58 protein-coding genes and 1 tRNA gene (1 of these 59 cut by a window edge) are annotated in these 55,240 nt (G+C 70.9%); 42 read left to right on the forward strand and 17 right to left on the reverse strand.

The features are described 5' to 3' along the window. Positions 1–116: 116 nt before the first annotated feature. Both ACFVYA_RS15990 and ACFVYA_RS15995 read right to left on the reverse strand, forming a co-directional pair. Positions 117–1,280 (reverse strand): right-handed parallel beta-helix repeat-containing protein, encoded by a 1,164-nt coding sequence (locus ACFVYA_RS15990; RefSeq protein ID WP_387045624.1) that lies wholly within the window; start codon positions 1,278–1,280, stop codon positions 117–119. Between the two features lie 288 nt (positions 1,281–1,568). Beyond that, positions 1,569–1,769 carry a hypothetical protein gene (locus ACFVYA_RS15995; protein ID WP_387045627.1) on the reverse strand — a complete coding sequence of 67 codons (201 nt, stop codon included), beginning with the start codon at positions 1,767–1,769 and terminating at the stop codon, positions 1,569–1,571. 377 nt (positions 1,770–2,146) lie between these two features. On the opposite strand from ACFVYA_RS15995, the gene ACFVYA_RS16000 reads away from it, so the two are divergent. Next, positions 2,147–2,887: an ANTAR domain-containing protein gene (locus ACFVYA_RS16000; RefSeq protein ID WP_387045630.1), complete on the forward strand. Its 741-nt coding sequence runs from the start codon at positions 2,147–2,149 to the stop codon at positions 2,885–2,887. A 6-nt stretch (positions 2,888–2,893) separates the two neighbouring features. Here the strand turns inward: ACFVYA_RS16000 and ACFVYA_RS16005 are convergent, their stop codons facing one another. Further along, a complete protein-coding gene (locus ACFVYA_RS16005) occupies positions 2,894–3,514 on the reverse strand; it encodes a hypothetical protein (RefSeq protein ID WP_387045633.1) in 621 nt (206 codons plus the stop codon). 231 nt (positions 3,515–3,745) lie between these two features. Between ACFVYA_RS16005 and ACFVYA_RS16010 the strand changes: the two genes are divergently transcribed. The 7 genes from ACFVYA_RS16010 (at position 3,746) to ACFVYA_RS16040 (ending at position 9,277) form a co-directional block, all read left to right on the forward strand. Next, complete coding sequence (locus ACFVYA_RS16010; RefSeq protein WP_387045635.1) at positions 3,746–4,033, forward strand: hypothetical protein; 288 nt, start codon at positions 3,746–3,748, stop codon at positions 4,031–4,033. A gap of 353 nt (positions 4,034–4,386) precedes the next feature. Next, positions 4,387–4,524, forward strand: a complete 138-nt coding sequence (locus ACFVYA_RS16015; RefSeq protein WP_387045638.1) for a hypothetical protein — start codon at positions 4,387–4,389, stop codon at positions 4,522–4,524. A 58-nt stretch (positions 4,525–4,582) separates the two neighbouring features. After that, positions 4,583–5,398 carry an ANTAR domain-containing protein gene (locus ACFVYA_RS16020; protein WP_387045641.1) on the forward strand — a complete coding sequence of 272 codons (816 nt, stop codon included), beginning with the start codon at positions 4,583–4,585 and terminating at the stop codon, positions 5,396–5,398. A 322-nt stretch (positions 5,399–5,720) separates the two neighbouring features. Continuing rightward, complete coding sequence (locus tag ACFVYA_RS16025) at positions 5,721–6,674, forward strand: hypothetical protein (protein WP_387045644.1); 954 nt, start codon at positions 5,721–5,723, stop codon at positions 6,672–6,674. A gap of 361 nt (positions 6,675–7,035) precedes the next feature. Continuing rightward, positions 7,036–7,602 (forward strand): sigma-70 family RNA polymerase sigma factor, encoded by a 567-nt coding sequence (locus ACFVYA_RS16030; RefSeq protein WP_387045647.1) that lies wholly within the window; start codon positions 7,036–7,038, stop codon positions 7,600–7,602. A 160-nt stretch (positions 7,603–7,762) separates the two neighbouring features. Continuing rightward, positions 7,763–8,500: a GAF domain-containing protein gene (locus ACFVYA_RS16035; RefSeq protein WP_387045649.1), complete on the forward strand. Its 738-nt coding sequence runs from the start codon at positions 7,763–7,765 to the stop codon at positions 8,498–8,500. Positions 8,501–8,530: 30 nt separating this feature from the next. Continuing rightward, on the forward strand, positions 8,531–9,277 hold the full coding sequence (locus tag ACFVYA_RS16040) for a GAF domain-containing protein (protein WP_387045651.1): 747 nt from the start codon (positions 8,531–8,533) through the stop codon (positions 9,275–9,277). Positions 9,278–9,571: 294 nt separating this feature from the next. Here ACFVYA_RS16040 and ACFVYA_RS16045 read toward each other — a convergent pair whose 3' ends face one another. Continuing rightward, entirely contained in the window at positions 9,572–9,826 is a 255-nt protein-coding gene (locus ACFVYA_RS16045) for a hypothetical protein (protein WP_387045653.1), read from the reverse strand. Positions 9,827–9,964: 138 nt separating this feature from the next. On the opposite strand from ACFVYA_RS16045, the gene ACFVYA_RS16050 reads away from it, so the two are divergent. Beyond that, the gene (locus tag ACFVYA_RS16050; RefSeq protein WP_387045655.1) at positions 9,965–10,093 is read left to right on the forward strand and encodes a hypothetical protein; all 129 of its coding nucleotides are present in this window, start codon (positions 9,965–9,967) and stop codon (positions 10,091–10,093) included. A 118-nt stretch (positions 10,094–10,211) separates the two neighbouring features. Here the strand turns inward: ACFVYA_RS16050 and ACFVYA_RS16055 are convergent. Next, a tRNA-Arg gene (locus ACFVYA_RS16055) sits at positions 10,212–10,284 on the reverse strand. 150 nt (positions 10,285–10,434) lie between these two features. On the opposite strand from ACFVYA_RS16055, the gene ACFVYA_RS16060 reads away from it, so the two are divergent. Continuing rightward, on the forward strand, positions 10,435–11,535 hold the full coding sequence (locus ACFVYA_RS16060; RefSeq protein ID WP_285985944.1) for an epoxide hydrolase family protein: 1,101 nt from the start codon (positions 10,435–10,437) through the stop codon (positions 11,533–11,535). Here the strand turns inward: ACFVYA_RS16060 and ACFVYA_RS16065 are convergent. Then, positions 11,532–12,368, reverse strand: a complete 837-nt coding sequence (locus ACFVYA_RS16065; RefSeq protein ID WP_387045658.1) for an SDR family oxidoreductase — start codon at positions 12,366–12,368, stop codon at positions 11,532–11,534. The two genes, ACFVYA_RS16060 and ACFVYA_RS16065, sit on opposite strands and share 4 nt — an antisense overlap. Positions 12,369–12,642: 274 nt before the next feature. Between ACFVYA_RS16065 and ACFVYA_RS16070 the strand changes: the two genes are divergently transcribed. Next, positions 12,643–13,563, forward strand: a complete 921-nt coding sequence (locus ACFVYA_RS16070; RefSeq protein WP_285985942.1) for a cation diffusion facilitator family transporter — start codon at positions 12,643–12,645, stop codon at positions 13,561–13,563. Between the two features lie 28 nt (positions 13,564–13,591). Here the strand turns inward: ACFVYA_RS16070 and ACFVYA_RS16075 are convergent, their stop codons facing one another. Both ACFVYA_RS16075 and ACFVYA_RS16080 read right to left on the reverse strand, forming a co-directional pair. Then, on the reverse strand, positions 13,592–14,314 hold the full coding sequence (locus ACFVYA_RS16075; protein WP_387045660.1) for a DUF305 domain-containing protein: 723 nt from the start codon (positions 14,312–14,314) through the stop codon (positions 13,592–13,594). Continuing rightward, the gene (locus ACFVYA_RS16080) at positions 14,311–15,120 is read right to left on the reverse strand and encodes a DUF3105 domain-containing protein (RefSeq protein WP_387045663.1); all 810 of its coding nucleotides are present in this window, start codon (positions 15,118–15,120) and stop codon (positions 14,311–14,313) included. Before ACFVYA_RS16080 ends, ACFVYA_RS16075 begins: the two co-directional genes overlap by 4 nt. A 262-nt stretch (positions 15,121–15,382) precedes the next feature. On the opposite strand from ACFVYA_RS16080, the gene argS reads away from it, so the two are divergent. The 8 genes from argS (at position 15,383) to prfA (ending at position 25,761) form a co-directional block, all read left to right on the forward strand. Next, positions 15,383–17,044 carry an arginine--tRNA ligase gene (gene argS / locus ACFVYA_RS16085; RefSeq protein ID WP_387045665.1) on the forward strand — a complete coding sequence of 554 codons (1,662 nt, stop codon included), beginning with the start codon at positions 15,383–15,385 and terminating at the stop codon, positions 17,042–17,044. Between the two features lie 3 nt (positions 17,045–17,047). Continuing rightward, a complete protein-coding gene (gene lysA, locus ACFVYA_RS16090; RefSeq protein WP_387045667.1) occupies positions 17,048–18,478 on the forward strand; it encodes a diaminopimelate decarboxylase in 1,431 nt (476 codons plus the stop codon). Between the two features lie 6 nt (positions 18,479–18,484). Then, complete coding sequence (locus tag ACFVYA_RS16095; RefSeq protein ID WP_285985937.1) at positions 18,485–19,810, forward strand: homoserine dehydrogenase; 1,326 nt, start codon at positions 18,485–18,487, stop codon at positions 19,808–19,810. After that, positions 19,807–20,868 carry a threonine synthase gene (gene thrC, locus ACFVYA_RS16100; RefSeq protein WP_364588821.1) on the forward strand — a complete coding sequence of 354 codons (1,062 nt, stop codon included), beginning with the start codon at positions 19,807–19,809 and terminating at the stop codon, positions 20,866–20,868. The genes ACFVYA_RS16095 and thrC overlap by 4 nt, the downstream gene beginning before the upstream one ends. Beyond that, positions 20,865–21,752, forward strand: coding sequence for a homoserine kinase (gene thrB / locus ACFVYA_RS16105; RefSeq protein ID WP_285985935.1), 888 nt, complete (start codon positions 20,865–20,867; stop codon positions 21,750–21,752). Before thrC ends, thrB begins: the two co-directional genes overlap by 4 nt. Positions 21,753–22,162: 410 nt before the next feature. After that, positions 22,163–24,202: a transcription termination factor Rho gene (gene rho, locus ACFVYA_RS16110; protein ID WP_387045671.1), complete on the forward strand. Its 2,040-nt coding sequence runs from the start codon at positions 22,163–22,165 to the stop codon at positions 24,200–24,202. A 181-nt stretch (positions 24,203–24,383) separates the two neighbouring features. Then, a complete protein-coding gene (gene rpmE / locus ACFVYA_RS16115) occupies positions 24,384–24,614 on the forward strand; it encodes a 50S ribosomal protein L31 (RefSeq protein ID WP_285985933.1) in 231 nt (76 codons plus the stop codon). A 76-nt stretch (positions 24,615–24,690) separates the two neighbouring features. Beyond that, positions 24,691–25,761, forward strand: coding sequence for a peptide chain release factor 1 (gene prfA / locus ACFVYA_RS16120; protein WP_387045673.1), 1,071 nt, complete (start codon positions 24,691–24,693; stop codon positions 25,759–25,761). On the opposite strand, the gene ACFVYA_RS16125 is transcribed toward prfA, so the two are convergent. From ACFVYA_RS16125 to ACFVYA_RS16140, 4 genes are all read right to left on the reverse strand, one after another. Further along, positions 25,753–26,757, reverse strand: coding sequence for a glycosyltransferase 87 family protein (locus ACFVYA_RS16125; protein ID WP_387045675.1), 1,005 nt, complete (start codon positions 26,755–26,757; stop codon positions 25,753–25,755). The genes prfA and ACFVYA_RS16125 overlap by 9 nt on opposite strands. Positions 26,758–26,910: 153 nt before the next feature. Beyond that, the gene (locus ACFVYA_RS16130) at positions 26,911–28,179 is read right to left on the reverse strand and encodes a mannosyltransferase family protein (protein ID WP_387045676.1); all 1,269 of its coding nucleotides are present in this window, start codon (positions 28,177–28,179) and stop codon (positions 26,911–26,913) included. Further along, complete coding sequence (locus ACFVYA_RS16135; RefSeq protein ID WP_387045678.1) at positions 28,172–28,603, reverse strand: GtrA family protein; 432 nt, start codon at positions 28,601–28,603, stop codon at positions 28,172–28,174. Before ACFVYA_RS16135 ends, ACFVYA_RS16130 begins: the two co-directional genes overlap by 8 nt. Continuing rightward, complete coding sequence (locus tag ACFVYA_RS16140; RefSeq protein ID WP_285985927.1) at positions 28,600–29,604, reverse strand: glycosyltransferase family 2 protein; 1,005 nt, start codon at positions 29,602–29,604, stop codon at positions 28,600–28,602. The genes ACFVYA_RS16135 and ACFVYA_RS16140 overlap by 4 nt, the downstream gene beginning before the upstream one ends. 323 nt (positions 29,605–29,927) lie before the next feature. On the opposite strand from ACFVYA_RS16140, the gene prmC reads away from it, so the two are divergent. Then, a complete protein-coding gene (gene prmC / locus ACFVYA_RS16145; protein ID WP_086840672.1) occupies positions 29,928–30,794 on the forward strand; it encodes a peptide chain release factor N(5)-glutamine methyltransferase in 867 nt (288 codons plus the stop codon). Between the two features lie 275 nt (positions 30,795–31,069). Here prmC and ACFVYA_RS16150 read toward each other — a convergent pair whose 3' ends face one another. Continuing rightward, positions 31,070–33,043 (reverse strand): M6 family metalloprotease domain-containing protein, encoded by a 1,974-nt coding sequence (locus tag ACFVYA_RS16150; protein WP_387045680.1) that lies wholly within the window; start codon positions 33,041–33,043, stop codon positions 31,070–31,072. Between the two features lie 215 nt (positions 33,044–33,258). Between ACFVYA_RS16150 and ACFVYA_RS16155 the strand changes: the two genes are divergently transcribed. From ACFVYA_RS16155 to aroA, 13 genes are all read left to right on the forward strand, one after another. Then, positions 33,259–33,909 (forward strand): L-threonylcarbamoyladenylate synthase, encoded by a 651-nt coding sequence (locus tag ACFVYA_RS16155; RefSeq protein ID WP_285985925.1) that lies wholly within the window; start codon positions 33,259–33,261, stop codon positions 33,907–33,909. Positions 33,910–33,983: 74 nt separating this feature from the next. Beyond that, positions 33,984–35,141 (forward strand): glycosyltransferase family 4 protein, encoded by a 1,158-nt coding sequence (locus tag ACFVYA_RS16160; protein ID WP_285985924.1) that lies wholly within the window; start codon positions 33,984–33,986, stop codon positions 35,139–35,141. A 47-nt stretch (positions 35,142–35,188) separates the two neighbouring features. After that, positions 35,189–35,632 carry a hypothetical protein gene (locus tag ACFVYA_RS16165; RefSeq protein ID WP_285985923.1) on the forward strand — a complete coding sequence of 148 codons (444 nt, stop codon included), beginning with the start codon at positions 35,189–35,191 and terminating at the stop codon, positions 35,630–35,632. Positions 35,633–36,142: 510 nt separating this feature from the next. Then, the gene (gene atpB / locus ACFVYA_RS16170; protein ID WP_285985922.1) at positions 36,143–36,928 is read left to right on the forward strand and encodes a F0F1 ATP synthase subunit A; all 786 of its coding nucleotides are present in this window, start codon (positions 36,143–36,145) and stop codon (positions 36,926–36,928) included. A gap of 55 nt (positions 36,929–36,983) precedes the next feature. Then, entirely contained in the window at positions 36,984–37,241 is a 258-nt protein-coding gene (locus ACFVYA_RS16175; protein ID WP_364722021.1) for an ATP F0F1 synthase subunit C, read from the forward strand. A 29-nt stretch (positions 37,242–37,270) separates the two neighbouring features. Then, a complete protein-coding gene (locus ACFVYA_RS16180) occupies positions 37,271–37,831 on the forward strand; it encodes a F0F1 ATP synthase subunit B (RefSeq protein ID WP_387045685.1) in 561 nt (186 codons plus the stop codon). 6 nt (positions 37,832–37,837) lie between these two features. Continuing rightward, positions 37,838–38,662: a F0F1 ATP synthase subunit delta gene (locus ACFVYA_RS16185; protein ID WP_387045686.1), complete on the forward strand. Its 825-nt coding sequence runs from the start codon at positions 37,838–37,840 to the stop codon at positions 38,660–38,662. 57 nt (positions 38,663–38,719) lie between these two features. Further along, a complete protein-coding gene (gene atpA, locus ACFVYA_RS16190) occupies positions 38,720–40,360 on the forward strand; it encodes a F0F1 ATP synthase subunit alpha (RefSeq protein WP_387045688.1) in 1,641 nt (546 codons plus the stop codon). Between the two features lie 11 nt (positions 40,361–40,371). Further along, complete coding sequence (locus ACFVYA_RS16195; protein WP_285985918.1) at positions 40,372–41,307, forward strand: F0F1 ATP synthase subunit gamma; 936 nt, start codon at positions 40,372–40,374, stop codon at positions 41,305–41,307. Beyond that, positions 41,307–42,734: a F0F1 ATP synthase subunit beta gene (gene atpD / locus ACFVYA_RS16200; protein WP_387045689.1), complete on the forward strand. Its 1,428-nt coding sequence runs from the start codon at positions 41,307–41,309 to the stop codon at positions 42,732–42,734. The genes ACFVYA_RS16195 and atpD overlap by 1 nt, the downstream gene beginning before the upstream one ends. Before the next feature lie 114 nt (positions 42,735–42,848). Continuing rightward, entirely contained in the window at positions 42,849–43,214 is a 366-nt protein-coding gene (locus tag ACFVYA_RS16205) for a F0F1 ATP synthase subunit epsilon (RefSeq protein ID WP_285985916.1), read from the forward strand. Positions 43,215–43,239: 25 nt separating this feature from the next. After that, positions 43,240–43,674 (forward strand): DUF2550 domain-containing protein, encoded by a 435-nt coding sequence (locus tag ACFVYA_RS16210; RefSeq protein WP_285985915.1) that lies wholly within the window; start codon positions 43,240–43,242, stop codon positions 43,672–43,674. Positions 43,675–43,799: 125 nt separating this feature from the next. Continuing rightward, positions 43,800–45,038 (forward strand): 3-phosphoshikimate 1-carboxyvinyltransferase, encoded by a 1,239-nt coding sequence (gene aroA / locus ACFVYA_RS16215; RefSeq protein ID WP_387045692.1) that lies wholly within the window; start codon positions 43,800–43,802, stop codon positions 45,036–45,038. Here the strand turns inward: aroA and ACFVYA_RS16220 are convergent. Further along, positions 45,035–45,607: a cob(I)yrinic acid a,c-diamide adenosyltransferase gene (locus tag ACFVYA_RS16220; protein ID WP_387045693.1), complete on the reverse strand. Its 573-nt coding sequence runs from the start codon at positions 45,605–45,607 to the stop codon at positions 45,035–45,037. The two genes, aroA and ACFVYA_RS16220, sit on opposite strands and share 4 nt — an antisense overlap. Positions 45,608–45,668: 61 nt before the next feature. Here ACFVYA_RS16220 and murA point away from each other — a divergent pair, with 61 nt between their 5' ends. After that, positions 45,669–46,943 (forward strand): UDP-N-acetylglucosamine 1-carboxyvinyltransferase, encoded by a 1,275-nt coding sequence (gene murA, locus ACFVYA_RS16225; RefSeq protein ID WP_387045696.1) that lies wholly within the window; start codon positions 45,669–45,671, stop codon positions 46,941–46,943. Position 46,944: 1 nt separating this feature from the next. Here murA and ACFVYA_RS16230 read toward each other — a convergent pair whose 3' ends face one another. Then, positions 46,945–47,538 carry a TetR/AcrR family transcriptional regulator gene (locus tag ACFVYA_RS16230; RefSeq protein WP_387045697.1) on the reverse strand — a complete coding sequence of 198 codons (594 nt, stop codon included), beginning with the start codon at positions 47,536–47,538 and terminating at the stop codon, positions 46,945–46,947. 95 nt (positions 47,539–47,633) lie between these two features. Here ACFVYA_RS16230 and ACFVYA_RS16235 point away from each other — a divergent pair, with 95 nt between their 5' ends. Genes ACFVYA_RS16235 through ACFVYA_RS16245 form a run of 3 tightly spaced genes read left to right on the forward strand, consistent with a single transcriptional unit; the run spans position 47,634 to position 50,051 of the window. Then, positions 47,634–48,053, forward strand: coding sequence for a nuclear transport factor 2 family protein (locus tag ACFVYA_RS16235; protein WP_387045699.1), 420 nt, complete (start codon positions 47,634–47,636; stop codon positions 48,051–48,053). After that, a complete protein-coding gene (locus ACFVYA_RS16240; protein ID WP_387045701.1) occupies positions 48,046–48,864 on the forward strand; it encodes an NAD(P)H-binding protein in 819 nt (272 codons plus the stop codon). The genes ACFVYA_RS16235 and ACFVYA_RS16240 overlap by 8 nt, the downstream gene beginning before the upstream one ends. After that, positions 48,861–50,051 (forward strand): alpha/beta hydrolase family protein, encoded by a 1,191-nt coding sequence (locus ACFVYA_RS16245; RefSeq protein WP_387045702.1) that lies wholly within the window; start codon positions 48,861–48,863, stop codon positions 50,049–50,051. The genes ACFVYA_RS16240 and ACFVYA_RS16245 overlap by 4 nt, the downstream gene beginning before the upstream one ends. Here ACFVYA_RS16245 and ACFVYA_RS16250 read toward each other — a convergent pair. Continuing rightward, the gene (locus ACFVYA_RS16250; RefSeq protein WP_387045705.1) at positions 50,048–50,674 is read right to left on the reverse strand and encodes a LysE family translocator; all 627 of its coding nucleotides are present in this window, start codon (positions 50,672–50,674) and stop codon (positions 50,048–50,050) included. The genes ACFVYA_RS16245 and ACFVYA_RS16250 overlap by 4 nt on opposite strands. Continuing rightward, complete coding sequence (locus ACFVYA_RS16255) at positions 50,674–51,300, reverse strand: LysE family translocator (protein WP_387045707.1); 627 nt, start codon at positions 51,298–51,300, stop codon at positions 50,674–50,676. Before ACFVYA_RS16255 ends, ACFVYA_RS16250 begins: the two co-directional genes overlap by 1 nt. Positions 51,301–51,476: 176 nt before the next feature. Here ACFVYA_RS16255 and ACFVYA_RS16260 point away from each other — a divergent pair, with 176 nt between their 5' ends. The 5 genes from ACFVYA_RS16260 to ACFVYA_RS16280 form a co-directional block, all read left to right on the forward strand. Continuing rightward, positions 51,477–51,995 (forward strand): PH domain-containing protein, encoded by a 519-nt coding sequence (locus tag ACFVYA_RS16260; RefSeq protein ID WP_387045709.1) that lies wholly within the window; start codon positions 51,477–51,479, stop codon positions 51,993–51,995. A 53-nt stretch (positions 51,996–52,048) separates the two neighbouring features. Continuing rightward, positions 52,049–52,564, forward strand: a complete 516-nt coding sequence (locus ACFVYA_RS16265; protein WP_387045711.1) for a hypothetical protein — start codon at positions 52,049–52,051, stop codon at positions 52,562–52,564. Continuing rightward, complete coding sequence (locus ACFVYA_RS16270; protein ID WP_387045714.1) at positions 52,540–52,815, forward strand: hypothetical protein; 276 nt, start codon at positions 52,540–52,542, stop codon at positions 52,813–52,815. The genes ACFVYA_RS16265 and ACFVYA_RS16270 overlap by 25 nt, the downstream gene beginning before the upstream one ends. 54 nt (positions 52,816–52,869) lie before the next feature. After that, positions 52,870–53,376 (forward strand): hypothetical protein, encoded by a 507-nt coding sequence (locus tag ACFVYA_RS16275; RefSeq protein ID WP_387045717.1) that lies wholly within the window; start codon positions 52,870–52,872, stop codon positions 53,374–53,376. Positions 53,377–53,461: 85 nt separating this feature from the next. Continuing rightward, a protein-coding gene (locus tag ACFVYA_RS16280; RefSeq protein WP_285985903.1) for a protein meaA crosses the window boundary here: on the forward strand, positions 53,462–55,240 show its 5' portion. The gene runs 240 nt beyond the window's last position; only the first 1,779 of its 2,019 coding nucleotides appear in the window; it begins with the start codon at positions 53,462–53,464; its stop codon lies off the right edge, out of view.

Consider the following 55,240-nt stretch of genomic DNA (forward strand, 5'->3'; position numbering starts at 1 on the left):
GACCAGCTCCACCAGCTCGCCGTCGGCGTCGAACACCAGCTGGCGGGATCCCGGCCGCGGGGGCGCGCCGGACCCCCGGCGCCGGCCCGCCCCCCCCCCCCCCCCACGACGCCGGGTCAGCCGAAGGTGACCACGAGGCGGCCGTCGGAAGCGAAGGACCACTTCATCGTGCCGGCGTACGACGAGCACCGGGACCCGTTCTTGCCGGTCCAGAACTGGTCCGAACTGTCGACGCTGCCGACGGTCTTGTCGTTCGAGCCGCCACTGGCGAAGCGGCACGAAGTGTCGTTGCGGAACACCGAAGTGCCGGTGTCGAAGGAGAAGTTGCGTTCGGCGTTGTCGATGCCGACGTTGTCCGAAACGGTCATCGAGCCGGGGTTGCTGTTGTAGGTGAACCCGTGGTGGCCGTTGCGGTAGGCGATGTCGCGCCGGACGATGTGGTTGACCGCGATCTTGTCGCCGCCGAGCTTGTAGCCGTTGCGGTCGCCGTTCTTGTTGACGGTGCCGTTGCTGAGGGTGCCATTGGCGTAGGCGAGCGAGTCCTCGATGGTCACCGGGCCGATCGGGCCGGTGTCGGTCTTGGTGTAGAGGTCCCAGCCGTCGTCGATGTTGTTGTGGGAGACGTCGTAGCGGAAGACGTTGCCGGGGCCGGCGGTGAGTTTCGCGGCGAACCCGTCGGCGTCCTCGCCGTCGGAGTCGGCGTTGTCGTGCGATTCGGAGCTGACGACGAGGTTGTTCGCCGGCCACTGGTCCTTCGGGGTGCTCGACGCGATCCGGGAGATCTGCAGCCCGGAATCGCGGTTGAAGCGGGTGATGACGCGTTCGATGACGTTGTTGCTCCCGCCGACGAAGATCCCGTTGTCCCCGGCCCGCTCGACGACGATGCCGGCGACGCGCCAGTAGGAGCCGTTGACGGCGAGCCCGCGGTTGGCCGGGTCTTCCTTCATGGCCGAGAAGTTCAGCACGGGGGTCTCGCCGGGGTACGCGGAGAGGGTCTTGCGTGCGCTGGACGTGCCGCTGTTGCCCGGCGCGATGGTGACGGTCTGGGCGTAGGAGTAGGTGCCGCCGCGGAGTGAAATGGTGCCACCCGAGCCGATCCGGGTGAGCGCCGAGGGCAGGGTGGTCGGATCCGCCTGCGTACCGGCGGCGGAGTCCTTGCCGTTGGGTGCCACGTAGAGCGTGGTGGCCGCGGCGGCGGCGGACGGCGGTGCCAGCGCGGCCACCGTGACCAGTGCGGCGGCTGCTGTAAGCGCTTTCTTGATGCTTCCGTACGAACTCATGCGCGCCTCCTTGCGGGCAAGAATCGACACCGAATCCGAGAGCGCTCCCAATGACCGGGGGAACGGGATCTTCGGTGAGGCGACGGTAGCACCGGGCGCGCCGGGCGCGATTGGGCCAAGCGGGTCGTTCGTACTGAAAACGCTTTCAGAGGTCGGCCGCCCCCGGCCCCGGGGTGCTCGGCCGGGTCCGGGTCGTCACCGGCCGATCACCACCGCCCTCGGCCCGGCCGACGGCACGCACCGTCCACATCGGACACCGAGTGCCCGGCCGCGCCGGGTGAGCGGCGCCTATCCGCCTGGAAGCGGGGGCAGTGGTGGCGGATCCGCGATGCCGTCGGCGGGTTCGAGCCCGAGGACGGCGAGCAGCAACGCGCAGTCGTCGGCGTCGTTCGCCGCCGATGCCACCGCCCGGGCGCCGTGGTAGCGCTGTTCGGGGGTGAGGTCGAACGTCGTTTCCTTGAGCGGTGGTGGTCCCGCGGTGCGCCTCACGTGAACGAGAAGTGTCGAGGGCAGCCGGATTTCCGGGATTTCGCAGTGGTCATCGGTCCTCCGCCGGTCTCGGCGCTTCCGGAGGCACCGGCCGGGGCCAGGTCGGGGCGCGCGCCGGCGACCGACGCGGCGTCAGCCGCCGAACGTTCAGCGTAGCCCCGGCGGCGGGCGGCGTTGGGGTGAAGCGGGGGAAATTCCCCAGGACCACCCGCTTGGCTGACCCCCGCGCGAACCGGCATCCATAGGCTGGATGCCTGTGCCCGGAGCCGGCCACCGCCGACGGTGGGTTCCGGGTGATCCGGCAGTGCCGCCGGCCCGGAAGGGACGTCTTCGCGCCGTCGTGAAGACCTTCGACGAGCACCCTGGAGATGGTGGGCATGGCCGGCCGTGAACGACAGCTGACCCGGACGTTCGTCGCGCTGGCCGACACCCTCGCCGAGGGTTTCGACGTCGCGGGCTTCCTGCGCGTGCTGGTGCTGAACTGTGTGGAGCTGCTCGACGTCGATGCGGCCGGGTTGCTGTTCGTCGGCGAGAGGGGGAGCGCGCAGGTGCCGGCGTTCTCCACGGAGCGGGCCGGTGTTCTCGAACTCTTCCAGCTCGGCGCCGGCGAGGGCCCGTGGGTGGAGTGTCTCGCCGGCCGGGCTCCGGTCCCGGTCGCCGACATCGCCGCGGAGTCCGCGCGGTGGCCGCGGTTCGCGGCGGAGGCCGCCCGGCAGGGGTTCGCCTCGGCGCACACGGTGCCGCTGCGGCTGCGCACCCGGATCATCGGCGCGCTGGACCTCTTCGGTGCCCGGCCCGGTGCGCTGGGCACCGACGACGCCGAGCTGGCGCAGGGGCTGGCGGACGCGGCGACGATCGGCGTGCTGCACGAGCGGGCGGTCCGGCACGGGAAGGCGACGTCCGAGCAGCTGCAGACCGCCCTGAACAGCCGGGTGGTCATCGAGCAGGCGAAGGGTGTCCTTGCCGTGACCGGCCGGCTCGCCATGGACGATGCCTTCACCGCGCTGCGTGGCTACGCCCGCAGCCACAACCTCCTGCTCCGCGACGTCGCCCGCGGGCTCGCGGAACGTGAGCTCGACCCCGCCCTCGTGCTGGCCCGGCGCGACCACACGCGCTGACCGGCGTCAGCGCCGAGTGGTGAGGTAAGGCCCCGGATCGCCGCCGGCACGGGCGCCGTCGGCGAGCCAGCGGAGGAAACCGCTCCGGTCGCGGCGTTCGATTTCGTCCAGGTACTCCTGCCTGCGCTGGACCAGGCGACGGCGGCCCTGCGCATCGCGGCTGACGAGCAGCTGGAAATAGCTGCGCCGCCACGCCGTGCACAGCTCGTCGGTGCTCAGCGCGGCGACCGGACGGGCCGGCGGGGGCGGGGTGACCGCGGCGACCGCGTCAGCCGTACCGGCCGCGGGGCGGTGGGCTCTGCGCCGCAGGCCGGCCGCCAGCGCGGCGACGGCGCAGACGACCACCAGCGACGCCGTCACCCAGCCACCGAAGGCCGCCAGCATCCCGGAAACGGTGAAGCACAACGCGAAGAAGATCGCCGCGGCGAGCGCGCCCGCCCGCAGTGCCGTGATCCGCGTCCGCGCCGCGCGTGCGGTGTGCGGGGCGAGCGCGGCGACGAGGATGCCGACCGCCAGCCCCAGTACGGCGAGGCCGACGAGCTCTCCGGGTGGTGTCGTCCGGACGCCGAGCGTCGCGAAGACGCCGGCTACGAGGGCGGCCGCGGACCAGGCCGTGCGTGCGCGCATGGGTTCGCCTCAGCGTCGGGGCGGTGGCCCGGGCTGTCCGCCCGCGCCGCCTCCGGTGATCGTGACCGCCGGGGTCTGAGGCGTTGGGGAAACTTTAGCCGTTCCGGTGGCCGGGGCATATGGTGCGGCCGGACCACCCGGGCGGCGCTGTCGGCGTACCGGGATCGCCGCGTACGGTGGGCACCGCCCCGGACCCCGGCCAAGTGCCTGTCGATCGAACCGGGGAATGCCATGGAATCCGCGCTGGACGATCTGTACGACGAGTACCCGGTGGGCTGGGTGCTGACCTACCGGTGCAGGCGGACGCCCGGCCCGCCGTTCGGCGGCTGCGCGGCCGGCGTGGTTCTCGGACCGCCCGTGCGGGACGCCGGCACCGGTCTCGAATCCATCCCGCTGGCGCCACTCGGCGACGGTCCCACGGTCTGGGTCCCGGACCGGGACGTCGTGGGCATCGAGCCCCGGTGGGCACCGGCCGGTGGGGTGGCAGCCGGCGGATCACCATCCACAAAGGACAGCTGAACGGAGACCACCCGCCTGGCTGACGACGTCGCATCCCGGCCGGGTTTACCGTGGATGGCGCGTCCCGGACCCCGGCGCCCGGCGTTCGAGTGAACGGGGTGGTGACATGGGCACGGCAGAGGGCCCCGGATCCGGCGCGGACCGTGCCTGGCCGGCCAGGCACGGCGGCGGCTACCCGCCGGGCTGGCAGGTCCGGTACCGGGCTCGCCGGGACCGGACCGCTTCCGGCGCGGCCGGCCCGCCGGCGGGGCAGGAGCGCATCGGGACGATCACGGGCCCCGCTCTTCGCGACGAGCACACCGGCACCACGTGGGTGCCGGTCCGGCCCTTCTGCGCGGGCTCCGGGCACGCCGTTGAAACCGGTCCGGGCCACCGACATCCTCGACGCCTACCCACCCGGCGAACCCGATCCCGAGGAAGCCGCGGACGACGAAGCCCGGGACGACGCGGTGGTCGTCGAGCTGCCCGGCCGCGGACCCGGCGGCCACTAGGTTCGTGGTCGTGAGCCCGGGGAAAGATTCCGCTACGGTCGGAAGCCCCGGAGAGGTGATGCCGGCGTGCTCGGACGCGGCCGCGCGCATCCCCGGGTCGTCGAGCCGGGACGCGCTGAGCAGGGGGTTCGCCATCCGTGACGTGTGGGGGGAGCACTCACCGCTGGGACAGCTGTGGGCGGAGGTGACCGCCTTGGCCGGGGAACACGGCCGGGTGCCGTCCGTCGAATTCGTGTGCGAGGTCGCCGCGGAACGGTTCGGGACCGCGGGGTCCTGCCTGGTCGTGACCGGGGCGACCGGGGTGGCGAAGGTGCGCAGCGCGAGCGGTGAGCTCGGGAGCCGGATCCCCGAGATCGAGGTGACCGTGGGGGAAGGACCGATCCGGGATGCGCTGGAGCTGGCGTCCCCGGTGGTGATCGGCGACCTCGACGCGGTGCGGGTGCTGCGCAGGTGGCCGCTGTTCGCCCCGCTGGCGGTCGAGCAGGGAGCGCGGGCGTGTTTCACGTTCCCGCTGGCGGTCGGCGTCGTCCGGTCCGGCGTCCTCCTCCTGCTGAACGGCTCGCCGATCGAGCCCGAACCGGCGATCCTCCGGGAAACGCTGCTCTTCGCCGACCTGCTGCTGGCGATGATGCTGGGGGAGCAGGTCGCGGGAGGCGGACCGGCCCCCGGACCGGCGGAGGACGAGTTCCCCCTCGTCGGCCGCGAAGTGCACCAGGCGACCGGGATGGTGGCCGTGCAGCTGAACACGCATCCGGACATCGCGTTCGCCCGGCTCCGAGCGCGAGCTTTCGCCGAGGGACGGCGCTTGTCCGACCTCGCGGCCGACGTCGTCGGCCGCCGGACGCGGTTCGCCCCCGATCCGGGCACCGAATGACCTGAAGCCGGCCGCCGCCCGTTGCGCGAGCGGGAAGTGCGGCCGCGTTTTCGGCGTGGCGAATCCCGGCATTCCCGGACCGTTCTCGCAAATGCACGCGAAGATTCCCGGCCTGGCGCAGGGAACTCGGCGCGGTACCCGTCCGGCGGTTTTCCGGTGTCCCGGATCGCCTAGTATCGGGATTTCCGGCGCCGCAACGAGACCACCGCGGCCGCACCGCCCCGGACCCTGGTCGGTGAATTCCGCCCCTAGGACACGGAGGCGTTCCGATGGGTCCCCTACCCCGAGTTCCGCACGTCCGGCTCGTGACCACGGATTCCCGATGATCATCACCGCGCGCGGCGGAGAGCTGCCGCTCCGGGTCGAGGTGGGCGACCTGCGGATGCTCGAAACGACGACCCGTGCGTTCCGCGCTCTCGACTACCGCTGCGGCGGCGGAGTCTGCCGCGCTCCGCTCGCCGCACTCGGCTCGTGGACGATGCTGCTGCGCAAGGGAAGCGTTCCGCCGCGACTGCGGCGCCGGCTTTGCCGCGACCTCGCCGACCTGCACAACCTGCGGGCCTGGACGGAGTTCGACTCCGGCCACGACGAGTCCGCGCTCCGGTCGTTCGACGTCGCGGCGGAACTGGCGACGGAAGCCGGGGAGCACGATCTGCTCGCCAACATCCGCTACCGGCGGGGTCGCCTGCGCCTGCAGAACGGCGCGGTCGACGAGGCGCTGGCGGAGTTCGAACAGGGGCAGGTGGCGGCGCGGCGGGGGCGGTCCGCCCTGGCGCAGGCGATCCTCTCGGCCAACCAGGCGTGGGCCTGGGCCATGCGGGCGGACGAGTCCGCCGCGTTGCGGCACCTGGGCCGGGCGACCGACGCGTTCGCGGCCGGCTCGGCAGCGGCTCCGTGGGCGCAGTTCTTCGACGCGAACGACCTCTCCGCGATGACCGGAACGGTGTGGGCCGAGCTGGCGTGCACGGTGAACCCCCGGCACGCGGTCCGGGCACTCCCGTTCCTCGACACCGCCGTGGCCGGCTACGGCCCCGAAATGGGCAGAAGTCTTTCGCTGACCCAGATCATGCTCGCCCTCGCGCACGCTGTCCGGCGTGACACGGGGGAAGCCGCGCGGGTGGGTGCCGGGGCCATCGCCGCGGCGCGGGAAATCGGGTCGGTGCGCGCCAAAGGGCGCCTTCGGCCGCTGGAGGCCGTGGTCCGCAGCGGCACACCCACCCGGGAAGGCCGGCAGCTGCTGGTTCGCATCGCCGAGTTCCGGGCTGCGGCCGGCTGATCCCGGCCGCCGATCAAGAACGAGATCCCGGCGATTGATGGCCGGATCCGGCTGCATTGCCGGTTGTCGAGAAAACCGGACCGGACGCTCGGCTCACACAGCCGTGAGGCTCCGGCACGTATATAGTGAGACGACGCCCCAGACCTCGGCGGCCGTGGTTTCCCCGGCTCGGGCCGTCCGGTTCGAGCCCGACCGGACGGCGAGGCGCACGATGTTCGCACGCGTGGCGAGAACTTTCCCGACATTCCCCGGCTGTCTGCCGTCCATGACCACTGCGGTGAGCTCCTCCACCGGCTGGACAACGGCGCCAAGACCGGCAGTATTTCCCGTCCGTTTCTGACCACCCGGGCGGGAGGCATTCATGACGACGGTCGACGGCGGGCTCCTGGCTTCGGCGGTGGCGGGTGATCGCGCCGCCACGGAGGAATTGCTGTGCGTGCTGCGCCCGGGCGTGCTGCGGTACTGCCGCGCACGCGTGGGTGATCGGCCGCACCGCGACAGCGACGCGGAGGACTGCGCGCAGGAGGTCCTGCTCGGCGTGCTCAGGGCGCTGCCGGGCTACCGGTACGGCGCCGGGAAGTTCTGGAGCTTCGTCTACGGGATCGCCGCGCACAAGGTCGTCGACGCGCACCGGCGCCGGGACGACGACCGCAGCGTCCCGGTCGCGGAGTTCGCGCGCGTGCCTTGCGGGCTGCGGGATCCGGCACACCAGGTCGAGGACCTCGAGCGGCGGCTCCGGCTGCACCACCTGCTCGGCCTGCTGGCGCCGCAGCAGCGGGACGTCGTGATCCTGCGGGTCATGTTCGGCCTCTCCGCCCGCGACACGGCCGACGTGCTCGGGGTCGCGGGCGCGGGCTCGGTGCGGGTGAGCCAGCACCGGGGGCTGGCCGCGCTGCGCCGCCACATCGCCGCTTCGCCGGTTCCGTGACGGCGTGGCCCAGCTCGGTGGTGGGTATGATCGGCGAACGCAGCCGCGGTAGCGGAGCTGATCCGGACCCGGCCCCGTCCGAGTTGGTGTGGCGATCACGAGCACCGACCCGGAAGGAACCGAATGTGGGAACGCGAAGCGTGCCGGTGGTGGATACGCGGTGGCTGAGGTCGAGGTCCTGCGGGCGAGCGTGCTGGCCGCCCTGGCCGAGGTCGGTACCGGCAGCGGGGTCGACGTCGTCGGGCGGGTGTGCCGGTCGTGCGTGCGCCTGCTGCCGGTGGACGGTGCTGCGGTGTCGGTGATGGTCGACGCCGGGCACCGCGAAATCGTCTACGCCAGCGACGCGGTGAGCTTGGCGCTGGCGGAGCTGCAGTTTTCCCTCGGTGAAGGGCCGTGTTTCGAGGCGTACACGCTCGGTGGGCCGGTGCTGGTGCCGGATCTGGCCGCCGGGCCGCCGCCGCTGTGGCCGGTGTTCGCGGCCGAGGCCGCGGCGCACCCGGTGGCGGCGTTGTTCACGTTCCCGGTGCAGATCGGGGCGGTCCGGGTGGCGACCCTCGACACCTATCGGTCTACGCCGAGCTCGCTGAGCCCCGGCGAGCTGTCGATGGCCTTGCAGGTGGCCGACATCGCGGCGCTCGCGTTGTCGGGGCTGCGGGACGGAGGCGGTCGCTGGCTGGACGGGGACGGGCGGTGGATGGAAAGCGCGGGGATGCGGTACCGGGAGGTGCACCAGGCCACCGGGATGCTGATCGCGCACCTGGACCTGTCCGCGTCGGCCGCCTTGGCCCGGTTGCGGGCGTACGCGTTCGGGCACGGCCGTCCCCTGCTCGAGGTCGCGGCCGACATCGTGGCCGGGCGGTTGCGGTTGGACGAGGCATTCGGCGGGGATTCACCATGAAAGCAGTCGACGAACCAGGAGATGGTGGGCATGGCCGACCGTGAACGACAGGTGACCCGGGCGTTCGTCGCGCTGGCGGACACGCTGGTCGACGACTACGACGTCGCCGACCTGCTGCACACGCTGGTGCAGCAGTGCGTGCAGCTGCTGGATGTGGCAGCGGCGGGGTTGACGCTGGCCGACGAGCGGGGCGGCCTGCAGGTGCTGGCGTCCTCGACCGAGCAGGCGCGGCTGCTGGAGCTGTTCCAGCTCAACATCGACGAAGGTCCGTGCATCGAGTGTTTCACGACCAGCTCGCCGGTGCTGGTGGCCGACATCGCGGCGGCGGCGACCCGCTGGCCGCGGTTCGCGGCGGAAGCGGCCAAGGACGGGTTCGCGTCGGTGCACGCGCTGCCGTTGCGCCTGCGCAAGCAGACGATCGGGGCGTTGAACCTGTTCGGGCTGAACTCGGGTGAGCTGTCGGCGGACGACGTGGCGCTGGCGCAAGGGCTGGCCGACACCGCGACGATCGGCATCCTCCACGAGCGGGCTTTCCGGCAGGGGGAGATCCTGTCGGAGCAGCTGCAGACGGCGTTGAACAGCCGGGTGATCATCGAGCAGGCCAAGGGCGTGCTCGCCGTAACCGGGCAGCTGAGCATGGACGCGGCTTTCCAGGCATTGCGCGGTTACGCCCGGCGGAACAACCTACGGCTCAGCGACGTCGCCCGCGCGTTGGCCGACCGCGAGCTCGCGCCCTCGACCGTGCTGGTTCCTTCGGAGACCGCCCGCCTGCACTGAGCTGGGCGGGTCCTTTGTGGACTTGCGGACGGCGCTTGTCGACGGTGTGGCCTGCATCCGGGAGCAGCCGCCTCGCCGCCGGCGAGGCGGCTACGAGTCGGCCGGTTCAGCTCGGAGGGGGATCCGGCAGCCCGGCGACAGGTCGAGAGTGCGCTCGGCATGCGCCGGTGAGGGTGGCCGTGCATCGGCTCCCGGCCCTGAGACACGAATCGGCCCCTACCGTGTTCTCGCTGGCAGGGGCCTCGTCATGCTCGCCGAGGGCCGGCCTTGGCTGGCCGCGCTTCACGGACCTGATCAGTTCCCCCCGGACTTCCGCGCCGCCGCTACCCGCTGGGCCTGGACCTTCTCGAAGCCCTTGCCCTGCTCCTCGCTGATCGGCACGGCAGTCCAGTACTCACGGCCAGACTGGATGCGGTACAGCGCATCCGACCGCTCCCACCGGAGTTTGGTGGAGAAGAACTCCTCGTGCACGCCACCCGTGCGCACCACGAAGAACGGGTTCTCCACCGGGTGCTCGGTCGTGACGATCGCGAAGTATTGGTAGCTCATGGCAGTCCAATCTAGTCCCGACCGAACTCCGGGGGCCTGGTGCAGGAACGGTGTTTCCGGCTCTGGTCATGAGTGCAGGGTGGGGCGGCCCTACGACCTCCGGCCACGCCGCGGTGAGCACCTGGCTGGGTGCCGGCCGTGACGGTCGCGGAGTGGGCCGGCCCGTCCGTCGCTGTCCTGCTGGAGGTCTACGCAAGTTTCCTCGACGGCGGCGAGGAGGTTGCCAAGCGGCAAATCGAGCGCGCGCTCGGCACTCCGCCGCGGTGAGCGCGCACACGCATCGCACACAGACGCCCGGATCCGGCCGTAGTCCGTCGGGTGAGACGCGAATCGGCCCCTACCGCGTTCGCGCTGGTAGGGGCCGGTTTTGCGTGATCAAACAGGGTGCCCTCGGCAGGATTCGAACCTGCGACACCTGCCTCCGGAGGGCAGTGCTCTATCCCCTGAGCTACGAGGGCCCATCGCTGGGCGACTCCGAAAGCTTAGCGCATGCCCCGCGAGCCCCCTCCCGCAGGTGGTCCGACTGGCAACCGTGCTGGTCAGGGCGATGAAGTTGATCGATTCGGCCGGTCGTCGATAGCGTGGTAGGCCCACCTGAAGGAGCCGAGATGGCCGAGCCGTTCCAGGTAGTTCTCGATGAGGGCGATGTCGCCGATCTGCGAGAGCGGCTGCGGCGGACGCGGTGGCCCGAGGCCGAGACCGTCGATGACTGGTCGCAGGGGGTTCCGCTCGCCTACGTGCGTGAGCTCTGTCGTGACTGGGGCGAGGAGTACGACTTCGGGTTCGCGCGGCGGCTCAACGCCTTTCCGCAGTTCCGGGCCACCGTCGACGGGGTCGGCCTGCACTTCCTGCACGTCCGGTCGCCGGTGGCCGATGCGCTGCCGCTCGTGCTGACCCATGGCTGGCCCGGGTCCGTGCTGGAGTTCCTCGACGTCCTCGGGCCGCTGACCGATCCCGCCGCGTACGGGGGTGATCCCGCCGATGCCTTCCACGTCGTCGCGCCGTCGCTGCCCGGGTTCGGGTGGAGTGACAAGCCCGCGCTGAAGATCGCGCGGGTGGCCGAACTGTGGGACGGGCTCATGACGTCGCTCGGCTACGACCGCTACGGCGCCCAGGGTGGCGACTGGGGTGCCGCCGTCACGAACGCCGTGGCGCGGTCCGGCCACGTCGCCGGCGTGCACGTCAACTTCGCGCCCGTGCGGATGGACACCGCCGACCCGACACCCGGGGAGCGCCAGGCCCTCGCCGATCTCGAGGAGTTCCGGCGGAGCGGCAGCGGCTACTCCGCCCAGCAGGGCACCCGCCCGCAGACGCTCGGCTACGGCCTCACCGACTCGCCCGCCGGCCAGGCCGCCTGGATCGCCGAGAAGTTCTGGGCCTGGACCGACCACAAGGGCCGCCCGGAGGACGCCGTCGACCGGCGGCGCATCCTGGACGCGATTTCCGTCTACTGGTTCACCGCGACGGCGGCGTCGTCCGCGCGGATGTACTGGGCGAACAACGACCGCGATCTGTCCACTGTGGATGTTCCGGCCGGGGTTTCGGTGTTCCCGAAGGAGATCGTGCGGCCGTCGCGGCGGCAAGCCGAGCAGCGCTACACCGACCTGCGCTGGTTCGAGGAACTGCCCGTCGGCGGGCACTTCGCCGCGCTGGAGCAGCCCGGGTTGTTCGTCGAGCAGGTGCGCGGGTTCTTCCGGCTGGTGCGCTAGGCGAGCCAGCCACTCGTCAACCGCTGCACGGCTGAGCCGTCGCGGTCGGCGAACTTGAGTGCCGCGAACTCCTCGGCCCACTTCGACGTCTGGATGCGGAAGGCGGGTGTCTCCGCCGTCATCGCGCCCAGGATCACTTCGGCGACCTTGTCGGCCGTCTGCGCGCCCTGGAACGACTTCGTGACGTTGGCGATGTACTTCCGCAGGGAATCGGCGTACGGCCCGGCTTCGGCGAAGAGCCGCTCGCCGACGCCGACGTTGTTGACGAACTCCGTCGCGACCGCGCCCGGCTCGACGACGCACACCGTGACACCCTGCGCCGCGGCGACCGGCGCCAGCGCTTCCATCATGCCTTCGACGGCGAACTTCGCCGCGCAGTAGGCCTCGTTGAACGGCTGGCCGATCACGCCGCCGACACTGGTCACCGTGATCAGGCGGCCGCCACTGGCGCGCAGGGCCGGCATCGCGGCCTTGGTCGTCTCGGCGACGCCGAAGAAGTTGACCTCCATCGTCTCGCGAACCGCTGAGACGGGTTCCTGCTCGATCGTGCCGATGTGACCCGCGCCGGCGTTGTTGACCAGGACGTCGAGCCGGCCGTAGTCGGCGAGGACGCCTTCGAACGCCGCGCCGACGGAGCCGGCGTCGGTCACGTCGAGCGGGCGGACGTCCAGTTCGACGCCGGCCTCGGCGGCGGCCTCGTGCAGGCGGCCGGCGCGACCGGTGTCGCGCAGCGTCGCGACCGTGCGAAAGCCTCGCCGGGCCGCCAGTACCGCCGTGGCCAGGCCGATGCCGGAGGACGTGCCGGTGATCAGGGCGACGCGGTCGTTGCTCATCGGGCGACCTCGATCTGTTCAGCGGAATGGCGGAAATGGTGGTCACGGTATCGGTTCGCCGAGCCGTCCGAGTCCGCGGCGGTGGCACCTGCTCGGGTGCATCGTCGACGCCGAAGGGTGACGAGTCCGCCTGGCGGGAAACCCCGCCTGGTGGATTGGGTGGCCCGGCCGCGCGCGGTAGCTTGCCGGTGAGTGATCTTAGCCTGCCCTCTGTTGCACATATGCGCATCCGACTATATGTTTGACCCGACGGTGAACCGGGAACGGAGGCGGAATGGGTCAGGGACACGGCCACGGGCACGCGATCGCGCCGGCGAGCGCGTCGGGGCGCCACGTGCGACGGCTGGCCATCGCCCTGGGCATCGGCGCCGGGTTCATGGTGCTCGAGTTCGTCGTCAGCGTGACGACCGGCTCGCTGGCCCTGATCTCGGACGCGGCGCACATGTTCACCGACGTCCTCGGGGTCGGCATGGCGCTGGCCGCGATCATCCTGGCGCGGCGCAGCGGGCCCACGGTCAGCCGCACCTTCGGGCTCTACCGCGCGGAGGTGCTGGCCGCGCTGGCCAACGCGCTGCTGCTGTTCGGCGTCGCGGGGTACGTCCTGATCGAGGCGATCGGCCGCATCGGCGACCCACCGGCGGTCCCGGGTCTCCCGGTGCTGCTGGTCGCGGCGGCCGGCCTGGTGGCCAACCTGGTGTCGTTCGCCGTGCTGCGGTCGGGGGCGAAGGAAAGCCTCAACGTCCGCGGCGCGTACCTCGAGGTGCTGGCCGACCTGATCGGCTCGGTCGGGGTCCTGATCAGCGGCGCGGTGACGTTGCTGACGGGCTGGCGCTACGCCGACCCGATCATCGGTGTCGCCATCGGGCTGTTCGTGCTGCCCCGCACGTGGACGCTGGCCCGCCGGGCGCTGCGCATCCTGTTCCAGCACGCGCCCCAGGGCGTCGACGTCGGAGCGATCAACGCGGAGCTGGCGGCCCTCCCGGGCGTGGCGGACGTGCACGACCTGCACGTCTGGACGCTGACGTCGGGCATGGAGGTGGCTTCGGCGCACCTGACGCTGGCGCCGCCGGCGAAGCAGTCGGACGTGCTGACCGACGCGCAGAACCTGCTGTCTTCGCGGTACGCGATCGAGCACGCGACGCTGCAGGTGGAAGCGCCGCAGTGCGCGCGCCGCTGCCAGGAGCTGTCTTGGTGAGGCGGTAACGGCGCCCCGCCCAAACCGGCTAAGCCGGCAGCGGCTGAGCTCCCCGGCCGGAAAGCATCAGCTTGATCTGGTCCATCTCCGCGCCCTGCGACGTCAGAATGCTGTTCACCAGCGCCTTCAACGCCGGCAGCGTCGAATGGGCCGCCGCGTACTGGGCCATCGATGTGCCGCCCTGGTGGTGGCGCAACATCAGCTGCAGGAAATACACGTCGAATTCGCGGCCCGACAGGGAGCGCAGCTTCTTCAGGTCCGCGTCCGTCGCCATGCCCGGCATCAGCGGGCCGGCCGCCGGGTCGAGCGAGGACGGGGCCATCGACATCCCCGGCATGTCACCGTGGCCCGCCATCGGTTCCGTCATCCACTGCATCGGGGCGCCGATCGGCTGCTCGGGCCGGTCCCACAGCATGAGCCAGCCCTTCATGCGGCCGACCTGCTCGAGCTGCGTCCGCTCGATGTCGAACGACAGCTGCTTGATCTCCGGGTCGGTCGTGCGGTCGCGGGCGATGCCCGCCATCGTCACCGCCTGGAGGTGGTGCGTCGACATGTCCTGGGCGAAGCCGACCTCGACCGAGCCCGCGGCCGGGGTGGCCGCGGCCGGGTCGTCGACGGCGCGGGTGAGGAACATCCCCGCCGTCGCGCCGATCAGCAGGACCGCGAGGAGCGTCCCGCCGATGATCACCCAGCGCGACCAGGTCGGCTGCTCGGTGACCTCTTCGGTGTCGAGGCCGGCTTCGGTGGTCACTTCGTCGGCGGGGCGGAAGCGGGGGCGGAGGGCACCGGCGCGGACGACGGCATGCCCTGCTCACCCTGCGCGGCGGTGCTGCCCTTGTAGTCCATCGGCTTCGCGTCCGGGCCCGGCTTCGACGGGTTGAACGGCGGCGGGTTGTCCGGGTCGAACTGGCCCGGGACCGCGTCGCAGGACGCGCCGACCTCGGGGTAGACGCCGTTCGGGTTGCTCCGCAGCGCCGTGATGAACTCGTCGATCCGCAGGTCGTTGGCGTCGTCCAGCTTGAGCTGGTGGCCCCACGACTGCAGCGAGATCGGCTTGTCCAGGCCCGGGTAGGGCGACATCATCGTGTACGGCTTGCCCTTGGCGCGGACGCTCAGCTTGGTGAGCGCGTCACCCGTGATCTGCTGCGGGTTGTAGGCGATCCAGACGGCGCCGTGTTCGAGCGCGTGCACCATGTTCTCGGTGCGGACGGCGGTCGGGTACACGGTGCCGGTGCAGGTGGCCCACGTCTGGTCGTGCGGGCCGCCGAACGGCGGGGTCTTGTCGTAGGCGACGCGCTCGGTCGGGAGCACGTGGACACTGCCCGTGTAGGTCGCGGTCACCACGCCGGGGATGCGCTTCGAGGGGTCCGGCTCCGCCGCGGTCGGCGCGAACGACGCGGCGGCGGCCTCGCGGTCGGCCTGCTCACGCTTCGGGGCGGACTGCACCATGTAGTAGATGATCACCGAGGCGGCCAGCGCCACGATGGCGACCACGGCGATGATCGTGCCCCACGGAGTGCCCTTCTTGCTCACCACGGAACCGCGGGCCGCCTTCACCGCCGACCCCTTTTTCCGAGTTGTCCCGTTCGCCATGGCTCCCGCGTTCTCCCTCTGGTGGCTGCGGACGGATTCCCGCCCGGGCCAGTCTAGGGGCCACGCGTCTGACTACCGTTAACGCCTCACAGTGCTCGACCGAGGCTCCGCCTCGGGCCGGGGGCTCCGCCACCCGGACCCCCCGAAAAGCCGTCCTTGCATGCCCATCGTGACGTGGCCGAGACCGCTGAAAGCGTCCGACCTGGGCACACCTAGAATTCGGCAGGTGACTCCCGCCGCTCTCGCCGACCTGGTCCGCAGCTCCGCCGTGCAGGTGCTCGCCGCACGCGGCATCGACGACGCCGTGCTGCCGGAGCAGGTGACCATCGAACGCCCGCGCAACCCCGACCACGGCGACTACGCGACGAACCTCGCCCTCCAGGTGGCCAAGAAGGCCGGCCTCAAGCCGCGCGACTTCGCCGAGGCGCTCGCCGAGGCGGTCTCGGCGGACGACGGCGTCGCCTCGGCCGAGGTCGCCGGCCCCGGCTTCCTCAACTTCCGGCTCGCCGCGGCCGCTCAGGGCGACATCGTGCGCCAGGTGCTCGACGCCGGCGCGGCCTACGGGCGCGGTGACGCGCTGGCCGGCACCCGGATCAACCTCGAGTTCGTCTCGGCCAACCCGACCGGCCCGATCCACCTCGGCGGCACCCGCTGGGCCGCGGTCGGCGACGCGCTGGGCCGCGTGCTGGCCGCGCAGGGCGCCGATGTCACCCGTGAGTACTACTTCAACGACGCCGGCGCCCAGATCGACCGGTTCGTCCGGTCCCTGATCGCCGCCGCGAAGGGTGAGCCCGCGCCGGAAGACGGCTACGCGGGCGGCTACATCAACGACATCGCCGCCGAGGTCATCAAGGCCGAGCCGAGTGCCCTGTCGCTGCCGGAGGCCGAGCGGCACGAGACGTTCCGCCGGATCGGCATCGAGCTGATGTTCAGCGAGATCCGGTCCAGCCTGCACGACTTCGGCACCGACTTCGACGTCTACTTCCACGAGAACTCGCTGCACGAGTCCGGCGCGGTCGACGCCGCCGTCCAGCAGCTGAAGGACTCCGGGAACCTGTACTTCAACGAAGGCGCCTGGTGGCTGAAGTCGTCGGAGTACGGCGACGACAAGGACCGCGTCGTCATCAAGCAGGACGGCAACCCGGCCTACATCGCCGGTGACCTGGCCTACTTCAAGGACAAGCGCAACCGCGGCTTCGACCTCTGCATCTACATGCTCGGCGCGGACCACCACGGCTACACCGCCCGGCTCAAGGCGGCCGCCGCGGCCTTCGGCGACGACCCGGGCACGGTCGAGGTGCTGATCGGCCAGATGGTCAACCTGGTCAGCGACGGCAAGCCGGTCCGGATGTCCAAGCGCGCGGGCACGGTGATCACCATGGAGGACCTGGTCGAGGCCGTCGGCGTCGACCCGGCCCGCTACGAGCTGATCCGGTACTCCGTGGACTCCACTTTGGACGTCGACCTGGACCTGCTGCGCAAGCACTCCAACGACAACCCCGTCTACTACGTCCAGTACGCCCACGCGCGCCTGTGCACGATGCTGCGCGGGGCCGCGGACCTCGGTCTCAAGTCCACTGAGGACGTCGACCTGGGCCTCCTGACGCTGCCGGTCGAGGGCGATCTGATCCGCACCATCGGGGAGTTCCCGGAGACCGTGCGCCGCGCCGCCGAAATGCGGGAGCCGCACCGGATCGCGCGCTACCTGGAGGACCTGGCGGGCGCGCTCCACAAGTTCTACGCGGTCCGTGAGGCCCGCGTGCTGCCCAAGGGTGACGAGGCGGCCACCCCGGCCAACTACGCCCGGGTGGCTCTTTGCGAGGCGGCGCGCGTGGTGCTCGCCAACGGCCTCGCGCTGGTCGGTGTTTCCGCTCCGGAACGGATGTAAGAAATGGCGCACCCCGCGGGCCCCAGGCACGCCGACGTCTATACCCACGCCGACACCTCCGGGCACCAGCCGTCCGGGGTCGAGGAGCTCGACAAGCTGCCCGCGAAGGTGTGGCCGCGCAACACCTTCCGCGCCGCCGACGGCGTCGTCCGGATCGCCGGCGTCGACGTCCGCGAGCTCGCCGAGCAGCACGGCACGCCGCTGTTCGTCGTCGACGAAGCCGACTTCAAGTCCCGGTGCGCGGACTACGCCGAGGCCTTCGACGACCCGTCGCTCGTGCACTACGCGTCCAAGGCCTTCCTCTCCATCGAGGTCGCCCGCTGGGTGGCCGAGCAGGGCCTGAGCCTGGACGTCTGCAGCGGCGGCGAGCTCGCCGTGGCGCAGCGCGCGGACTTCCCGGCCGAGCGGATCACCTTCCACGGCAACAACAAGTCGCCCGCCGAGCTCGAAGCCGCGATCGTCGCCGGGGTCGGCACGATCGTGCTCGACTCCTCCTTCGAGATCGCCCGGCTGGCCGACATCGCGGCGCGCCACGACGTCGTGCAGGCGGTGCTGATCCGGGTGACCGTCGGGGTCGAGGCGCACACGCACGAGTTCATCGCGACCGCCCACGAGGACCAGAAGTTCGGGTTCTCGCTGGCGAGCGGGGACGCCGCCGAGGCCGTCCGCCGGGTGCTCAACGCGCGTTCGCTCAAGCTCGTCGGCCTGCACAGCCACATCGGCTCGCAGATCTTCGACGCCGACGGCTTCGAGGTCGCCGCCCGCCGCGTCGTCGGGCTGCTCGCCGACCTGGCCAAGGAGCACGGCCCCGAGCTGCTCGACCAGCTGAGCCTGGTCGACCTCGGCGGCGGCTTCGGCATCGCCTACACCGAGAAGGACAACCCGCCGCCACCCGCGCAGATGATCACGCAGATCCGCGAGATCGTCCGCAAGGAATGCGCGTACGCGGGCCTGCCGGTGCCGCGGATCGCGGGCGAGCCGGGCCGCGCGATCGCCGGGCCCGGCACGATCACGCTCTACGAGGTCGGCACCATCAAGGACGTCTCGCTCGGCGACGAGTCCTCCCGGCGGTACGTCAGCGTCGACGGCGGGATGAGCGACAACATCCGCACCGCGCTCTACGACGCGGTCTACGACGTCCGGCTGGTTTCCCGCTCCGCGGGCGACAACGATCAGCCGGTGCCGGCCGTGTTGTCCCGAGTCGTGGGAAAACACTGTGAATCCGGCGACATCGTCGTACGAGACTGCTGGCTGCCCGACACGCTGGCTCCCGGCGACCTGCTGGCGGTCGCGGCGACCGGCGCGTACTGCTACTCGATGGCGAGCACGTACAACCGGATGCCCCGGCCGGCCGTGGTCGCCGTGCGCAACGGCAGCTCACGGCTGCTGCTGCGGCGGGAGACGACCGACGACATGCTGCGCCTGGAGGTCTGAAACACCGTGTCTGCTTCCGAACTGCCCGCAGCCGGACGACGCCCGATCAGGGTCGCGCTGCTGGGCTGCGGGACCGTCGGCGGCGAGGTCGCCCGGCTGCTCACCGAGCAGGCCGAGGAGCTGGCCGCGCGGGCGGGCGCGCCGGTCGAGCTGGCCGGCATCGCCGTCCGCCGCCCGGACAAGCACCCCGAGCTGCCGCCGGAGCTGCTGACCGCCGACGCCGAGAAGCTGGTGACCAGCGACGACGTCGACGTCGTCGTCGAGCTGGTCGGCGGGATCGAGCCGGTGCGCGGCTGGCTGCTCGCCGCGCTGAAGGCCGGGAAGTCGGTCGTCACGGCGAACAAGGCGCTGCTGGCCGAGCACTCCGCGGACCTGTTCGAGGCGGCCGACGCCGCGGGTGCCGACCTCTACTTCGAGGCCGCGGTGGCCGGGGCCATCCCGCTGCTGCGGCCGCTGCGCGAATCCCTCGCGGGCGACCGGATCACCCGCGTGATGGGCATCGTCAACGGCACCACGAACTACATCCTGTCGGCGATGGACTCCACCGGCGCCGGCTACGCCGAGACGCTCGACGAAGCCAGCCGGCTCGGGTACGCCGAGGCCGACCCGACCGCCGACGTCGACGGCTACGACGCCGCGTCGAAGGCCGCGATCCTCGCCTCCCTCGCCTTCCACACCCGGGTGACGGCGTCGGACGTGCACCGCGAGGGCATCGCCGACGTCACCGCCTCCGACCTCGCGGCGGCCAGGGGGCTCGGGCGCACGGTGAAGCTGCTGGCCATCTGCGAGCGGGTCACCGACGACGACGGCGTCGAATCGGTGTCCGCCCGCGTGCACCCGGTGATGATCCCGCGCAGCCACCAGCTCGCGGGCGTCGGCGGCGCGTTCAACGCCGTCTACGTCGAGGCCGACGCGGCCGGTGAGCTGATGTTCTACGGCCAGGGCGCGGGCGGTGCGCCGACCGCGAGCGCGGTGCTCGGCGACCTCGTCGCGGTGGCCCGCAACCGGGTCGTCGGCGGCCGCGGCCCGCGCGAGTCCGCGCACGCGGCGCTGCCGGTGCGGCCGATGGGCCAGACGCCGACCCGGTACCACGTCAGCCTGTCCGTCGCGGACCGCGCCGGCGTGCTCGCCCAGGTGGCGCAGGCGTTCGCCGACCACGGCGTCAGCATCGCGGCGGTGCGCCAGAGCGACGTCGGCGACCGCGCGAGCCTGGTCGTGGTGACGCACCAGGCACCCGATGCGGCGTTGCAGTCCACTGTGGACGAGATCGGGCGGCTCGACGTCGTCCACGAAGTTGTCAGCGTGATGCGGGTGGAAGGCGAAGACCAGTGATCAGGCACCCCTGGCCCGGGCTCATCGAGGCGTACCGGGACCGCGTCCCGGTCCCGGACGGGGCGCGGGTCGTCACGCTCGGGGAGGGCAACACGCCGCTGCTGCCCGCCCACCACCTGTCCGAGCTGACCGGCTGCGAGGTGTACCTCAAGGTCGAGGGCGCCAACCCGACCGGCTCGTTCAAGGACCGCGGGATGACCGTGGCCATCACGCACGCGCTGGCCAGCGGCCTCAAGGCGGTGATCTGCGCGTCGACCGGCAACACGTCCGCCTCGGCCGCGGCCTACGCCGCCCGCGCCGGGCTCACCTGCGCCGTGCTGGTGCCCCAGGGCAAGATCGCCATGGGCAAGCTCGCCCAGGCCGTGCTGCACGGCGCCCGGATCCTGCAGGTCGACGGCAACTTCGACGACTGCCTCGAGCTGGCCCGCAAGACCGCGGCCGACTACCCGGTCACCCTGGTCAACTCGGTCAACCCGGTCCGCATCGCCGGCCAGAAGACCGCGGCCTTCGAAATCTGCGACGTGCTCGGCACCGCGCCGGACATCCACTGCCTGCCGGTCGGCAACGCGGGGAACATCACCGCCTACTGGGCGGGGTATTCGGAGTACGCGGCCGATGGTGTGGTGAAGAACACGCCCCGGATGTTCGGCTTCCAGGCGGCCGGCGCGGCGCCGCTGGTGCACGGCGAGCCGGTGCGTGACCCGGACACGATCGCGACGGCGATCCGGATCGGCAGCCCGGCGTCGTGGACCGCCGCGGTGAAGGCCAAGGACGCCTCGGACGGGCTCTTCGAAGCCGTCACCGACGAGAAGATCCTCGAGGCCTACCGGCTGCTGGCCGGCCGCGAAGGCGTCTTCGTCGAGCCGGCGTCGGCCACCAGCGTGGCGGGCCTGCTGGCCACGGCCGCCGACGGCCGGCTCCCGCGCGGTTCACGGGTCGTCTGCACGGTCACCGGGCACGGCCTGAAGGACCCTCAGACGGCGCTGGCGGGCAACGTCGAGGTCGAACCCCTCGCCGTGGACCCTTCGGCCGTCGCGGCGGCGCTGGACCTGCGGTGAGCGGCGGGTTCAAGGTCACCGTTCCCGCGTCCACGGCGAACCTCGGGCCGGGCTTCGACGCCTTCGGGATGGCGCTGGGCCTGTACGACGTCGTCGAAGTGCGGGTCACCGACACCGGGCTCAAGGTCGAGGTGGAGGACGCCGGCGCCGGTGGCGTGGCGGACGTCCCCACCGACGAAACCCACCTGGTCGTGCGGGCGATCCGCGCGACCTGCGAGCACCTCGGCGTCGAGCCGCCCGGCCTGCACCTGCGCTGCGCCAACGCGATCCCGCACGCGCGCGGCCTCGGCTCGTCCGCGGCCGCGGTGGTGTCCGGGGTGGCCGCCGGGTACGCCATCGCCGGCCGGGAAATGGACGCGTTCGACGCGCTGCAGCTGGCCGCCGGGTTCGAAGGCCACGCCGACAACGCCGCGGCCAGCCTGCTCGGCGGCCTGGTCCTGGCCTGGTGCGACGGCGGCCGCTTCCACGCCGAGCGGCTCACCCCGCACCCGTCGATCCGGCCGGTCGTGGCCGTGCCCTCGGTCCGCTCGGCCACCGCGACCACGCGCGGCCTGCTGCCGGCGGCCGTGCCGCACGCCGACGCCGCGCACAACGCGGGCCGCGCCGCGCTCGCCGTCCACGCCCTGACGGCGCGGCCGGAGCTCCTGCTCCCGGCCACCGAGGATCGCCTGCACCAGGGCTACCGCGCCCCCGCGTACCCGGCGAGCACGGAGCTGGTGGCGACGCTCCGTGCACAGGGAGTGGCCGCCGCCATCTCCGGCGCCGGACCGACGGTGCTCGCGCTGACCACCACGGGAATACTCCCGCCGGAGGCCGGCGTTGACGGTTTCGACGTCCTCGAGCTGCCCGTGGATCTTGCGGGCGTGCAGGTTGCGGCTCAGTAAAGGGTGGGTCACGTGGCCGCCGCCACGCCCGCCACGCGGGGGGTGGTTGTTGCACCCGGCACCGCTGCGGTCTACCCTCGGGGGCGTTCGATCACCGTGCGTTTCCGCACCCGATGCCGGTCCCGGGGAATCCCCCGGATCGCATCCTTCGTCGATCCGCCGAATCCGCACCGCCTGGCACGCGGGGTAACGCGGAGGGACGCAGGCGGGTTTCCGGTCTCGGCGGTGCCGAATTCCGTGTCCTCCGAATGGAGGACGCAAACCCCTGTGGTGGAGGCGCTCCAGCTGTGTTCCGCACGGCCGAAGAGCTCATCTCGCGTATCGGGGGGCAATTACGCCGGTTCGCGATCAGAAGCGAGCGGCAGTCCGCTGATCCGCCTGGAGGCGTGGATCGGTCAGGAAGGACATGTGTGAGCAACACCGATCTTTTGAGCGACGTGGGTAGCGACACGGCCGGATCGAACGGCACGGCCCCCGCTCCCAAGCGGGCGGTCGGCGGGCTGACCGGAAAGACCGTCGCCGAACTGCGTTCGCTGGCTGGGGAGCTCGGCGTCGGCGAGACGACGGGCATGCGCAAGGGCGATCTGATCGCCGCGATCCGTGAGCGCCAGGGCAAGTCCCGCAAGCCGCGTGCGGCGGCCGAGACGTTGCCGCTGGAAGGCGTCGGCGAGCCGCCGAAGGCGGCCCCCAAGGCGAAGGCCGAGGCGCCCGCCGCTCCGGCGGAGACCAAGCCGGAGCCGAAGGCCGAGGCGCCCGCGTCCGCGCCGTCGGACGCCCAGCCGCAGGCCGAGCGCCCGCAGCAGGACCGGCAGGACACCCCGCAGGACGGCCAGTCCGAGGAGGGCGGCCGCAGCCGGCGTCGCCGCGGGTCCAACCGGGCCGCCGGGTCGCCCGACGCCCAGCAGGGCGGCGACCGCCAGCCGGGCCAGGGTGACCGCCAGCAAGGCGGCGACCGTCAGCAAGGCGGCGACCGTCAGCAAGGCGGCGACCGTCAGCAGGGCGACCGTCAGCAGGGTCAGGGCGACCGCCAGCAGGGCGACCGCAACCGTGACCAGCAGCGCCAGGGCGGGGGCAACCGCGGCGACAACCGCGGGGACAGCCGTCAGGACGGCAACCGTCAGGACGGCAACCGCCAGCGCAACAGCCAGCAGGACGGCAACCGCGGCGGCCAGGACAACCGCAACCAGCAGCCGGACGACGACGAGGAAGGCGGCCGTCGCGGCCGTCGCTTCCGCGACCGCCGTCGCCGGGGCAGTGGCGGCGGCCAGCGCGAAACCGGCTCGCCGGACACCGAGATCCGCGAGGACGACGTCCTGCTGCCCGTGGCGGGCATCCTGGACGTGCTCGACAACTACGCGTTCGTGCGGACCTCCGGCTACCTCGCCGGCCCGAACGACGTGTACGTGTCGCTCTCGCTGGTCCGCAAGTACGGCCTGCGCCGCGGTGACGCCATCACCGGCGTCGTGCGCCAGCCACGGGACGGCGAGCAGCAGCGGCAGAAGTTCAACCCGCTGGTGCGCGTCGACTCGATCAACGGCCTGGAGCCGGACGAGGCCAAGCGGCGTCCGGACTTCACCAAGCTGACCCCGCTGTACCCGAACGAGCGGCTGCGCCTCGAGACCGAGTCGCACAAGCTCACGACCCGCGTGATCGACCTGATCATGCCGGTCGGCAAGGGGCAGCGCGCCCTGATCGTGTCGCCGCCGAAGGCCGGTAAGACCACGATCATGCAGGACATCGCGAACGCGATCTCCACGAACAACCCCGAGTGCCACCTGATGGTCGTCCTGGTCGACGAGCGTCCGGAAGAGGTCACGGACATGCAGCGCTCGGTGAAGGGCGAGGTCATCGCCTCGACCTTCGACCGGCCGCCGGCGGACCACACCTCGGTCGCGGAGCTGTCGATCGAGCGGGCGAAGCGCCTGGTCGAGATGGGTCACGACGTCGTCGTGCTGCTCGACTCGATCACCCGGCTCGGCCGCGCGTACAACCTGGCGGCCCCGGCATCCGGCCGGATCCTGTCCGGTGGTGTCGACTCGACCGCGCTGTACCCGCCCAAGCGGTTCCTGGGTGCGGCGCGCAACATCGAGAACGGCGGCTCGCTGACCATCTTCGCCACGGCGATGGTCGAGACCGGCTCGACGATGGACACGGTCATCTTCGAGGAGTTCAAGGGCACCGGTAACGCGGAGCTCAAGCTCGACCGCAAGATCGCCGAGCGCCGCGTGTTCCCGGCCGTCGACGTCAACCCGTCCGGTACTCGCAAGGACGAGCTGCTGCTCAACCCGGACGAGCTGGCCGTGACCGTGAAGCTGAGCCGGGTGCTGCACGCGCTCGACTCGCAGCAGGCCATCGACCTGCTGATCTCGCGGCTGCGCAAGACGAAGACGAACACCGAGTTCCTGATGCAGGTCTCGAAGACCGCCCTCGGCGGCGGCGAAGACGACTGAGTCCTGGCCGCGGAAGGGCCTTCCCTGGGTGCCCGGGGAGGCCCTTCCGTGTCGGGAATAGCTGGTCAGCGGGGTACGTTCCAGTACTCGTCAGCCCGTCTGGCAGAATTACCCGCTGAAGTCCGGCGCCGGTTCACCCCGTGGAACGACTGGGGACCCGGAGCCAACGAGAGAGGACACCATGAAGAGCGGTATTCACCCCGAGTACGTGGTCACGAACGTGAACTGCGACTGCGGCAACAGCTTCACCACGCGCAGCACCAAGGCCAGTGGCGACATCCACGTCGAGATCTGCTCGAACTGCCACCCGTTCTACACGGGCAAGCAGAAGATCATGGACACCGGTGGCCGGGTCGCGCGCTTCGAGGCTCGCTACGGCAAGCGGCAGAAGAAGGACGCCGACGCCAAGTAGCTTTTTCCACGGCGCCCACCCGCACGCGCGGGTGGGCGCCGTTTCTCGTCTTGACCCGGGCTGAGAGGTGGCAGAGGTGGATTCGAGCTCGCTCAAGGGGCTGCTCGCCGAACACGCGGAGCTGGAGACCCAGCTCGCGGACCCGGCGGTGCACGCCGACCAGGCGCGCGCCCGCAAGCTCGGCCGCCGCTACGCCGAGCTGTCGCCGGTGGTGCGGGCCGTCCACGAACTGGACACCGTCCGCGACGACCTCTCGGCTGCCCGGGAGATGGCTTCGGAGGACGCGGAGTTCGCCGCCGAGGCCGAGGAGCTGGCCGCGCGGATCCCCGACCTCGAGTCGAAGCTCACCGAGCTGCTGCTCCCGCGCGACCCGTACGACGGCTCCGACGTCGTGATGGAGATCAAGTCCGGTGAGGGCGGCGAGGAGTCGGCCCTGTTCGCCGGCGACCTCCTGCGCATGTACCTGCGCTACGCCGAGCGCCACGGCTGGAAGGCGGAGGTCCTCGACTCGGTGGACTCCGACCTGGGCGGCTTCAAGGACGTGACGCTGTCGATCAAGACGAAGGCGGCCACCGTGGACGGGGTGTGGTCCCGCCTGAAGTTCGAGGGCGGCGTCCACCGCGTCCAGCGCGTGCCGGCGACCGAGTCGCAGGGCCGCATCCACACGTCGGCGTCCGGCGTGCTGATCTACCCGGAGCCGGAGGAGGTCGAGGTCGAGATCGACCCGAACGACCTGCGCATCGACGTGTTCCGGTCGTCGGGCCCGGGCGGCCAGAGCGTCAACACGACCGACTCGGCGGTCCGGATCACCCACCTGCCGACGGGCATCGTGGTGTCCTGCCAGAACGAGAAGTCCCAGATCCAGAACCGCGCCCGGGCGCTGCAGGTGCTCCAGGCCCGCCTGCAGGCGATCGCGGAGGAGGAGGCGGCGGCGAAGGCGTCCGACGCCCGCCGGTCGCAGGTCCGCACGGTGGACCGCTCGGAGCGCGTCCGGACGTACAACTTCCCGGAGAACCGGATCTCGGACCACCGGGTGAACTACAAGGCGTACAACCTGGACCAGGTCCTCGACGGCGACCTGGACGGCGTGCTGGACGCCCTGGCGACCGCGGACCGCGAAGAGCGCCTGGCGGCTCAGTCAGGCTGAGTCCCCGGCTGCCGGGGACCAGCCGGCAGGCGGAAGTCCCAGACGGCGTACCGGACCAGCAGGACCAGGGCACCGAGCTCCAGCGCCGCGAGGATGCGGAAGTCGACCGGTTCGCCGCCCGCCTTCGCGAAGAAGATGTTCGGGATGTAGCACATGAGCGAACACCAGGATCCGGGTGTCGGTCAGCTCGACCCGGCTGAGCACCACCAGCAGGCAGAGCGTGAAGATCAGCAACGCGGTCAGCAGGACCGCCGCGGTCTTCATCGCTTCCATGCCGTGCTCGCCGCGGAAGAACTGCCAGATGTTGGGCGCGCTGAGCGTCAGCTGCGGGTAGATGCTCGTCTGGTTGAGGTAGACCGTCAGCAGTTTCGCCGGTGACGCGCCGGCCAGCAGCGCGGGGACGTCCAGCACGAGGTAGACGGCCGGGATCGCCACCAGCGCCCGCCACGGCACGCGGCCGAGCAGCACCATCACGAGCAGCAGCGGGAAGAGGAAGATCGCCTGCAGCTTGAACGCGAGCGCGAGTCCGAAGAACACACAGGCCCACCAGGGCCGCTTCCGCAGCAGGAAGTAGACGGCGCCGAGGGAGAACGCGGTGTAGATCGCGTCGCCCTGGGCCCACATGGCGCTGTTGATCACGACGGTCGGCAGCATGAACACGATGAACGCGGCCGCGGCGGCGATCCAGTGCGACGGGTACTTCAGCGCCACGATGCGGTACACGAAGAACGCCGTCACCAAGTCGAACAGAACCGAGAAGGCCTTGATCCCGGCGAGCGGGGAAGGCACCGGCAGGTGGGGCAGCAGCACCATGAAGTACCGGTAGGGCGCGTTCAGGTCGGAGAACTCGTACTTGAGCGCGCCGATCCCGCCCTGGTCGACGACGAAGTCGTACCACCGCCGGTAAAAGGCGGTGTAGTCCGCGGTCTCGTACCGGAACAGGGCCAGCCGGACACCGAAGGCCAGCAGGACCAGCAGGGCGGCGAGAACGATCACGGAGAGCCGGCGGGTCCGCTCGGACGGCCCGGCACCGGCCGGCCGGTGGGCGACCGCGGGAATTTCGACGGTCTGTTCCGCCGCCGATGGTTCGTACTCGGGTCTCCTGTCGCAGCGAACCGGACAAGCTCATTTCCCGCCCCTCGGCTGCGCTCAGCCGGACCAGAACCCCGTTACGAAGCGCAGGTAGATCATGCCGCAGACCAGCGCGTTCGCGTACAGGACCACGTGCACCGCGCCACGCAGCTTCGGGCGGCGCTCGCCGAACAGGACCAGCGCCACGTACATCACCAGGCACGGCAGCAGGTAGCGGTGCACCGACACCACGTTGCTGTTCATCGTCAGCATCACGATGGACGCGAACCCGAACAGCGCCAGCGGGACACCCTTCGAGCGCAGGGCCACCAGGACGTACACCGAGGACGCGAACAGCAGGGCCAGGCCGATCATCGGCAGCACGTGGCTCATCAGCGTCCACGCGTCCATCCGGGTGTCGCCGAGCAGGGCGTGGCCGGTGAGCTTGGCTTCGAACCAGAGCGTTTCGAGGATGTTCGGGTTGAACCGGTGGTACGACCACTCCCGCACGCCCTTGAGCGCGTTGAAACTGGCGAAGAAGTCGCCGGTCTGGAGCTTCATGGCGACCAGCACGCCGCCGAGGCCGAGGAACGCCGCCGGGAACCACAGCAGGTGCCACGACAGCAGGCCGCGCGGCTTCCAGTCCTTCGACCGCCAGAACTCCAGGAAGCACAGGCCGACGAACACCGCCGCCGTGACGCGGGAGGCCGTCAGTGGGATGAGCGTCAGGCCCATCCAGAGCCATTGGCGGCGCAGCGCGAACAGGTAGGCCCAGAAGCCCAGCGCGCAGAACACCGCCTCGCTGTAGAACGAGTGCAGGAAGAACGCGGCGGGCGCGGTCAGGAAGGCCGCGACGACCAGCCACGGGGCCCGCTCGCCGTCGAAGAAGTGGCGCCCGATCTTCAGCAGCGCCACCGCGGCCAGCCAGGTGGCCACCAGGTTGACCAGGAACCCGGCGGTGAGCAGGCCGAGCGTGCCGAAGCTGACCGTCTGCACCAGCCAGACCAGGACCGGGAACACCGGGTAGAACGCCCGCGTCGGGGCGTAGCTGCCGGTGTAGGCGTGCATGGCGATTTCGCCGTAGTTGCCGGCGTCCCAGCGGTAGGTGTGCGCCAGGAGGCTCATCGTCGAGCCGATGCCGGTCTTCGGGATGCCCTCGTCGACCGGGCTGGACGGCGCGAACAGGTACGCGACGGCGATCAGCACCGCGTTCCAGGCCAGCACCACGGCGAGGACGCGGGCGTAGTCGCCGTTCGTCCAGGCGGCCCGACGACCGGCGGTGGCCGTCTCCGCACGCTCCGGCTCGACCTGGTCGGCGACCCGGGACGGGACGGCCGTCCTAGTCATGCGTGACCTCGGCGACCGGCGGCTCGGCCGCCGCGGGCCGCTGCCGGAAGACGACCTTGTGGTAGAGCACGTAATTCCAGACCAGGCTGACCGCGATCCCGGCGAACTTCGGGATCAGCACGTTCACCCCGGGGAACGCCGCGGTGACGGCGAAGATGATCGCCGCCTGCACCACCCACAGCCCGAACGCGGTGACGCCGAAGAACAGCAGCGCCTGGCGGCGGACGTCGCCGTCCTTGGCGCGGAAGGTGAAGTTCCGGTTCAGGGTGAAACTGAGCAGCATGCCCGCCGTCGTCGAGATGAAGTTCGCCACGAACAGCGGGACGCCCAGCGTCACCAGCAGCGCGTAGCCGAGGGCGTCGACGAGGGTGTTCCCCACCCCGACCAGCCCGAAGCGCAGCTGGGTCGCCGAGATCAGCTTCACCGGGCGCCTCTTCCCGCGTCGGCGCCTTCACGGGCCTCGACCGGCACCCCGGGGCCGGTGCGCACCGACGCGACGCCGTAGAGCGGCCGGTTCTGCACCTGGGAGTACGTGCGGCCGATGTAGCTGCCGAGCACGCCGAGCATGATGATCTGGATCCCGCCGAGGAAGAACATCGCGATCCCGAGGAAGGCCCAGCCGGGCACCGCGGTCTGCGGGGCGAGCAGCTTGACGCCGCCGACGTAGAGGATCCCGACGAAGCTCAGGAACGAGATCAGGTAACCCATGCGCGTGATCATCCGCAGCGGCGTCACCGAGAAGCCGAGGATGCCGTCGGCGGCGAAGCGCAGCATCTTGCGCAGCGGGTAGCCCGTGACGCCGGCGTGCCGCTTGTCGCGGTCGAACAGCACGGCCGTCTGCTTGAAGCCGATGTAGCTGACCAGCCCGCGCAGGAAGCGGTCGCGCTCGCGGTACTTGCGCAGCTCGTCGACCACCTTGCGGTCGATCAGCCGGAAGTCGCCGGTGTTCTTCGGGATGTCGACCGCGGCCATCTTCCGCAGGAACCAGTAGAACCCGCCGGCGGTGAGCTTCTTGAACGCCGAGTCCTGCCGCGAGCGCCGCTGCGCGTAGACGACGTCGAAGCCCTCTTCCCACTTCTCGATCAGCTCGAGCGCCACTCGCGGCGGGTCCTGCATGTCGCTGTCCATGATGACGACGGCGTCCGCGTCGACCAGGTCCAGCCCGGCGGTGACGGCCATCTGGTGGCCGAAGTTGCGGGACAGCTCGACCACGGTGACCCGCTCGTCGCGGGCGCTGAGCTCGGTGAGCTTGGCCAGCGAGCCGTCCCGGCTGCCGTCGTCGACGTAGAGGAAGCTGAAGTCGTACTTCCCGACGAGGGGGGCGGTCACCTCGTCCACCGTCCGGTGCAGCAGGTCGATGTTCTCTTCCTCGTTGTAGATCGGGAAGATGAACGCCACCCGGCGGGTGATCGGCTCTGTGGGCACTGCGGGGCTCCCCGGAGTTTCGGTGTCGAAGGTGCGGGCGGCGCCGTCGAGCAGGCGATTCCCCCGTCCTGGTGCCCTGCATCCTAGAAGATCCGGCTGGACGAGATCCCGGGACCCGGTCAGCCCGCCGCGGCGGCCGGCCTGCCCGCGCCGCGAGCGGCCGTCGTGGACGACCGGATCGGGGCGCGGGGACGGAGCCGGTGGGGTACTTGTCGGCCAAACCGTGACGGCGCCTCGATACGCTGGTCGGCGTAGGACCGGCGCGTGTCCTCACGGGGGAGTTCCGCCTGGTGTGCCAGGCTCGACGAGGTGAAGGACGACGAGTGAATCGGCAGCCGCTGCGCCTGGCCATCATCGAGGCCACCCGGATCCTCGAGCGCGCGGGCGTCGCCTCGCCGCGGTTCGACGCCGAGGTGATCGCCGCGCACGTGCTCGGGGTCGAACGCGGCCGGCTGCCGATGGTGCCGCTGGTCGACCCGCCGGTCATCGAGGCCATCGGCCAGCTCGTCCAGCAGCGCGCCAAGCGCATCCCCCTGCAGTACCTGACCGGCTGGGCCGCGCTCGGCGACATCACGGTCGCGGTGGGCGCCGGGGTGTTCGTCCCGCGGCCGGAGACCGAGCTGCTGCTCGAGTGGGGTGTCAAGTTCCTGCAGGGCCGGGAGTTCCCGGTGGTGGTGGACCTGTGCACGGGCTCCGGCGCGCTGGCGCTGGCGGTGGCCCACGCGCGCCCGGACGCGGTCGTCTACGCGGTGGACATCGACCCGCAGGCGCTGGCCTGGGCCCGCCACAACGCCGACGTACACGCCGACGCGGGCAACACCCCGATCCGGCTGTATTCGGGCGACATCGGCGACCCGACGATGTTCGCCGAGCTCGACGGCCTGGTCGACCTGGTGCTGTGCAACCCGCCGTACGTCCCGGAGGGCACCCCGGTGCCCCCGGAGGTCGCGGAGCACGACCCACCGCGCGCGGTGTTCGCGGAGGAGAGCGGCCTGGCGGTGATCCGCCACGCGATCGCGGCGGGGGCCCGGCTGCTGCGCCCGGGCGGCGGCCTGGCGATCGAGCACGACGACACCCACGGTTCGGCGGTCCCGGCTCTGGTCCGGGCGCGCCGGGTGCTGACCGGGGTGGAGGGCCACGCGGACCTGACGGGCCGCGCCCGGTTCGTCACCGCTCGCCGGTTGGGCTGAGCGCCCCTTGCTCGTGGCTCCTGACCAGGGAGTTTGTGGTCACCAGCCCGGCGTGACCGGGTAGGTCTGGTCGCCCACGCCGCCGGTCACCAGGTGGCTCCGGACATCTCGCGGCCTACGCCGGGCCCGGGGGCGCCCCCGTCTTCCACGCTACCGATGACCACCGACGGTTTCCGGCCTGAGCCGGGCAGGCGGCCGGAGTTGTCCACAGGAGCGGGGGGCCGCCCGAACCCGCGCGGCCCCCCGCCGAACCAGCAGCCGAACCAGCAGCCGAACTAGAAGCCGAACGCCGTGCAGCTCGCCGTCGCGGTCTTCGACGGGTCGCTCACCGAGGTCGCCGTCAGCTTCACCCTTGCCGCCAGGTCGGCGCCCTGGCCGCGCTTCGCGTACGCCGGCACCTTCACGTGGCCGCCGAACTCCGCCGTGGTCAGCTCGTTCGGGAGCCGGACCTCCCAGCCCCGGGCGTCCGTCGAGACGCTCAAGCGGTACGTGTCCGTGTCGTACGGTGCCTTCGCGCCCCGGGCCGAACCCGTGTTGAGCAGGCCGAAGTCGCAGGTCGCCAGGCCTCCCCGGGCGATGGCCGGGAGGGCCGGGGTCAGCGCCGCCCCGCGGGCCTGGCCGCCCGAGCCGTCCAGCGAAGCCACCGTCACCGTGTACGAGAGGATCCCGTGGCGGTCGCGGGCCACGTCCGTGATCAGGAACCGCAGCCGGTTCGCCTGGTCGGTGTACTCGTACGGGCTCGCCGCTTCGGTGCCCGCCTTGAACAGGGCGTCGTTGAGCTGGCGGTAGTCACCGATGGTGATCTTCACCGGCGTCCCGTCCGGCTTCGTGTAGTCGGTGATGCCGATGTCCTGCGGGTTGGCGTCGATCACCCAGTCGAACGGGGCGTTGTCCTGGTTCTTCGTCTTCGTGATCAGCACGCCCGAGTCGGGCGCGAAGGAGTCCGCGCCCATCCGGTCGACGACCTCGACGGTGTAGTTGTCGTAGCCGCCGCCGTCGCAGAACGGGTCCTTCGACCGGTCGCACTTCGGCGCCTTGTCCCCGCCGGTGAGCTTGATGTTCAGGCCGGTGAACGCGCCGGGCTGCGCCTCGGTCTCACGCGCCGTCAGCCGCGCCGACACCGGCCCCGAAGCGGCCAGCTCGGTGCGGTCCAGCTGCAGCACGTCGGCGGGGTCGACGATGCCGAGCTTCAGCTTGTTGCGCAGCTGGTGCTGGGCCCCCATCGAGCTGCCCTGCGTCGCCGGGATCCGCCACCGCGTGTGCGGGCCGCCGGGCCCGTTGAACGTGCCGCGCGACAGCATGTCCCACGGGCCGCTGTAGCTGCGCGAGGGCGGCACGCCGAACGGGTTGTTGTAGTTGTCGCCGATGCCCAGGATGTGGCTGAACTCGTGGGCGTAGGTCGACTGCCCGGAGCTCTCCGCCTGCACCGAGCTGCCGTCCTGGGCGTTCGGCCAGATGCTGGCGGCCGACGCCCACGACGTCCACGGCACGTACCGGGTGGCCGCGTAGTTGGGCAGGTCGTGGTCGGGCGGGCCGAAGCTGTCGGGCACGTTCTCCTTCGTCCCGAACTTCATCTCGCCGAACTCCTGCCAGGTCGAGCTCTCGTCCTGACCGGCGGAGAGGTAGAAGACGAAGTCGAACTGCTTCGCGGTGTCGCCGACGTCGGCGCGCCAGGCGTCCCCGGCGTCCTTGCGGATGTCCCGGGCGCAGTTCGCGCCGGGCGGGCACGCGCCCGGCTGGAACTCCATGCCGTACTCGTAGGACTTCCCGGGCATCCGGTACGGCCCGAAGGCGGTCAGCTGCACGCCGAACCGGCCGCCGGAGTCCTCCATCCAGTACTCGTTGATCGTGTGGCCGTTGTTCAGGGCCTCGGGCTTGTTGAGGAAGTCCTGGTAGTGCTTCGCGACGTTCGCCCGCGGGATGTTCGCCGCCGTCGGCGCGGGGTTGCCGAACACCGTCGAGCCGGCCGGGCGCGTGACCACGAAGTCCTGGTCCGGGTAGTCGGCGAGGACGACGGCGCCCTTGAAGGTGCGCTGGGTGGGCTTGAGCGAGGGATCGGCCCAGTCGGTGCCGGGCACCTTGCGGTAGTCGGACCAGGTCATGTGGTCCTGGTTCTCCCAGTGCGCGGCATCGATCGGGGCGGGCCAGCCACGGGTGAGCGGCTCGGCCGCGGCGGTGCCGGTACCGAGCCCGGTCAGGACGGCGACCGCGGCGAGCAGGGCGAGCGCTTTCGGGGTTCTGGGGCGCATGTGCGGCTCCTTCACTGGGAACGCACGGGGGTGGTGGTTCCCGAAGATCGACCGTATTGAGCCCTGCTGTCGTGGTTCTGCCTCGCGGCGAGGTTTACCCGCTTGCCCCACGACGAAAGTCTGGCCGGTCGTCAGCCCGGCAACGACCACCTCGCCGCCGGACCGGTGTGACGCGGCGAACGTCCCCTCCGGCGGCCGGACTACGCTTGGGCGCCATGAGCGTGGTCTACGACTGCAGCAAGCGGGAGACCCGGGCCGACGGGCTGGCCGCGGCGGCCGGGGCGGTGCGGTCGAGCAGGCTGGTCGTCCTGCCGACCGACACGGTCTACGGGATCGGTGCCGACGCCTTCGACGCCGGTGCCGTGCAGGCGCTGTTGCGCGCCAAGAACCGCGGCCCGGACATGCCGGTCGGTGTGCTCGTCGGCTCCTGGTCCACTGTGGACGGCCTGGTGCTCGGGGTGCCGCCGCAGGCGCGTGCGCTCATCGAAGCCTTCTGGCCGGGCGACCTGTCCATCGTGCTGCCGCACGCGCCGAGCCTGCAGTGGAACCTCGGCGACGCCCGCGGCACCGTGATGCTCCGGATGCCGCTGCACCCGGTCGCGCTGGAGCTGCTGCGCGACGTCGGCCCGATGGCCGTCTCGAGCGCGAACGTCTCCGGCCGGCCGCCGGCCAGCACCGCGCAGGAGGCGCAGGAACAGCTCGGCGACTCGGTCGCGGTGTACCTCGACGGCGGGTCGAGCGGCGAGCCCGTCGCGTCGAGCATCGTGGACCTCACCGGCACCGAGCCGGTGGTGCTGCGCGAGGGCGCCGTGAACAAGGAGGCCATCGCGGAGGTGCTCGGTGTGCCCGCGGAATCCTTGGCCTGAAGCCGGATCACGGCGGAAACCGCGACACGATAGCGTGTCGCGGGTGACCCCGACCCCGCGAGCGTGACGTCCCCGTGCCGCCCACATCCGGTCTCCTCCCCATCCGGGAATACATCCTCGTCGCGCTGACCGCGACGGCCGTGACCTACCTGCTCACGGGCGTCGTGCGCCGGGTGGCGATCCGCGTCGGCGCGATCGCCAACCCGCGCGCCCGCGACGTGCACGTCGCCCCGATCCCGCGGATGGGCGGGATCGGCATCTTCCTCGGCGTCGCCGGCGCGATGGGCCTGGCCCACCAGCTGCCCGCGCTGTCGCACGGCTTCGACGCTTCGTTCGACTCGGTCGGCGTGCTGCTGGCCGCGGGCGTCATCTCCCTGATCGGCGCGCTCGACGACCGGTTCGAGCTGGACGCCTGGACGAAGCTGGCCGGCCAGGTCATGTGCGCCGGGATCCTGGTCATCTTCGGCGTGCAGTGGGTGTCGTTCTGGGTGCCGTGGGGCGGCACCGGCGCCTCGTTCGGCTCGGTGCTGGTGCTCGACAAGAACCAGGGCGCGCTGCTCACCGTCGTGATGGTCGTGGTGATGGTCAACGCGATGAACTTCGTCGACGGCCTCGACGGGCTGGCCGGCGGCCTCGGGTTCATCGCGGCCGCCGCCACCTGCGCGTTCTCGCTCGGCCTGCTCGACAGCTCCGGCGGCGACGTCGGCACGTACCCGCCCGCGCTGATCGCGGCCACGCTCGCCGGCGCGTGTCTGGGCTTCCTGCCGTACAACTTCCAACCCGCGAAGATCTTCATGGGCGACTCCGGCTCGATGATGATCGGCCTGATGCTCGCGGGGGCGACGACGTCGGCGTCCGGGCGCGTGCCGTACCCGCAGTTCAGCGGCAAGGACGCGATCGCGCTGCTCTCGCCGCTGGTGGTCGTGGCGGCGGTGCTGTTCGTGCCGATGCTGGACCTGATCATGGCGGTCGTCCGGCGTACCCGCCGCGGCGAAAGCCCGTTCGCCGCCGACAAGATGCACCTGCACCACCGCCTGCTGGAGATCGGCCACTCCCAGCGCCGCGCGGTCCTGCTGATCTACTTGTGGGCCGGCATCCTCGCCTTCGGTGCGGTGTCGGTGACGCTGTTCGACGACGCCGCGGCGCTGTGGATCATCGGCGTCGGGCTGGTGTTCGCGGTGGTGGTCTCGGTCGTCCCGCGGCTGCGCTCGCGCCACCAGCCGGGGACGTGACCGGCGGGAGTCTCTACACTCGGGGGCAACCGAGCAGGGAGCCAGGTGTGAGCGAAGCCGAAACGCACGAGCAGGAAAACCCGCACGCCGAGGTGGTGCTGCAGGCGGCCCGCGCGATGACGAAGGCCTCGCTGCTGGTGACCCCGCCCGCGGTCCTGGTGTGCATCGCGTTGTTCAGCATCCTCAATGGCCTGCCCGGCTTCCTGGGCTCGCTCGTCGGCGGCGTGCTCGCCATGCTGGCGTCGTTGTCCACGCTGGGCATGATGAAGTTCAGCGCGGGTCAGGACCCGATGTTCGTCATGGTCATCGCGCTCGGCGGGTACGTCGTGAAGGTCGTCCTCCTGTTCGGCGCGCTGACCCTGCTGAAGGGCGTCACCGCGCTGCACCCGATGTCGCTCGGCATCACGATGATCGTGGCCATCCTGCTCGCCGCCGCGGCCGAGTTCGCCGCCTTCCGCAAGACGAAGATCCCGACGATCATCCCGTCCTGATCGTCGTCACTCTTCGTGCCCTCGCCTGCGGCCGCTTGAGTATGACCGGCGCCACAAAAGTGCGCTTTCGTGCGGATCGCGGACGGTGATCGGGACCCCTCGCCTGCGGTGATCCGGACCCGGTCCCGGCGCGCACCGGACCTGGGTCCCGGGATGACCCGGGACCTAAGTCCTGGGCTGATCGGTTGGTTAGGAGTACGCCTGTCCGGCACTGATTGACCTGCTGGTATGGTCCGCGTCAAGGGTGGCGGCCTCGACCGCGCACTCCCGCAGACGAACCGCGATCAGCAGTGTGGCGACCGTGTAGTTCCGCCTCTCGGCGCTGGTCCGAAGTAGACCGCAGGGCAGTGTTCACGCGAGACAACCCCGTGTGCAGAACGTGAAGCCGTGTTCATCGCACAGTGGGGCAGCCGCCTCCGACGTCCCGATACGTATCGGGTACGTTAAGTCCAGATCGTGACGATTCCCCCGGCGGAGTGAACGCCGGCCGGGAGAACCGGAAGGAGCCCAGTGGGCGCGCTGGTATTGGCCGAGGGTGCGACGTTCGCGCCGCCCGGCGCCGAAAGCTTCGAGTTGCCGGCGTTGTTCGGCGGAGTCACCAAGCCGATGCTGCTCGTCGTGCTTTCGGTTGTCATCATCGCGACGTACTTCCTGCTGGCGACCCGCAAGCTGCAGGTCGTGCCGGGCAAGGGGCAGTTCGTCGCGGAGTCGATCTACGACTTCAGCCGCAACAACATCGCGCGCGAGCAGATCGGTTCGAAGGATTTCAAGCCGTTCGTGCCGCTTGTTTTCGCACTGTTCACCTTCATTCTGGTGAACAACCTCTACGGGATCATCCCCCTCCTGCAGTTCCCGACCATGGCGCGCTTCGGCTTCCCGGTCGCGCTGTCGGTCCTCGTCGTCTACCCGGTGTACCACTTCGTCGGGTTCAAGCGGCACGGTTTCAAGGGGTACTTCAAGAAGGAACTCGCGCCGCCGGGCGTGCCGGGCCCGGTGCTGCCGCTCTTCGCGCTGATCGAGTTCGCGGAGAAGTTCTTCCTCAACCCGCTCACGCTCGCCATCCGTGTTTTCGCCGCCATGTTCGCGGGTCACCTGATCCTGGCGGTGTTCACCCTCGGCGGCACCTTCCTGCTGACCGAGACCTCGGGCTGGGCGCTGAAGCCGGTTTCCCTGGTGGCGTGGATCTTCGCCATCGGGATGACGTTCCTCGAGGCCTTCATCCAGGTGCTGCAGGCCTACATCTTCGCCCTGCTGTCGGCCGGGTACATCGGCGCCGCGCTGGCGTCGGAGCACTGAGAACACAAGCCCCCGATCCGCGCGAGCGCGTGGACCGAAGTGAAGGGAAATGCACGTGAGCAACATCGTTCTGGCCCAGGCCGCCGCTGAGGCCGCCAACATCAACCCCGGTCTCGCCGCCATCGGTTACGGCCTGGGCGCGATCGGCCCGGGCATCGGTGTGGGTCTGATCTTCGCCGCCGTCATCAACGGCACCGCCCGCCAGCCGGAGGCGCAGGGCAAGCTGCAGGGCATCGGCTTCTCGACCTTCGTTCTGACCGAGGTGCTCGCCCTGATCGGCATCGTCATCTACTTCATCGCCTCCGCAGGCTGAGTCACGCTCAACTCGCTTAAGGAGACGCCGTGCTGAACAGTGCCTTGGTCCTCGCCGCAGAGGGCAAAACGCACAACCCGATCATCCCCGACTGGTCGGAGCTGATCCTCGGCATCGTCGCTTTCCTGATCCTGCTGTTCATCCTCAAGAAGTACGTCGTCCCTCGCTTCGAGGCCGCGTACGAAGAGCGTGCGCAGAAGATCGAGGGAGGCATCGAGAAGGCCGAGCGAGCCCAGGCCGAGGCCGAAGAGGCGCTGGCCAAGTACAAGGCTCAGCTGAACGAAGCCCGTACCGAAGCCGCCAAGATCCGCGACGACGCCCGGCTCGAAGCCGAGCAGATCAAGGCGGAGCTGCGGGCCCAGGCGGAGGCCGAGTCCCAGCGCATCGTCGCCCAGGGGCAGGCCCAGCTGCAGGCCCAGAAGGCGCAGATCATCGCGGAGCTGCGGGCCGACATGGGCCGCAACGCCGTCGAGCTGGCCAGCCGCATCGTCGGCGAGTCGCTCGAGGACGAGGCGCGCCGCCGCGGCACCGTCGACCGGTTCCTGGCGGAGCTGGAGACCGCCGGTGCCTCCAACGGAGCGGGGAAGTAACCAGAGATGACGCTGCATGCTGCGAGCCGTGAAGCGCTCGGCCTCGCCGAGGAACGCCTCGGCGAGGTTCTGGCCGACGCGGGAGCCGACGCCGCCACGGTCGGCGACGAGCTGCTCTCGGTCGTCGACCTGCTGGACCGGGAGATCGGCCTGCGCCGGGCGGTGAGCGACGCCTCGGCGACGCCGGAGGCGCGCACCGAGCTGGTGCGCCGGCTGTTCGACGGCAAGCTGTCCGAACCGGCCCTCAAGGTGCTCGACGCCGTGGCGGGCAGCCGCTGGTCCAGCCCCCGCGAGCTGACCGACGGCCTCGAGTCGCTCGGTCGCTCGGCCCTGCTCACCTCGGCGGAGAAGACCGGGAACGTCGACACCGTCGAGTCCCAGCTCTTCCAGGTCGCGCGAGTCGTGGCCAACCACCCCGAGCTCGAGAAGGCGCTGTCGGACCTGACCGGTTCCGCCGACGCGAAGCGCACGCTGGTGCGCGGGCTGTTCGCCGACAAGGTGGACGTGGTCACCGAGACCCTCGTCGAGCAGGTCGTGCGCCGCGCCAAGGGCCGCGGCGTCGGCGTCGGGCTCGACAAGCTGGTCAAGCTGGCTGCGGAGCGGCGCCAGCGCTCGGTCGCCTACGTGACCAGCGCGAGCGCCCTGTCCGACGAGCAGACCGCCCAGCTGGGGGCAAAGCTGAACGACATGTACGGGCGGCAGATCGCGCTGCACGTCGAGGTCGACCCGCGGCTCGGCGGCGGGCTCGTCGTCCGCGTCGGCGACGAGGTCATCGACGGAAGCGCGGCGGGGCAGCTCACGGCGCTGCGCAGGCGGCTGGCCCGGGCATAGCCCCAGGTCACACAAGACTTTGCATACTGGCAAGAACGAAGCGAGAGCGGGAAAGACATGGCCGAGCTGACGATCTCCTCGGATGAGATCCGTAGCGCGATCGAGAACTACGTCTCGAGTTACGCCCCGGACGTGAGCCGGGAAGAAGTTGGCGTCGTGATCGACGCGGGTGACGGCATCGCCCACGTCGAGGGCCTCCCCTCGGCCATGGCCAACGAGCTGCTCGAGTTCCCCGGCGGCGTCCTGGGCGTCGCCCTGAACCTGGACGCGCGCTCCATCGGTGCCGCGATCCTCGGTGACTTCGAGACCATCGTCGAGGGCCAGCAGGTCAAGCGCACCGGCCAGGTCCTGTCGGTGCCGGTCGGCGACGGCTACCTCGGCCGCGTCGTCAACCCGCTGGGCCAGGCGATCGACGGCCTCGGCGACATCGAGACCACCGACCGCCGCGCGCTGGAGCTCAAGGCCGCTTCGGTGGTCGAGCGCCAGCCGGTGTCGGAGCCGCTGCAGACCGGCATCACCGCCATCGACGCGATGACCCCGATCGGGCGCGGCCAGCGCCAGCTGATCATCGGTGACCGCAAGACGGGCAAGACCGCCGTCGCCGTGGACACGATCATCAACCAGAAGGCCAACTGGGAGACCGGCGACCCGCAGAAGCAGGTCCGCTGCATCTACGTCGCGATCGGCCAGAAGGGCTCCACGATCGCCGCGGTCAAGAAGTCCCTCGAGGACTCGGGCGCGATGGAGTACACCACCATCGTCGCGGCCCCGGCTTCGGACTCCGCCGGCTTCAAGTGGATCGCGCCGTACACCGGCTCGGCCATCGGCCAGCACTGGATGTACGAGGGCAAGCACGTCCTCATCGTGTTCGACGACCTGACCAAGCAGGCCGACGCGTACCGCGCGATCTCGCTGCTGCTGCGCCGCCCGCCGGGCCGCGAGGCGTTCCCCGGCGACGTCTTCTACTTGCACTCCCGCCTGCTGGAGCGGTGCGCGAAGCTGTCGGACGAGCTGGGCGCCGGCTCGCTGACCGGTCTCCCGATCATCGAGACCAAGGCGAACGACGTGTCGGCCTACATCCCGACCAACGTCATCTCGATCACCGACGGCCAGTGCTTCTTCCAGTCGGACCTGTTCAACGCCGGCCAGCGCCCGGCCATCGACGTGGGTATCTCGGTGTCCCGCGTGGGTGGTGCCGCGCAGGTCAAGGCGATGAAGTCGGTCTCCGGTTCGCTCCGGATCGACCTGTCGCAGTACCGCGAGCTGGAGGCCTTCGCGGCCTTCGCCTCGGACCTCGACGACGCGTCGAAGGCGCAGCTCGAGCGCGGTGCCCGCCTGTACGAGGTGCTCAAGCAGCCGCAGTACTCGCCGATCCCGGTCGAGGAGCAGGTCTGCACGGTGTGGCTGGGCACGAACGGCCACTACGACTCGGTCCCGACCGAGGACGTCCGCCGCTTCAACCACGAGTTCCTCGACTCGGCTCGCCGCAAGCACGACGACATCCTGGGCGCGATCCGCGACTCCGGGAAGTTCGAGGACGAGACCGCCGACAAGCTGGTCGCGGCGGTGAACGAGTTCAAGAAGGAGTTCACCACCTCCGAGGGCAAGTCCCTGGTCGAGGCGGACGCCGACGCGATGGACGCCGACAAGGTCGGGCACGAGACCGTCAAGGTCAACAAGCCCGCCCCGAAGAAGTGAGCTGATAGCTCATGGCCGCACAACTCCGGGAACTCCGGTCGCGCATCAAGGCGACCAAGTCGATCGGCAAGATCACCAAGGCGATGGAGCTCATCGCCACCGCGCGCATCACCAAGGCGCGGGCGAAGGTCGCCGCCTCCCGGCCGTACGCGGACGAGATCACCAAGGTGCTCTCGGCGCTGGCCGGTGCGGCGGCCAACCTCGACCACCCCATGCTGGTCGAGCGCCCGAACCCGAAGCGGGCCGCTGTCCTGGTCGTGACCAGTGACAAGGGCCAGTGCGGTGGCTACAACTCCAACGTGCTGCGCGCGACCGAAGAGCTGCTCGCCCTCCTGCGTTCCGAGGGCAAGGAACCGCAGGTCTACGTCACGGGCAACAAGGGCCTGAACTACTACCGGTTCCGCAACCGCCCGGTCGAGGACAGCTGGACGGGCTTCTCCGACCAGCCGACCTACGCCGGCGCGGTGGCGGCCGGTGAGGCCCTGGTCCAGTCGTTCATGGCCGGCGTCGACGACGAGCACGGCAACACCGACGGCATCGCGGGTGTCGACGAGATCCACATCGTCTACACCGAGTTCGTGTCGATGCTGACGCAGCGCCCGATCGCCAAGCGCGTCGCGCCGCTCGAGGTCGAGTACTCCGAGGGTGAGGAGAAGCCCGCCGGGCTGCTCCCCAGCTACGAGTTCGAGCCGAGTGCCGACAAGCTGCTGGACGCGCTCCTGCCGAAGTACATCAACACGCGTCTCTACGCCGCCTTCCTCGAATCCGCGGCGTCCGAGCTGGCCGCCCGCCGGACGGCGATGAAGGCCGCGTCGGACAACGCGAACGACCTGGTGGGCAACCTGACGCGGGAGATGAACCAGGCCCGCCAGGCGCAGATCACCCAGGAGATCTCCGAAATCGTCGGTGGCGCGAACGCGCTCACCGCAGCAGGAAGTGATGATTGATGACCAGTACTGAAGCCCCGCGCGCCAAGGGGCGCATCGTGTCGGTGACCGGTCCGGTCGTCGACGTCGAGTTCCCGCGCGGTTCCGTGCCCGACCAGTTCAACGCGCTCAAGGTCGAGATCGAGTTCGAGCAGCTGCGCAAGACGGTGACCCTCGAGGTCGCCAGCCACCTGGGCGACAACCTCGTCCGCACCATCTCCCTGCAGCCGCAGGACGGCCTGGTGCGCGGCGCCGAGGTCACCGACACCGGCGGCCCGATCACGGTCCCGGTCGGCGACAAGGTCAAGGGCCACGTCTACAACGCCCTCGGCGAGTGCCTCGACGAGCCCGGCTACGGCGACGACCTCGAGCGGTGGGGCATCCACCGCAACGCGCCGTCGTTCGACCAGCTCGAGGGCAAGACCGAGATGCTGGAGACCGGCCTCAAGGTCGTCGACCTGCTCACCCCGTACGTCCAGGGTGGCAAGATCGGCCTGTTCGGCGGCGCCGGCGTCGGCAAGACGGTGCTCATCAAGGAGATGATCACCCGCGTCGCCCGGAACTTCGGTGGTACCTCGGTGTTCGCCGGCGTCGGCGAGCGCACCCGTGAGGGCAACGACCTCTTCCTGGAGATGTCCGAGGACGGCGTCATCAACGACACCGCCCTCATCTTCGGCCAGATGGACGAGCCGCCGGGCACCCGCATGCGGGTCGCGCTGTCCGCGCTGACCATGGCGGAGTACTTCCGCGACGTCCAGAACCAGGACGTGCTGCTGTTCATCGACAACATCTTCCGGTTCACCCAGGCCGGTTCCGAGGTGTCGACCCTGCTGGGCCGCATGCCTTCGGCCGTGGGTTACCAGCCGACGCTGGCCGACGAGATGGGTCAGCTGCAGGAGCGGATCACCTCGACCCGAGGCCGTTCGATCACCTCGATGCAGGCGATCTACGTCCCCGCGGACGACTACACCGACCCGGCCCCGGCCGCGACGTTCGCTCACCTGGACGCCACCACCGAGCTCTCGCGTGGTGTCTTCCAGAAGGGCATCTTCCCGGCGGTGGACCCGCTGGCGTCGACGTCGACGATCCTCGACCCGGCCATCGTCGGCGAGGACCACTACCGCGTCGCGTCCGAGGTCATCCGGATCCTGCAGAAGTACAAGGAACTGCAGGACATCATCGCGATCCTCGGTATGGACGAGCTGTCGGAAGAGGACAAGCTGACCGTTCAGCGCGCGCGCCGCATCGAGCGGTTCCTGTCGCAGAACATGCTGGTCGCCGAGGCGTTCACGCAGATCCCGGGCTCGACGGTGCCGCTGTCGGAGACCATCGAGTCGTTCGACCGCATCACCAAGGGTGACTTCGACCACTACCCGGAGCAGGCGTTCCTGGGTATCGGTGGCCTCGAGGACCTCGAAAAGAAGTACAAGGAAATCACCAAGAAGTGATTCCCGGGGAACGGCGGGGGCGGTGTCCTATGTGGACCCGAGCCCCCGCCGTTCTCGTAACCAAGGACTGACCTATTACACTCGGTGGTAACACCCCGAGCGAAGGAGTGCTACGTGGCTGAGATGTCCGTGGAGCTGGTGGCCGTCGAGCGCCGTCTCTGGTCGGGTACCGCCACCTTCGTGGTCGCCCAGACCACCGAGGGCGAGATCGGCGTCATGGCTGGTCACGAACCCGTGCTCGGGCAGCTCGTCGAGGGCGGCGTGGTCAAGGTGACGACCACCGACGGCGAGACGGTGTGCGCGGCGGTGCACGGCGGCTTCCTGTCGGTCACCGGCACCGGGGTGAGCATCCTCGCCGAGAGCGCCGAGCTTTCGGACGAGATCGACGTAGAAGCGGCGAAGGCGGCCCTGACCGGGGACGACGAGACCGAGCGGGCGAGGGCCTCGGCCCAGCTCCGCGCAGCGGGCCAGACGGTCTGAGCGCGAGACGGGCAGGAGCCGGGCCGTGCAGATCACCGTGGTGGCAGTGGGGCTCCTGATCGTGCTCGTCGTGCTGGCCGCCTGGTACGGCCAGCGGTGGATCCGGATGCGCCGCGGTGGCGGCGTGAGCGTCGCGCTGCGGTGGCGTCCGGACAACCCCCGGTCCAGCTGGCACCTGGGGCTCGGCCGCTACGAGGGCGACGAGTTCGTCTGGTACCGGGTGTGGAGCCTGCGCACTGGCGCGGACCGCGTCTTCCAGCGCGAAAGCATGCAGATCGCCGACCGCCGCGACCCCTCCGGCACCGAGGCCTACGCCGTTCCCGAGGGCTCGATCGTGCTGCGCTGCGAGTCGGAGACCCAGGAAGCGATCGAGATCGCGATGGGCCCGGGCGCTCTCACCGGCTTCCTCTCCTGGCTCGAGTCCGCCCCACCCGGGCGACGCCTCCCGCGCGCCTCCTGACCGCCGTGTCGTCCCCCCGATCACGCGAGTTACGCCTTCAATCACGCGAGTGACGCGCTCAATCACGCGAGTCACGCGCCGGATCACGTGAGCTCCGGGTTTCGGGCACTCCGTAGACTCACGACGTGACTCTCGTCGAGATCCCCGGCTCCAAGTCCGTCACCGCCCGTGGCCTGTTCCTGGCCGCCGCCGCGCACGGGACCACCGTGCTCGGTCGTCCGCTGCACTCGGACGACACCGAGGGCTTCGCCGAGGGCCTGGTCAAGCTCGGTTACCGCGTCGACCGGCAGCCGGGCGAGTGGACCATCGAGGGCCGGCCGTCGGGTCCGGGAGTCGCCGAAGCCGACGTCTTCTGCCGGGACGGCGCCACGACGGCCCGGTTCCTGCCCGCGCTGGCCACCGCCGGCACCGGCACCTTCCGCTTCGACGCGTCCGGCCAGATGCGCCGCCGCCCGCTCGGGCCGCTGACCGACGCCCTGCAGGAGCTGGGCGTCGACCTCGAGTTCGGCGGCGAGCCGGGCCACCACCCGCTGACGATCCGCGCGAACGGCATCAAGGGCGGCGAACTGACCCTGGACGCGGGGTTGTCCTCGCAGTTCCTGACGGCGTTGCTGCTGGTCGGGCCGCTGACCGCGGAGGGCCTGCGGATCACGGTGACCCACCTCGTGTCGGTGCCGTACGTCGAGATCACGCTGGAGATGATGCGCCGCTTCGGCGTCGACGTCCGCCGCGAGGGGCAGACGTTCGTGGTCCCGGCGCAGCCGTACCAAGCGTGCGAGTACCCGGTGGAGCCGGACGCGTCGACGGCGAGCTACTTCCTGGCCGCGGCGGCGCTCACCGGCCGCACGGTGACCATCCCGGGCCTGGGGTCGGACGCCCTGCAGGGCGACGTGCGCTTCGCCGACGTGCTACGGGAGATGGGCGCGCACGTCGACCTGGCGCCGGACTCGGTGACGGTCGCGGGCCCCTCGGACGGCCTGCGCGGGATCACCGTGAACATGCGGGACATCTCCGATACGGTCCCGACCCTGGCGGCGATCGCGCCGTTCGCCTCCGGCCCGGTGCGCATCGAGGACGTCTACAACACGCGCATCAAGGAGTGCGACCGGCTCGACGCGTGCGAGGAGAACCTGCGCGCGATGGGCATCGAGGTGGCGACGGGCCGCGACTGGATCGAGATCCAGCCGGGTGAGCCGACGGGCACGCTGGTGTCGTGCCGCCGCGACCACCGGATCGCGATGGCGTTCAGCATCACGGGCCTGCGCACGGACGGCATCACGCTGGACGACCCGGATTGCGTGAAGAAGACGTTCCCCGGCTTCCACCAGGCGCTGGCGACCCTGCGGGAAGGCTGGGGGATCTAGGGCTGCCCGCCCGGCTGCCACAGGACGTCACCGTCGGGGTTCGCCAGCCTCGCCAGGATGAACAGCAGGTCCGACAGCCGGTTCAGGTACTTCACCGCCACCGGGTTCGTCGTCTCCGGCTCCGCCTCGTGCAGGGCCCAGGCCGACCGCTCGGCCCGGCGCGCCACCGTGCGCGCCTGGTGCAGGAACGCCGCCCCCGGCGTGCCGCCCGGCAGGATGAACGACGTCAGCTTCGGCAACCGCTCGTTGAACTCGTCGCACCAGGTCTCGAGCCGGGAGACGTACTCCTCGGTGATCCGCAGCGGGGGGTACGGCGGGTCGTCGGAGATCGGCAGGCAGAGGTCGGCCCCGACGTCGAACAGGTCGTTCTGGACCGTGCGCAGCACGTCCGTCACCTCGGCCGGCAGGCCGCCGACCGCGATCGCCAGGCCGAGCACCGAGTTCGTCTCGTCCGTGTCCGCGTAGGCCCCCAGCCGCGGGGACGTCTTCGGCACGCGGGACCCGTCGCCGAGCGCGGTCGTGCCGCTGTCGCCGACCTTCGTGTAGACGCGGTTGATGCGAACGACCATGAACCCACCATAGCGGCCCCCGCCCGGGCCGAATCCGGGCGAGAGGGCATGATTGGCGGCCATGAGCGAGCACTTCGACGTGCATGGCGGAGCCCGGCTGGTCGGCGAGGTCGACGTGGTCGGCGCCAAGAACAGCGTGCTGAAGCTGATGGCCGCCGCCCTCCTCGCGGAGGGGACCACGACCATCACGAACTGCCCGCAGATCCTCGACGTCCCGCTGATGGGCGACGTGCTGCGGAGCGTCGGCTGCGAGGTCGTGATCGAGGGCGACACCGCCACCATCACGACGCCGGCCGAGCTGTCGCACCGCGCGGACTCGGCGGCGATGGGCAAGCTGCGCGCGTCCGTCTGCGTGCTGGGGCCGCTGGTCGGCCGGCTGAAGCAGGCCGTCGTGGCGCTGCCGGGCGGCGACGCGATCGGCTCGCGCCCGCTGGACATGCACCAGAACGGCCTGCGCAAGCTGGGCGCGACGAGCACGATCGAGCACGGCTGCGTCGTCGCGAAGGCCGAGACGCTGGTCGGCGCGCAGATCTGGCTGGACTTCCCGAGCGTCGGGGCGACCGAGAACATCCTGATGGCGGCCGTGCTGGCCGAGGGCACCACGGTCATCGACAACTGCGCGCGCGAGCCGGAAATCGTCGACATCTGCACGATGCTCATCGAGATGGGCGCGAAGATCGAAGGCGCCGGGACGTCCACGCTGACCGTGCACGGCGTCGAGCAGCTGCACCCGACGACGCACAGCGTGATCGGCGACCGGATCGTGGGCGCGACCTGGGCGTTCGCCGCCTCGATGACCCGCGGCGACATCACCGTGCGCGGGGTCAACCCGCACCACCTCGACCTGGTGCTGAACAAGCTCCAGCTGGCCGGCGCGGACGTCGAAACGTTCGGGGACAAGGGTTTCCGCGTGGTCCAGCCGGAGCGCCCGAAGGCGGTCGACTGGGTGACGCTGCCGTACCCCGGCTTCGCGACCGACCTGCAGCCGTTCGCGGTGGCGCTTTCGGCGGTGTCGGAAGGCACGTCGATGATCACGGAGAACGTCTACGAGGCGCGGTTCCGCTTCATCGAGGAGATGGTCAGGTTGTCGGGCGACGCCCGCACGGACGGCCACCACGCGGTGGTCCGCGGCGTCGAACGGCTGTCGAGCGCGCCGGTCTGGGCGTCGGACATCCGCGCGGGCGCGGGGCTGGTGCTCGCCGGCCTGTGCGCGGACGGCGTCACCGAGGTCTGGGACGTTTTCCACATCGACCGCGGCTACCCGCACTTCGTCGAGAACCTCAACCGCCTGGGCGCGAACATCAAGCGCGTCGCCGGCGAGCCCGAACGGAAGTAGGTCACCCTCCCTGCGCGCCCAGCGCGCGCAGGGCGTACCCGACCAGCCGGTCCAGGTAGTCCGGCTCGGCTTCGGCCTGCCGGACCACCAGGCGCCAGTAGATCGGCGCGGCCAGGACGTCCAGTGCCATCTCCAGGTCGAGGTCGCCGGGCAGTTCGCCGCGGGCGATGGCCCGGCGCAGCATCGCCTCGCCGACCTCGCGCCGCGGGCCGCCGATGCTCGTGCGCGTGCTTTCCGCGGTCTCGGGGTTCCGCACGCCCTCGGCGACCAGGTCCGGCAGGATGCGCGAGAACAGCGGGTGCGTCAGCCAGTCGATCAGGGCCTGCATGGTTTCGCGCAGGTCGCCGCGCAGTGAGCCGGTGTCGACGTCGGCCGCGCGGGTCACGCTGAACTCCGCTACGACCGCGGTGATCATCTCGTGCTTCGACCGCCAGCGGCGGTACAGCGCGCTCTTGCCGACGCCCGCCCGCTTGGCCACCGCTTCCATCGACAGGCGCCCGTAGCCCTGCTCGGCGAGTTCGTTCAGGACGGCGTCGGTGATCGCCTGCGTGACCTCGGGCTGGAGGACCGCGGCGCCGGTCGGGGTGCGTGCCATGGATCGCAGTCTAGCGGGTGGACGAGACGGTCCCGTCCTGTCTTCTGCTAACGTCGGGACGGTACCGTTTCGTCCACCCGCTGAAGGAGGCTGCGATGCACGACTTCGTCGAGCACGCACTCGAACTGCTGCTCAAGCACGACATGGCCGGGTTCGCCGGACTCTGGGCCGAGGACGGCGTCCTCGAGTTCCCGTTCGCCGGTCCCGGTTACCCGAAGCGCGTCGAAGGCCGCGACGCGATCCACGAGTACCTGCGCGACTACCCGAACCTGCTGGACATCCGGGAGGTCACCGCGAAGACCGTGCACGAAACCACCGACCCGGCCGTGGTCATCGCCGAGTTCACCGTCGCCGGGGTGGTGGTGGCGACGCAGAAGCCGTACGAGCTGTCCTACATCGCGGTGATCACCGTCGAAGACGGCGAAATCCGCACCTACCGCGACTACTGGAGCCCGCTGGCCGCCGCCGAGGTCCTGGGTGGCGTCGAAGAGCTGACGGCGGCGTTCCGTGGCTGACGTCCTAGTCCTCGGCGGGACCGGTACCACCGGGCGCCGGGTCGTCGCGGGCCTGCGTGAGGCGGGATTCACGGCGCGGGCGGCCACGCGGAAGCCAGGCGAGGCCGGGCAGGTCCGGTTCGACTGGACCGACCGGCCGTCCCACGCCGAGGCGCTGCGCGGGGTCTCCGCGGTGTACCTGCTGGCCCCGATCGGCGAGGCCGCGCCCGCGGCGCTGGTCGAGCCGTTCCTGGCCGGCGCACTGGCCGCGGGTGTCCGGCGGGTCGTCCTGCTCAGCTCGTCGGCGGTCACGACGGACACGCCCGGCCTGGGTGAGCTGCAGCGGCTGGTGCGTGCGGTGCCGGAGTGGGCCGTGCTGAAGCCGTCCTGGTTCATGCAGAACTTCACCGGCGAGCACCTGATCGCCCAGGGGGTGCGCGACGGCGAGATCGTCACGGCCACCGGTGACGCCCGGGTCGCGTTCGTCGACGCCGGCGACATCGCGGCGGTCGCCGTCCGCGCGCTGACCGATCCGGTACCGCACAACACCGAACACGTCCTGACCGGACCGGCTGCCTTGAGCTACGCCGAAGCGGCCGCGATCGTGGCCGCGCGCGTCGGGCACCCGGTGCGGCACCGCGCCGTCAGCACGGCCGAGTTCGCCGAGCGCGTGACGGCGTCGGGGGTTCCCGCCGGGTTCGCCCGCGTGCTGGCCGCCCTCGACGAGGACATCCGCCGCGGTGCCGAAGACCGCGTCACCACGGCGGTCGAGCAGGTCACCGGCCGGCCGGCCCGTTCGTTCGAAACTTTTGCCGAGGAGGAGATCCGGTGAAGCAGCTGATGTTCGAAGAGGACCCGCAGTTCTGGTTCGAAACCCTGCGCCTGTTCGGCCACGCGGCCTACGGCGGCTCGGACTTCGGCGAGGTCGTCGCGGCGGCCTCGACGGTGACGCCGGGCGACTACGACAGCTGGCACGACGCCTACCGCGCGCTGGCCGACCGGCTGTACGCCGAAGCGGCCGGCGCCGGGCCGGTCACCGCGCGCGACCTGTTGCTGCGCGCGTCGACGTACTACTTCTCCTCGGAGTTCTTCCTGCACGGCGACCCGGCGGACCCGCGGATCGCGGCGGCGTACGACCGCAGCGTCGAGTGCTTCCGCCGCGCGGGTGTGGCCGAGCCGGTCGAGATCCCTTACGAGGACACGGTTCTGCACGGTTACTTCTACCGGGCGCCGGGCGACGGCCCCAAGCCGTTGCTGATCATGCACAGCGGTTTCGACGGCAGTGCCGAGGAGTGCCACTTCATGGGCGCGGCGGCGGGTGCTTCGCACGGTTATCACGTCCTGACGTTCGACGGCCCGGGCCAGCCGAGCGCGGTCCGGCGCGAGAAGCTCCTGTTCCGCCCGGACTGGGAGCACGTGGTGACACCGGTGGTGGACTTCGCGCTGGGGCTCCACGGGGTCGACCCGGCCCGGATCGCGTTGCTGGGCATCAGCTTGGGTGGCGAGCTGGCCCCGCGCGCGGCGGCGTTCGAGCCTCGTCTGGCCGCCGTGGTCGCGGTGGACGGCGTGTACGACGCGGGGTCCGCGGTGACGTCGATGCTGCCGTGGCCGCGCGAGGAGATCGTGCGCCGGGCCCGCGCGCCGCACGACGAGGAGTTCGACGCGCTGCTCGCCGCGGGCCGCCAGGCGAGCCCGACCCTGCGCTGGGCGTGCGATCACGGCCGGTACGTGCTGGGCGCGGCGACCGACCGCGAGTTCGTCGCGAAGTACCTGGAGTACACGCTCGAAGACGGCGTGGCGGAGAAGATCACCTGCCCGGTCCTGGTGTGCGAAGCGGCGGACGACCTGTTCTTCGGCGGTTCGCGGGAGACCGAGCCGCGGCGGCTGTACGCGCACTTGAAGGCACCCAAGACGCTGCTGACGTTCACGGCGGAGGAGGGCGCGGACGCGCACTGCCACGTCGGCGCCCAGCGGCTCGCGACCGGCCGGATCTACGACTGGCTGGACCGGACGCTTTAGCCTTCGAGGGCGAGCGCCGCGCCGAAGCCCACCAGCGCGGCGCCCGTCGCGCCGTCCATCGCCCGGCGCACCTTCCGCTGCCGCAACCAGCCACGGACCCGGTGCACGAAGAACAGCAGCGCCACCTGCCACACGACGCCCAGGGCCGCGACCGTGTACGCCAGCAGCAGCGCGTCGGCCTGGTCCGTCACGCCCGGCGTCAAGAACTGCGGCAGCACCGACAGGTACAGCACGATCACCTTCGGGTTGGTGATGTTGGACAGGAACCCTTCGCGGAACCGCCGTCCGCGGGAGGCACGGGGCCGCCGGACGTCGTCGAGGGCCTCGTAGTTCCCGCGCCAGGCGCCGCGGAGGGCCTGGACGCCCAGGAAGACGAGGTAGGCGGCGCCGAGCCACTTCACCGTTTCGAACACCGGGCGGTAGCGGGTGATCACCGCGCCCAGGCCGAGCGCCGCCGCCGTGCCCTGCAGGAAGTTCGCGACGGTGATCCCCGCGCACGCCCAGCCGCCGCCGCGCGGGCCGCCGGTCAGGGCGTTCTTCAGCACGACCATCGTGTCCGGGCCCGGCATCATCGCCAGGAACGCCATCATCCCGGCGAACCCCGCGTAGGTGCTCCAGGTCATCAGGACTCCAGGGCGAGGGCGGCGCCGAAGCCGAGCAGCGCGGTGCCGGTGACGCCGTCCAGCGCACGGCGCACCCGGCGGCGCTCCAGCCACGCCCGCACGCGGTGCACGAACACCAGGAGCACCAGCAGCCACAGCACGCCGAGCACGGCGACGGTGTAGGCCAGCGCGAGCGCGTCCCACGTCGTGGTGCGCGCCGGATCGAGGAACTGCGGCAGCACGGACAGGTACAGCACCAGCACCTTCGGGTTGGTCGTGTTGGAGAGGAAGCCCTCGCGGAACCGCCGGAAACCGCCACCCCGGCGGCGCTGGACCTCTTCGACGGCGTGGTAGTTGCCGCGGAACGCGCCGCGCAGCGCCTGGACGCCGAGGAAGACGAGGTAGGCCGCGCCGGCCCACTTGAGCGCGAGGAACACCGGCTGCGACCGGGCGATGAGGACGCCGAGCCCCAGCGCCGCGGCGCTGCCCTGGACGGCGTTGCCGGCGAAGATGCCCAGCGACGCGAGCAGCCCGCCGCGGAATCCACCGGACAGCGCGTTCTTGAGCATGACCATCGTGTCCGGCCCCGGCGCGAGGACGATCAGGACCACGATGACCAGGTAACTCCCGTACGAACTCCACGTCACGGCTGCCCACGCTAACCGACGGGACCGGCCCGGTCTCGCAGTTTTCGGTCACACAGTCGGTCGCACAGTCGGTCCCCCAGTTCCTCCGCGCGATCGACCACGCACAGAGGGTGCCCGAGCACGTGCGGCGCGCGCGGAACTCGGCGGGAGCGGCCGCGGCAGAGTAGTGTTCGGCCATGTCAGCAGGCGAAATCGATCTTCTGCCCGGTGAACGCGTGCTCTGGGCGGGGGAGCCGGTCCAGCGCCCGCTCTACGTCGCCGCCGACGGGGTTGTCGCCCCGGCCGGGCTCGTCCTCGCCGCCGCTTCCCTCTGGTTCCTGCTCACGAAGCAGCCGAGCGGCCTCACCATGGTCATCACGGTGGTCGCGCTGGTGCTGGGCCTCTACGGCGCGGTCGGCCGGTCGGCCGTCCGCTACCTCGCGCTCGGGCGCACCACCTACGCGGTGACGGACAGCCGGATCATCGCGCGCTCGGGCCTGTTCCGGCAGAAGGAACGCTCCAGCGAGCTGGCCGGCCTGCCGGCGCCGGTCCTCAAAGCGGGGCCGTCCCGCACCGGAACCCTCGCCTTCGGGCCGGGGACGGTGACGCTGATGGGCGTCGGCGAGCCCAAGCGGGTCCGCGACCTGCTCACCAAGGCGATCGACGAGGCCAAGGCCCGCCAGGCCCCGCCGGAAGCGGACAGCCCGGCCGCCTGAGGCGGGCAACCGCAAGGCCTTCCGGAGCGTCAGCCCGGCAAGGGGAGGTCACTGTGGATGTGCCGACGAACGTCCTGCTGCCGGGTGAGCGACTGCTGTGGTCGGGACGGCCACAGCGTCTCATCCTCGCTCGGTTCGACTGGTACCAGTTCGCATTCGGCCTGCTCTGGGGAATCGCGACCATCGTGGTCCCGGTGGCCAGGCACAATCCGCTGTCGCTCTTCGCATGGGCCGTCGGGGTGGGCGGTGTCGCGTTCGCCTGGGTGCCGGTCGTCGCCAGGTTGCGGGCGCGGCGCGGTGTTGAGTACGTCGTGACCGACCGGCGGATCGTGCTGGCCGATCGCTTCTCGGGACGGACTCGCGCCTCGGCGTATCTCGGCACGCTGCCGCCGCCGGTCGCCCGGATCCGGCAGGACGGCAGCGGAACCGTCGACTTCGGCAGGTTCTCGCGTATCGCTTCGGTGCCCACTCGGTCGTCGTTCGCTCTGATGGTGACGGGCCTGGTCGCCGTGCCGGAGGCCGGGCGTGTCCGCGACCTGATCGCGTGGGCACAGTCCGGCCAGGGCTGACGTCACCCGGACGTGTCCGAGCGCGTTCGGGCCTGTTCCGGCAGAAGGAACGCTCCAGCGAGCTGGCCGGCCTGCCGGCGCCGGTCCTCAAAGCGGGGCCGTCCCGCACCGGAACCCTCGCCTTCGGGCCGGGGACGGTGACGCTGATGGGCGTCGGCGAGCCCAAGCGGGTCCGCGACCTGCTCACCAAGGCGATCGACGAGGCCAAGGCCCGCCAGGCCCCGCCGCAAGCGGACAGCCCAGCCGCCTGATCGGGCAACCCGCACGGCCTCCCGGAGCGTCAGCCCGGCAAAGAGGAGGCTGCCGTGGACGAACCGTTGATCGCCCTGGAACCGGGTGAGCGGCTGTTGTGGTCGGGACGGCCGCGGCGGATCGCCCCGACGGGTCTCGAGTGGTACCGCATCGTCTTCGGCTCGGTCATGGTCTCGGGCGTCGCCGCCGCCATCGGGCTGTCGGCCCCGGGGGTGGCCGTGACCTTGGGGATCGCCGGGCTCGCCGTCGTCTGGGGGCCGGTGCTCTGGCGGCTCCGGACGACGCGCCGCGAGGTGTACGCGGTGACCGACCAGCGGGTCGTGGTGGCCGACCGCGTCTCGGGCCGCACCCGCGCGTACGAGTACCTGAGTGAGCTGGAGCCGCCGGTCGTCCGGCGCGACCAGGACGGCGGCGGCAGGCTCACCCTCACGAGGCGGGACGCGTCCGTGAACCTGCTCGGCTACTCGATGGCGAAGCGGGGTCAACCGGCCCCGATCGAGCTGTTCGACGTGCCGGACGTCGACGGGCTGGGTGCCCTGATCGTGCGGGCGCAGGACTGACGTCACCCGGACGTGTCCGATTGCACTGCCACCATAAGTTACCGGTCGGTACAGTGGACGAAACGTCCACCGCCGGAGGTGTCCAGTGCCGTACCCAACGGACCGCGAACGAGACCGACCGTGGGTGATGCGGACCTACGCGGGGCATTCCTCCGCGGCCGCGTCGAACGAGCTCTACCGGCGCAACCTCGCCAAGGGGCAGACCGGCCTCTCGGTGGCCTTCGACCTGCCCACCCAGACCGGCTACGACCCGGACCACCAGCTCTCCCGCGGCGAGGTCGGCAAGGTCGGCGTGCCGGTGTCGCACATCGGCGACATGCGGCGGCTCTTCGACGGCATCCCGCTCGCCGAGGCGAACACGTCGATGACCATCAACGCGCCCGCCATGTGGCTGCTCGCCTTGTACGTCTCCGTGGCGCGCGAGCAGGCGGAGGCCGAGGGCCGGGACGTCGACGAGGTCCTCGCGAAGCTCACCGGCACCACGCAGAACGACATCATCAAGGAGTACCTGTCCCGCGGGACCTACATCTTCCCGCCGGGGCCGAGCCTGCGGCTGATCACCGACGTGATCGCCTGGACCGTGCACCACGTCCCCAAGTGGAACCCGATCAACATCTGCAGCTACCACCTGCAGGAAGCCGGGGCGACGCCGACGCAGGAGGTCGCGTACGCGTTGTGCACCGCGATCGCCGTGCTCGACGCCGTCCGCGACTCGGGGCAGGTCGACGCGGCCGACATGGCGAAGGTCGTCGCGCGGATCTCGTTCTTCGTCAACGCCGGCGTCCGGTTCGTCGAGGAGATGTCCAAGATGCGCGCGTTCACCGCGCTCTGGGACGAGCTGACGCGGGACCGGTACGGCGTAACGGATCCCAAGGCCCGGCGGCTGCGCTACGGCGTGCAGGTCAACTCGCTCGGGCTGACCGAGGCCCAGCCGGAGAACAACGTCCAGCGGATCGTGCTTGAGATGCTCGCGGTGTCGCTCTCCCGCGGCGCCCGCGCCCGCGCGATCCAGCTGCCCGCGTGGAACGAAGCCCTCGGCCTGCCGCGGCCGTGGGACCAGCAGTGGGCGCTGCGGATGCAGCAGGTGCTCGCGTTCGAGACCGACCTGTTGGAGTACGAGGACATCTTCGACGGCTCGCACGTCATCCAGGCCAAGGTCGACGAGATCATGGCCGGTGCCCGCGAGGAGATCGCCCGCGTCCAGGACCTCGGCGGCGCGGTCGCCGCGGTCGAGAGCGGCTACATGAAGTCGCAGCTGGTCGCCTCGCTGGCCGAGTACCGCCGCGAGATGGAGAACGGCGAACGGGTCCTGGTCGGGGTCAACAAGTTCGACACGACCGAGCCGTCGCCGCTGCAGGCCGAAGGCGCGAAGGCGATCGAGACCATCGACCCCGCCGTCGAGAAGTCCGCCGTCACCGCCATCGAAGAGTGGCGTGCCCAGCGTGACAACGACGCCGTCGAACGGTCGCTGGCCACGCTGAAGGAACGCGCGCAGACCACGGAAAACCTCTTCGAGGCCACTGTGGACTGTGCGCGGGCCGGCGTGACCACCGGCGAGTGGGCCGGCGCGCTGCGCGAGGTGTTCGGTGAATACCGGGCGCCCACCGGGGTTTCCGCCGCGGCGGTCGCCGGCGTGGGCGACGCCGAGCTGGAACGGGTGCGCGCACGGGTCCGGGAAACCGGGGCGGAGCTGGGCGAGCGGCTGCGCATCCTGGTCGGCAAGCCGGGCCTCGACGGGCACTCCAACGGCGCCGAGCAGGTCGCCGTCCGGGCGCGCGACGTCGGCTTCGAGGTCGTCTACCAGGGCATCCGGCTGACGCCCGAGCAGATCGTCGCGGCCGCCGTGCAGGAAGGCGTGCACGTC

The organism is Amycolatopsis sp. NPDC058278, assembly GCF_042881395.1.
In the GTDB taxonomy this organism is placed as follows: domain Bacteria; phylum Actinomycetota; class Actinomycetes; order Mycobacteriales; family Pseudonocardiaceae; genus Amycolatopsis.

Excerpts from the sequence above, each read along its gene's own strand:
- ACFVYA_RS15990 (WP_387045624.1), bottom strand. The coding sequence starts at position 1,280 with ATGAGTTCGTACGGAAGCATCAAGAAAGCGCTTACAGCAGCCGCCGCA.
- ACFVYA_RS16000 (WP_387045630.1), top strand. The coding sequence starts at position 2,147 with ATGGCCGGCCGTGAACGACAGCTGACCCGGACGTTCGTCGCGCTGGCC.
- ACFVYA_RS16005 (WP_387045633.1), bottom strand. The coding sequence starts at position 3,514 with ATGCGCGCACGCACGGCCTGGTCCGCGGCCGCCCTCGTAGCCGGCGTC.
- ACFVYA_RS16010 (WP_387045635.1), top strand. The coding sequence starts at position 3,746 with ATGGAATCCGCGCTGGACGATCTGTACGACGAGTACCCGGTGGGCTGG.
- ACFVYA_RS16020 (WP_387045641.1), top strand. The coding sequence starts at position 4,583 with ATGCCGGCGTGCTCGGACGCGGCCGCGCGCATCCCCGGGTCGTCGAGC.
- ACFVYA_RS16025 (WP_387045644.1), top strand. The coding sequence starts at position 5,721 with ATGATCATCACCGCGCGCGGCGGAGAGCTGCCGCTCCGGGTCGAGGTG.
- ACFVYA_RS16030 (WP_387045647.1), top strand. The coding sequence starts at position 7,036 with ATGACGACGGTCGACGGCGGGCTCCTGGCTTCGGCGGTGGCGGGTGAT.
- ACFVYA_RS16040 (WP_387045651.1), top strand. The coding sequence starts at position 8,531 with ATGGCCGACCGTGAACGACAGGTGACCCGGGCGTTCGTCGCGCTGGCG.
- ACFVYA_RS16045 (WP_387045653.1), bottom strand. The coding sequence starts at position 9,826 with ATGAGCTACCAATACTTCGCGATCGTCACGACCGAGCACCCGGTGGAG.
- ACFVYA_RS16060 (WP_285985944.1), top strand. The coding sequence starts at position 10,435 with ATGGCCGAGCCGTTCCAGGTAGTTCTCGATGAGGGCGATGTCGCCGAT.
- ACFVYA_RS16065 (WP_387045658.1), bottom strand. The coding sequence starts at position 12,368 with ATGAGCAACGACCGCGTCGCCCTGATCACCGGCACGTCCTCCGGCATC.
- ACFVYA_RS16070 (WP_285985942.1), top strand. The coding sequence starts at position 12,643 with ATGGGTCAGGGACACGGCCACGGGCACGCGATCGCGCCGGCGAGCGCG.
- lysA (WP_387045667.1), top strand. The coding sequence starts at position 17,048 with ATGGCGCACCCCGCGGGCCCCAGGCACGCCGACGTCTATACCCACGCC.
- rpmE (WP_285985933.1), top strand. The coding sequence starts at position 24,384 with ATGAAGAGCGGTATTCACCCCGAGTACGTGGTCACGAACGTGAACTGC.
- ACFVYA_RS16130 (WP_387045676.1), bottom strand. The coding sequence starts at position 28,179 with ATGACTAGGACGGCCGTCCCGTCCCGGGTCGCCGACCAGGTCGAGCCG.
- ACFVYA_RS16150 (WP_387045680.1), bottom strand. The coding sequence starts at position 33,043 with ATGCGCCCCAGAACCCCGAAAGCGCTCGCCCTGCTCGCCGCGGTCGCC.
- ACFVYA_RS16155 (WP_285985925.1), top strand. The coding sequence starts at position 33,259 with ATGAGCGTGGTCTACGACTGCAGCAAGCGGGAGACCCGGGCCGACGGG.
- ACFVYA_RS16185 (WP_387045686.1), top strand. The coding sequence starts at position 37,838 with ATGACGCTGCATGCTGCGAGCCGTGAAGCGCTCGGCCTCGCCGAGGAA.
- atpA (WP_387045688.1), top strand. The coding sequence starts at position 38,720 with ATGGCCGAGCTGACGATCTCCTCGGATGAGATCCGTAGCGCGATCGAG.
- ACFVYA_RS16195 (WP_285985918.1), top strand. The coding sequence starts at position 40,372 with ATGGCCGCACAACTCCGGGAACTCCGGTCGCGCATCAAGGCGACCAAG.
- atpD (WP_387045689.1), top strand. The coding sequence starts at position 41,307 with ATGACCAGTACTGAAGCCCCGCGCGCCAAGGGGCGCATCGTGTCGGTG.
- ACFVYA_RS16220 (WP_387045693.1), bottom strand. The coding sequence starts at position 45,607 with ATGGTCGTTCGCATCAACCGCGTCTACACGAAGGTCGGCGACAGCGGC.
- murA (WP_387045696.1), top strand. The coding sequence starts at position 45,669 with ATGAGCGAGCACTTCGACGTGCATGGCGGAGCCCGGCTGGTCGGCGAG.
- ACFVYA_RS16230 (WP_387045697.1), bottom strand. The coding sequence starts at position 47,538 with ATGGCACGCACCCCGACCGGCGCCGCGGTCCTCCAGCCCGAGGTCACG.
- ACFVYA_RS16235 (WP_387045699.1), top strand. The coding sequence starts at position 47,634 with ATGCACGACTTCGTCGAGCACGCACTCGAACTGCTGCTCAAGCACGAC.
- ACFVYA_RS16250 (WP_387045705.1), bottom strand. The coding sequence starts at position 50,674 with ATGACCTGGAGCACCTACGCGGGGTTCGCCGGGATGATGGCGTTCCTG.
- ACFVYA_RS16260 (WP_387045709.1), top strand. The coding sequence starts at position 51,477 with ATGTCAGCAGGCGAAATCGATCTTCTGCCCGGTGAACGCGTGCTCTGG.